This is a genomic window from Thiobacillus sp., from assembly GCF_024708915.1.
Window position 1 is genome coordinate 1 of the sequence record NZ_JANJXQ010000241.1, and the last position, 55,519, is coordinate 55,519.

The 55,519-nt window shown below is 66.4% G+C and carries 57 protein-coding genes and 1 tRNA gene (1 of these 58 cut by a window edge); 20 read left to right on the top strand and 38 right to left on the bottom strand.

All coding sequences use genetic code 11. From position 1 onward, the window contains the following. Positions 1-153: 153 nt before the first annotated feature. The 19 genes from Q0L94_RS16410 to Q0L94_RS16500 form a co-directional block, all read right to left on the bottom strand. On the bottom strand, positions 154-780 hold the full coding sequence (locus tag Q0L94_RS16410) for a response regulator transcription factor (RefSeq protein WP_296755387.1): 627 nt from the start codon (positions 778-780) through the stop codon (positions 154-156). After that, the gene (locus tag Q0L94_RS16415; RefSeq protein ID WP_296755390.1) at positions 758-3,235 is read right to left on the bottom strand and encodes a PAS domain S-box protein; all 2,478 of its coding nucleotides are present in this window, start codon (positions 3,233-3,235) and stop codon (positions 758-760) included. Before Q0L94_RS16415 ends, Q0L94_RS16410 begins: the two co-directional genes overlap by 23 nt. A 5-nt stretch (positions 3,236-3,240) precedes the next feature. Next, entirely contained in the window at positions 3,241-4,404 is a 1,164-nt protein-coding gene (locus Q0L94_RS16420; RefSeq protein ID WP_296755393.1) for an acyl-CoA dehydrogenase family protein, read from the bottom strand. Between the two features lie 76 nt (positions 4,405-4,480). After that, complete coding sequence (locus tag Q0L94_RS16425; protein WP_296755395.1) at positions 4,481-4,780, bottom strand: hypothetical protein; 300 nt, start codon at positions 4,778-4,780, stop codon at positions 4,481-4,483. Between the two features lie 16 nt (positions 4,781-4,796). Then, a complete protein-coding gene (locus tag Q0L94_RS16430) occupies positions 4,797-5,075 on the bottom strand; it encodes a hypothetical protein (RefSeq protein ID WP_296755397.1) in 279 nt (92 codons plus the stop codon). Between the two features lie 254 nt (positions 5,076-5,329). Beyond that, a complete protein-coding gene (locus tag Q0L94_RS16435) occupies positions 5,330-5,722 on the bottom strand; it encodes a rhodanese-like domain-containing protein (protein WP_296755399.1) in 393 nt (130 codons plus the stop codon). A 31-nt stretch (positions 5,723-5,753) separates the two neighbouring features. Then, entirely contained in the window at positions 5,754-6,149 is a 396-nt protein-coding gene (locus tag Q0L94_RS16440; RefSeq protein WP_296755401.1) for a glycine cleavage system H protein, read from the bottom strand. Beyond that, positions 6,130-7,545: a dihydrolipoyl dehydrogenase gene (gene lpdA / locus Q0L94_RS16445; RefSeq protein WP_296755404.1), complete on the bottom strand. Its 1,416-nt coding sequence runs from the start codon at positions 7,543-7,545 to the stop codon at positions 6,130-6,132. The genes Q0L94_RS16440 and lpdA overlap by 20 nt, the downstream gene beginning before the upstream one ends. Positions 7,546-7,605: 60 nt before the next feature. After that, positions 7,606-8,148 carry an OsmC family protein gene (locus Q0L94_RS16450; RefSeq protein ID WP_296755406.1) on the bottom strand — a complete coding sequence of 181 codons (543 nt, stop codon included), beginning with the start codon at positions 8,146-8,148 and terminating at the stop codon, positions 7,606-7,608. Positions 8,149-8,388: 240 nt separating this feature from the next. Further along, on the bottom strand, positions 8,389-9,027 hold the full coding sequence (locus Q0L94_RS16455) for a response regulator transcription factor (protein WP_296755409.1): 639 nt from the start codon (positions 9,025-9,027) through the stop codon (positions 8,389-8,391). Next, positions 9,020-10,297: an ATP-binding protein gene (locus Q0L94_RS16460; RefSeq protein ID WP_296755411.1), complete on the bottom strand. Its 1,278-nt coding sequence runs from the start codon at positions 10,295-10,297 to the stop codon at positions 9,020-9,022. The genes Q0L94_RS16455 and Q0L94_RS16460 overlap by 8 nt, the downstream gene beginning before the upstream one ends. Before the next feature lie 359 nt (positions 10,298-10,656). Beyond that, positions 10,657-11,256 carry an OmpW family outer membrane protein gene (locus Q0L94_RS16465; protein WP_296755414.1) on the bottom strand — a complete coding sequence of 200 codons (600 nt, stop codon included), beginning with the start codon at positions 11,254-11,256 and terminating at the stop codon, positions 10,657-10,659. A gap of 289 nt (positions 11,257-11,545) precedes the next feature. Further along, positions 11,546-11,980, bottom strand: a complete 435-nt coding sequence (locus Q0L94_RS16470) for a copper chaperone PCu(A)C (protein ID WP_296755416.1) — start codon at positions 11,978-11,980, stop codon at positions 11,546-11,548. A 26-nt stretch (positions 11,981-12,006) separates the two neighbouring features. Beyond that, positions 12,007-12,828: a dihydropteroate synthase gene (gene folP / locus Q0L94_RS16475; RefSeq protein WP_296755419.1), complete on the bottom strand. Its 822-nt coding sequence runs from the start codon at positions 12,826-12,828 to the stop codon at positions 12,007-12,009. A 3-nt stretch (positions 12,829-12,831) separates the two neighbouring features. After that, positions 12,832-13,374, bottom strand: a complete 543-nt coding sequence (locus tag Q0L94_RS16480; RefSeq protein ID WP_296755420.1) for a histidine phosphatase family protein — start codon at positions 13,372-13,374, stop codon at positions 12,832-12,834. Continuing rightward, entirely contained in the window at positions 13,371-14,177 is an 807-nt protein-coding gene (locus Q0L94_RS16485; RefSeq protein ID WP_296755423.1) for a formylmethanofuran dehydrogenase subunit C, read from the bottom strand. The genes Q0L94_RS16480 and Q0L94_RS16485 overlap by 4 nt, the downstream gene beginning before the upstream one ends. After that, complete coding sequence (gene fhcD / locus Q0L94_RS16490; protein WP_296755425.1) at positions 14,174-15,070, bottom strand: formylmethanofuran--tetrahydromethanopterin N-formyltransferase; 897 nt, start codon at positions 15,068-15,070, stop codon at positions 14,174-14,176. The genes Q0L94_RS16485 and fhcD overlap by 4 nt, the downstream gene beginning before the upstream one ends. Beyond that, a complete protein-coding gene (locus Q0L94_RS16495; protein WP_296755428.1) occupies positions 15,067-16,731 on the bottom strand; it encodes a formylmethanofuran dehydrogenase subunit A in 1,665 nt (554 codons plus the stop codon). The genes fhcD and Q0L94_RS16495 overlap by 4 nt, the downstream gene beginning before the upstream one ends. Further along, entirely contained in the window at positions 16,718-17,959 is a 1,242-nt protein-coding gene (locus Q0L94_RS16500; protein ID WP_296755430.1) for a hypothetical protein, read from the bottom strand. The genes Q0L94_RS16495 and Q0L94_RS16500 overlap by 14 nt, the downstream gene beginning before the upstream one ends. A 275-nt stretch (positions 17,960-18,234) precedes the next feature. On the opposite strand from Q0L94_RS16500, the gene Q0L94_RS16505 reads away from it, so the two are divergent. The 8 genes from Q0L94_RS16505 to Q0L94_RS16540 all read left to right on the top strand — a co-directional run bounded on the left by Q0L94_RS16505 (position 18,235) and on the right by Q0L94_RS16540 (position 26,040). Then, a complete protein-coding gene (locus tag Q0L94_RS16505) occupies positions 18,235-19,227 on the top strand; it encodes a beta-ribofuranosylaminobenzene 5'-phosphate synthase family protein (protein ID WP_296755433.1) in 993 nt (330 codons plus the stop codon). A gap of 39 nt (positions 19,228-19,266) precedes the next feature. Next, complete coding sequence (locus Q0L94_RS16510; protein ID WP_296755435.1) at positions 19,267-20,169, top strand: NAD(P)-dependent methylenetetrahydromethanopterin dehydrogenase; 903 nt, start codon at positions 19,267-19,269, stop codon at positions 20,167-20,169. Then, positions 20,159-21,361 carry an ATP-grasp domain-containing protein gene (locus tag Q0L94_RS16515; RefSeq protein ID WP_296755439.1) on the top strand — a complete coding sequence of 401 codons (1,203 nt, stop codon included), beginning with the start codon at positions 20,159-20,161 and terminating at the stop codon, positions 21,359-21,361. The genes Q0L94_RS16510 and Q0L94_RS16515 overlap by 11 nt, the downstream gene beginning before the upstream one ends. Positions 21,362-21,367: 6 nt before the next feature. Beyond that, complete coding sequence (gene mch, locus Q0L94_RS16520; protein ID WP_296755442.1) at positions 21,368-22,348, top strand: methenyltetrahydromethanopterin cyclohydrolase; 981 nt, start codon at positions 21,368-21,370, stop codon at positions 22,346-22,348. Further along, positions 22,345-23,259: an ATP-grasp domain-containing protein gene (locus tag Q0L94_RS16525; protein ID WP_296755444.1), complete on the top strand. Its 915-nt coding sequence runs from the start codon at positions 22,345-22,347 to the stop codon at positions 23,257-23,259. The genes mch and Q0L94_RS16525 overlap by 4 nt, the downstream gene beginning before the upstream one ends. Then, positions 23,256-24,170 carry a triphosphoribosyl-dephospho-CoA synthase gene (locus Q0L94_RS16530; protein ID WP_296755447.1) on the top strand — a complete coding sequence of 305 codons (915 nt, stop codon included), beginning with the start codon at positions 23,256-23,258 and terminating at the stop codon, positions 24,168-24,170. The genes Q0L94_RS16525 and Q0L94_RS16530 overlap by 4 nt, the downstream gene beginning before the upstream one ends. A 111-nt stretch (positions 24,171-24,281) precedes the next feature. Then, positions 24,282-24,794: a formaldehyde-activating enzyme gene (gene fae / locus Q0L94_RS16535; RefSeq protein ID WP_296755449.1), complete on the top strand. Its 513-nt coding sequence runs from the start codon at positions 24,282-24,284 to the stop codon at positions 24,792-24,794. Positions 24,795-24,837: 43 nt separating this feature from the next. Further along, positions 24,838-26,040, top strand: coding sequence for a 6-carboxytetrahydropterin synthase (locus Q0L94_RS16540; protein ID WP_296755451.1), 1,203 nt, complete (start codon positions 24,838-24,840; stop codon positions 26,038-26,040). On the opposite strand, the gene Q0L94_RS16545 is transcribed toward Q0L94_RS16540, so the two are convergent. Then, a complete protein-coding gene (locus Q0L94_RS16545; RefSeq protein ID WP_296755453.1) occupies positions 25,949-26,710 on the bottom strand; it encodes a HisA/HisF-related TIM barrel protein in 762 nt (253 codons plus the stop codon). The two genes, Q0L94_RS16540 and Q0L94_RS16545, sit on opposite strands and share 92 nt — an antisense overlap. Between Q0L94_RS16545 and Q0L94_RS16550 the strand changes: the two genes are divergently transcribed. The 6 genes from Q0L94_RS16550 to hflX are packed head-to-tail and all read left to right on the top strand — an operon-like array spanning position 26,709 to position 33,738. Beyond that, positions 26,709-27,674, top strand: a complete 966-nt coding sequence (locus Q0L94_RS16550) for an ATP-grasp domain-containing protein (protein WP_296755456.1) — start codon at positions 26,709-26,711, stop codon at positions 27,672-27,674. The genes Q0L94_RS16545 and Q0L94_RS16550 overlap by 2 nt on opposite strands. After that, entirely contained in the window at positions 27,667-28,731 is a 1,065-nt protein-coding gene (locus Q0L94_RS16555; RefSeq protein WP_296755459.1) for a hydantoinase/oxoprolinase family protein, read from the top strand. Before Q0L94_RS16550 ends, Q0L94_RS16555 begins: the two co-directional genes overlap by 8 nt. Further along, positions 28,722-30,146 carry an aminodeoxychorismate synthase component I gene (gene pabB, locus Q0L94_RS16560; RefSeq protein WP_296755461.1) on the top strand — a complete coding sequence of 475 codons (1,425 nt, stop codon included), beginning with the start codon at positions 28,722-28,724 and terminating at the stop codon, positions 30,144-30,146. The genes Q0L94_RS16555 and pabB overlap by 10 nt, the downstream gene beginning before the upstream one ends. After that, positions 30,131-30,835 (top strand): aspartate/glutamate/uridylate kinase, encoded by a 705-nt coding sequence (locus tag Q0L94_RS16565; protein ID WP_296755464.1) that lies wholly within the window; start codon positions 30,131-30,133, stop codon positions 30,833-30,835. The genes pabB and Q0L94_RS16565 overlap by 16 nt, the downstream gene beginning before the upstream one ends. Before the next feature lie 50 nt (positions 30,836-30,885). Then, a complete protein-coding gene (locus tag Q0L94_RS16570; RefSeq protein WP_296755466.1) occupies positions 30,886-32,283 on the top strand; it encodes an aminotransferase class V-fold PLP-dependent enzyme in 1,398 nt (465 codons plus the stop codon). A gap of 60 nt (positions 32,284-32,343) precedes the next feature. Beyond that, positions 32,344-33,738, top strand: coding sequence for a GTPase HflX (gene hflX / locus Q0L94_RS16575; protein ID WP_296755469.1), 1,395 nt, complete (start codon positions 32,344-32,346; stop codon positions 33,736-33,738). A 50-nt stretch (positions 33,739-33,788) separates the two neighbouring features. Here the strand turns inward: hflX and Q0L94_RS16580 are convergent, their stop codons facing one another. Genes Q0L94_RS16580 through Q0L94_RS16605 form a run of 6 tightly spaced genes read right to left on the bottom strand, consistent with a single transcriptional unit; the run spans position 33,789 to position 39,412 of the window. Then, positions 33,789-34,484: a (5-formylfuran-3-yl)methyl phosphate synthase gene (locus Q0L94_RS16580; protein ID WP_296755471.1), complete on the bottom strand. Its 696-nt coding sequence runs from the start codon at positions 34,482-34,484 to the stop codon at positions 33,789-33,791. Then, positions 34,481-35,038: a DUF447 domain-containing protein gene (locus Q0L94_RS16585; protein WP_296755533.1), complete on the bottom strand. Its 558-nt coding sequence runs from the start codon at positions 35,036-35,038 to the stop codon at positions 34,481-34,483. The genes Q0L94_RS16580 and Q0L94_RS16585 overlap by 4 nt, the downstream gene beginning before the upstream one ends. 2 nt (positions 35,039-35,040) lie before the next feature. Next, the gene (locus Q0L94_RS16590) at positions 35,041-36,441 is read right to left on the bottom strand and encodes a DUF6513 domain-containing protein (protein ID WP_296755474.1); all 1,401 of its coding nucleotides are present in this window, start codon (positions 36,439-36,441) and stop codon (positions 35,041-35,043) included. Continuing rightward, positions 36,417-36,974, bottom strand: a complete 558-nt coding sequence (locus Q0L94_RS16595; RefSeq protein ID WP_296755477.1) for a flavoprotein — start codon at positions 36,972-36,974, stop codon at positions 36,417-36,419. The genes Q0L94_RS16590 and Q0L94_RS16595 overlap by 25 nt, the downstream gene beginning before the upstream one ends. Further along, entirely contained in the window at positions 36,967-37,467 is a 501-nt protein-coding gene (locus Q0L94_RS16600; protein ID WP_296755478.1) for a 6-carboxytetrahydropterin synthase, read from the bottom strand. Before Q0L94_RS16600 ends, Q0L94_RS16595 begins: the two co-directional genes overlap by 8 nt. A 1-nt stretch (position 37,468) precedes the next feature. Further along, positions 37,469-39,412, bottom strand: coding sequence for a sigma-54-dependent Fis family transcriptional regulator (locus tag Q0L94_RS16605; protein ID WP_296755481.1), 1,944 nt, complete (start codon positions 39,410-39,412; stop codon positions 37,469-37,471). Positions 39,413-39,719: 307 nt separating this feature from the next. On the opposite strand from Q0L94_RS16605, the gene Q0L94_RS16610 reads away from it, so the two are divergent. Together Q0L94_RS16610 and folE2 are read left to right on the top strand one after the other, a co-directional pair. Further along, on the top strand, positions 39,720-40,268 hold the full coding sequence (locus tag Q0L94_RS16610; RefSeq protein ID WP_296755483.1) for an SCO family protein: 549 nt from the start codon (positions 39,720-39,722) through the stop codon (positions 40,266-40,268). Between the two features lie 99 nt (positions 40,269-40,367). Then, positions 40,368-41,147, top strand: coding sequence for a GTP cyclohydrolase FolE2 (gene folE2, locus Q0L94_RS16615; RefSeq protein ID WP_296755535.1), 780 nt, complete (start codon positions 40,368-40,370; stop codon positions 41,145-41,147). 192 nt (positions 41,148-41,339) lie between these two features. On the opposite strand, the gene Q0L94_RS16620 is transcribed toward folE2, so the two are convergent. Next, positions 41,340-41,430 (bottom strand) — tRNA-Ser (locus tag Q0L94_RS16620). Positions 41,431-41,579: 149 nt separating this feature from the next. Here Q0L94_RS16620 and grpE point away from each other — a divergent pair. The 4 genes from grpE (at position 41,580) to Q0L94_RS16640 (ending at position 46,142) form a co-directional block, all read left to right on the top strand. Further along, positions 41,580-42,101: a nucleotide exchange factor GrpE gene (grpE, locus tag Q0L94_RS16625; RefSeq protein ID WP_296755486.1), complete on the top strand. Its 522-nt coding sequence runs from the start codon at positions 41,580-41,582 to the stop codon at positions 42,099-42,101. An 85-nt stretch (positions 42,102-42,186) separates the two neighbouring features. Then, on the top strand, positions 42,187-44,103 hold the full coding sequence (dnaK, locus tag Q0L94_RS16630) for a molecular chaperone DnaK (protein ID WP_296755488.1): 1,917 nt from the start codon (positions 42,187-42,189) through the stop codon (positions 44,101-44,103). 87 nt (positions 44,104-44,190) lie between these two features. After that, positions 44,191-45,315 (top strand): molecular chaperone DnaJ, encoded by a 1,125-nt coding sequence (dnaJ, locus tag Q0L94_RS16635; RefSeq protein ID WP_296755491.1) that lies wholly within the window; start codon positions 44,191-44,193, stop codon positions 45,313-45,315. 287 nt (positions 45,316-45,602) lie between these two features. After that, positions 45,603-46,142, top strand: coding sequence for a DsrE family protein (locus Q0L94_RS16640; RefSeq protein WP_296755493.1), 540 nt, complete (start codon positions 45,603-45,605; stop codon positions 46,140-46,142). Positions 46,143-46,188: 46 nt separating this feature from the next. Here the strand turns inward: Q0L94_RS16640 and Q0L94_RS16645 are convergent, their stop codons facing one another. The 11 genes from Q0L94_RS16645 to fabD all read right to left on the bottom strand — a co-directional run. Continuing rightward, positions 46,189-46,974 carry a TatD family hydrolase gene (locus Q0L94_RS16645; protein WP_296755496.1) on the bottom strand — a complete coding sequence of 262 codons (786 nt, stop codon included), beginning with the start codon at positions 46,972-46,974 and terminating at the stop codon, positions 46,189-46,191. Positions 46,975-47,065: 91 nt separating this feature from the next. After that, positions 47,066-47,437, bottom strand: coding sequence for a PilZ domain-containing protein (locus Q0L94_RS16650; RefSeq protein WP_296755498.1), 372 nt, complete (start codon positions 47,435-47,437; stop codon positions 47,066-47,068). Between the two features lie 12 nt (positions 47,438-47,449). Further along, entirely contained in the window at positions 47,450-48,433 is a 984-nt protein-coding gene (holB, locus tag Q0L94_RS16655) for a DNA polymerase III subunit delta' (protein ID WP_296755501.1), read from the bottom strand. Next, on the bottom strand, positions 48,430-49,044 hold the full coding sequence (gene tmk, locus Q0L94_RS16660) for a dTMP kinase (RefSeq protein ID WP_296755503.1): 615 nt from the start codon (positions 49,042-49,044) through the stop codon (positions 48,430-48,432). Before tmk ends, holB begins: the two co-directional genes overlap by 4 nt. After that, positions 49,041-50,033 (bottom strand): endolytic transglycosylase MltG, encoded by a 993-nt coding sequence (gene mltG, locus Q0L94_RS16665; RefSeq protein WP_296755505.1) that lies wholly within the window; start codon positions 50,031-50,033, stop codon positions 49,041-49,043. The genes tmk and mltG overlap by 4 nt, the downstream gene beginning before the upstream one ends. Then, entirely contained in the window at positions 50,017-50,826 is an 810-nt protein-coding gene (pabC, locus tag Q0L94_RS16670) for an aminodeoxychorismate lyase (protein ID WP_296755507.1), read from the bottom strand. Before pabC ends, mltG begins: the two co-directional genes overlap by 17 nt. After that, on the bottom strand, positions 50,823-52,175 hold the full coding sequence (locus tag Q0L94_RS16675) for an aminodeoxychorismate synthase component I (RefSeq protein WP_296755510.1): 1,353 nt from the start codon (positions 52,173-52,175) through the stop codon (positions 50,823-50,825). Before Q0L94_RS16675 ends, pabC begins: the two co-directional genes overlap by 4 nt. Then, positions 52,172-53,404, bottom strand: coding sequence for a beta-ketoacyl-ACP synthase II (gene fabF, locus Q0L94_RS16680; RefSeq protein WP_296755512.1), 1,233 nt, complete (start codon positions 53,402-53,404; stop codon positions 52,172-52,174). Before fabF ends, Q0L94_RS16675 begins: the two co-directional genes overlap by 4 nt. Positions 53,405-53,549: 145 nt before the next feature. After that, positions 53,550-53,783: an acyl carrier protein gene (gene acpP, locus Q0L94_RS16685; protein ID WP_018078559.1), complete on the bottom strand. Its 234-nt coding sequence runs from the start codon at positions 53,781-53,783 to the stop codon at positions 53,550-53,552. Positions 53,784-53,870: 87 nt separating this feature from the next. Continuing rightward, the gene (fabG, locus tag Q0L94_RS16690; RefSeq protein ID WP_296755515.1) at positions 53,871-54,641 is read right to left on the bottom strand and encodes a 3-oxoacyl-ACP reductase FabG; all 771 of its coding nucleotides are present in this window, start codon (positions 54,639-54,641) and stop codon (positions 53,871-53,873) included. 9 nt (positions 54,642-54,650) lie between these two features. Next, positions 54,651-55,519 carry the 3' portion of an ACP S-malonyltransferase gene (fabD, locus tag Q0L94_RS16695; protein ID WP_296755518.1) on the bottom strand. Its footprint extends 55 nt past the window's final position, so the window shows 869 of its 924 coding nt (coding positions 56-924); the start codon falls outside the window, past its right edge; it ends in the stop codon at positions 54,651-54,653.

Below are 55,519 nucleotides of genomic sequence, written 5' to 3' on the forward strand. Positions count from 1 at the left end.
GAGGAGAGCGTGGTTGTTGCCGATTTATCGGCTTTACAACCACGGCCTACCCCTTGCGGGTGGGCGACATAGCCGGCTCTATGGCAACGACGAGCAACGCCGCCATGCGAAAAAAGACGCCGTTTCATGTTGCGATATTTCTGAGTCACGGCACTAGGGTTCGGGGTCGGATTTAAGAACGAGCTCGATCAACTGCCCGAGCGACTTCACGCCCATCTTCTCCGTGATGTTGGCGCGGTGCCCTTCCACCGTCCGCACCGACAGGCCCAGTTCCGCTGCGATCACCTTGTTGGGCTTGCCCCGCCGCAGCAGGTCGAGCACTTCGCGCTCGCGGCGCGTCAGGGCGGCGAGGCTGCGGCTCGCCCGGTCGCGGCGGTCCTCCTGGTTCCAGACCTCGCCGTACTTGTCGAGCGCGGCCTGAATGGCGTCGATCAAAACCTGGTCGTTGAAGGGCTTCTGCAGGAATTCGAACGCGCCGCTCTTCATTGCGCGCACCGTGATCGGCACGTCGCCGTGCCCGGTCACGATGATCACCGGCAGATGCGCGCCCTCCTGCGCCAGCTTTTCCTGCAGATCGAGCCCGCTCATGCCCGGCATGCGGATGTCGAGCACGAGGCAGCCGCGCATGCCGGGCTGGAAGGCATCGAGAAATTCGCGCGCGGACGCGAAGGTGCGCGCATTGAGCCCCACCTGCTCGACCAGCCAGCGGATCGCGTCGCGCACGGCCGCGTTGTCGTCGATGATGAAGACGTTGGCGTTATGCGTCGGTGTTTTCTTCATGCGGCAGTTCTCCCCAAGTGCCCGGCAGGGTAAAGCAGAAAGTGGCGCCGTTCATCGAATTGTCGTCCAGCCAGAGGCGTCCGCCATGCGCATCGATGATGCTCTGGCTGATGCCGAGACCGATGCCCATGCCGGTAGGCTTGGTGGTGAAAAACGGCTCGAACAGCCGGTCGGCGACGTCGTCGGGGCAGCCCTGCCCGCCGTCCCGGATGCAGACCCGGACATCCCCGCTGCCGTCGTGCGTCGCCCGGATGACAATCTCGCGCCGCGTCTCGTCGAGGCCGGACAGGGCATCCATGCTGTTGCGGATCAGGTTGAGCAGCACCTGTTCGATCTGGATCGGATCGGCCATCACCCCAGGCAGATCCGGCGCCACGTCGAGACGCATCCGGATCTGCTGCTGGCGGAGCTCGGCGCGCACGAAACTCGCCGTCTCCCGGATGACCTCGCGCAGATCGATGCGCTGCTGTCGCCGTTCGCCCTTGCGCGCGAAGTTGCGCAGGCGGCGGAATATCGCGCCGCCGAGCTCGGCCTGGCGCACCACCTGTTCCAGACCGTAGCGCACCTGGTCCGGTTTGCAACTGCCGGTGTCGATGATGCGCAGGCAGGTCTGCGCGTAGGTGGTGATCGCGCACAGCGGCTGGTTGAGCTCGTGCGCCAGCCCCGAGGTCATCTCGCCGAGTATGCTCAGGCGCGCGACGTGCGCCAGTTCCGCCTTGTGCTGGCGGTCGATCTCCTCGGCGCGCACCAGGTCGGTGATGTCGTGTCCGGTGGAAATGAAGTGCGTGATGCGCCCCTGCGCGTCCTTCAGCGGCGTGATGGTCTTCTGCTCGTGGAAGATGCTGCCGTCCTTCTTGCGGTTGACCATCACGCCGCGGTAAGCGTTGCCGTTCCCGATCACGTCCCACAGGTCGCGGTAGAACGCGTCGTCGTGCAGGCCCGAACGCAGAAAATAGGTCTTCTGGCCGATCACGTCTTCCTTGACGTAGCCGGTGAGCCGTTCGAACGCCGGATTGACGTATTCGATGCGGCGCTCGTGGTTGGTGATGATGACCGTGTCGGCCGTCTGCTCCAGCGCGCTCGACAGCTTGCGCATGTGCGCCTCGGCGCGTTCGCGCTGCAGTTCGTTGCCGACCCACTGCGACATGAGCTTGAGCGTCTCCAGGTCGGTCGAACTGAAGGGGGTGCGGCGCGGCGCCTGGCTGGCGAAGCAGAGCGTGCCGTAGAGGCTGCCGTCGACCTGCACGCGCGCGCCGATGTAGGCTTCCAGGCCGTGCTCCCGGTAGCTCGGATGATCCCGCCACGCGCTCGCGCCGGCCTGTTCGAAGGCCACCGGCTCGGTGGTGAAGACCGTCGCGCTGCAATAGGTCTGATCCAGATCCCTGACGACGCCCGCGGCATACGCCGGGCTGTCGCTGATCGCGTCCTGGATGCGGAAGAAGCCGCCGTCGATGCGGGACAGGATGGCGATGGGCAGGCCGAACTGCTCGCAGCCGAGCTGCAGCAGGCGATGCAGCTTATCGTCCAGGCCGAGTTCGAGATCGGAACTGATCTCGTGGAACGAGCGCAGCACCGTCGCGTGGAAACGCAGATCCTCCTCCGCGCGCTGGCGCTCCGCCTCCGCCGCCACCCGATCCGTCACGTCCTGCAGAATGAGCATCGCCCCGCGCTGCCCCGTCCTGTAGGACAGCGGCGTCAGCGTGACTTCGAGGAAACGGGCCGCCCGCTCTGCCGCATCGATCTCGATGATCTCCGGCCCGACCCGCTCCATGTTCTCCAGGCTGCGCTGCAGCCATTCGTCGAGACGCGTCCGCTCGCGTGGCGGAAAATGGTCGCGCAGCGGGCGCCCCAGGGCGGCGCGCTCGCTGGCGGCCAGCGTGGCCGAGGCCTGCCGGTTGAGGGTCAGGATCGCGCCGTCCGGATCGATCGTGAGCACGCCGATCGGCGCATGGTCGAGCAACTGATCCAGATAATGCGTCGCCTCGGGCTGCAGCAGCGGCAGTTTCTCCAGTTGGATCTGCGCCTTGGAGATCGTGTTCAGATAATGCGCACGCTGCTGCCGGCGCTGGATTGAATTGCGGATCGCGGACGGCAGTTCGTCGGCCTCGTCCGTCGACCAGGGCGTCACCTCGTTGCCCAGCAAGGGGCTGAACATCAGCGTGCGGCGCAATTGCGCGCAATGCGCGGATGCGCTGAGGATCAGGATCGGCACGCGGTTGTCGTAGGCGTGGATGCGCTGGGCCACGCGCACCGGCTCGTCAACCGCCATGCCCAGAAGCACGGTGTCGGGATGCCGGTGGCCTTCCAGCATCGAGTAGTAGAGCGCCTCCAGATCGGCCGCCACCTCGACCGCGACGCCCGGCTGCAGGTCGCGCTGCAGAAAGTCCGCCACGGCCGAATCCACGCCCACCAGATACAGCAGCCCCGGTTTCGCCGAACCGCCGCCGAACATCATGGCCGTCAGTCCGACAACAGCGGCTGGCCAAGCAGCGCGCGTCCGATCCAGACGCGCAGGATGTCGGTGGTGGGCGACATCAGATGCGCGGCGCGCGCGTCGCGCAATAGCCGGTGCAGACGCGAGCCCTTGCGATAGCCGATCCCGCCGCACAGAGTCATCGCTTCGTTGACGACGGCCACCACGCAGTCCGCCACCTCGACCTTGGCCGCCATGACCGCGGTCAGCGAATCGGGATCGCCCGCATCGAAACTCGCGGCCGCATGATAGGTCAGCCGGCGCGTGCGTTCGACCATGCCCCACAGCGTGCCGAGACGGTGTTGCAGGACCGACGCCTGCGCGAGACTGGAGCCGGTATGCGTGTGGTAGCGGCGGCTCAGGTGCCGCCGCGCCTCCTCCAGCGCGGTCGTGGCGGCGCCGAGAAAGGTGCCCGCCATGGCAATCAGGAAATAGGGCAGCACGACATTGAAGATGTACCAGATCTGGTCGCCTTCCTTGCCGAGCAGGTTGCGGCGCGGCACGCGGACACCCTGCAGTTCCATCGTGCGCGAGGAATTGCCGCGCATGCCGAGGCCCTCCCAGTTCGCGCCCCAGCGGATGCCCTCGGCATCCGCCGGCACGACGATGCAGGAAAACTGCCCGATCGGCGCTTCCGGCGAGGCGGCGACGACCGACACCACGTAGGAATCGGCCTGGCCGCCGTTGGTCACGAAGGTCTTGTTTCCGGTCAGGCTGAATGCGTCGTCGGAAACGGTCTCCATGGTGGTCTGCGGCAGGTAGAAGTGGACGCCCGTTCCGGCCTCGCTCAGCGAGAGCGTCGTGATATGGCGGCCTTCGCAGATCGGCGCAAGAAAGCGCGCCTGCTGATCGGGGGTCGCGTTGGCGGAGATGACGGACGATCCCACGCAATGCATGCCGAAGCAGATGGCGGTCGACGTGCATTCCTGGCCCAGGATTTCGCACGCCCTGGCCAGCGCATGGAGGCCGTGCCCCTTGCCGCCGTAAGCCGCCGGCACCACCAGACCGCCCAGCCCTTCGCGCTGCAAGGCCCGAATGCCCGCTTCCGGCCAGCCGGCCTCGGCATCGACCGTGGCCGCATTCGGCGCGACCACCGCTTCGGCGATGTCCTGCACCTTGAGCATGAGCGACGCAAAATCCTGCCTGTCCATACTGCGCTCCCGATTTGCACGACCGGTGCCCATGATACGACCTGCGGCGGGGTTCATTGAAGCCCCGCGCCCGGCATCAATGATGGTCGATCAGGGAGAAGGACAACACCTTGTCGACGGACTCGATGCGGTTGGCATTTGTGCCCACGACGCACTGCCCCTGCTTGTCGCATCCCCACAGATGATAGGCCCGGAATTCGAGCAGATCCGGATGCAATTGCTCGCGATGCGGCATCGTCCGCGAATCCAGCATGTCGGTGGCGCGTTCGGACGCCAGCATGCCCTTGATGCGCTTCAACTCGGCCATGAGATCCTGCGCCTGCTCGCCGTTCCAGCTGCCCACCGCGCGCCCGCTCGTTGTCTTGATTTCGTCCATGTTTGCTTACCTCCGGTCAAAAACGCTCGCGTACCATGCTCAGGACCGCCTTGGGCAGAATCCAGTTGCTGCCCTGCTTCTGTTCCTGAACCGCTACCTTCATGTTGTCGGTCGTGAAATGAATGCCCCGTTCGGCTGCCAGTTTGCAGTAGGCAGCAATGAAACTGTCGGCGTCGCGCGTCTCGTCGAGTCGGGTCAGCAGCGCGGGCTCGCTCATCACGATTTCCCCGAACTGCTTGATCGATTTCTCGAACGGCCTGTTCTCGATATCCCTGTCCTGCGCAGCTTTCAACATAACAATCTCCTGATCCGATTCGTGTGATGGGTTTCGCCCCGATTTGCCCCCGGGATACCGCGCGGCCCTCCGCGCCAGCCGTATCGCACCGGGTACACGACGATTTATACGCAATGCAGCCGTCAGGGTTAATTCGTAATGTCACGGCCGGAAGCAGGTAAAACCACGTATCCGCCGCGACGCATGGCGGGCGCAGGCCTGCATCGAGGGGGCACTCGAACGCGCAGCCGTGCTCCCGGGTTGCGGCTGCGCCGTCACGCCCGCACCGGCGTCACGTCGAAGCCAGCGCTCTTCCAGGCCTCGATTCCGCCCGCCAGGGAGGTCACGTTAAGGTAGCCCAGCTGTTTCAGGGTATGGGCGGCGAAGGCGCTGCGTCCGCCCGTCTTGCAGTACACCAGGATTTCCAGCTGGCGATCGAGCAGTGTTTTCTCGCAGGCCGGATAGGTCGGGTCGACCTTGAATTCAAGCACGCCGCGTGGAACGTTGCAGGCGCTGCCGATGCACCCTTCGCCGAATTCCGCGGGCTCGCGCACGTCCAGAAGGACGATGCCTTTTCGCGCGGCCAGCTCGCGCGCGGCGGTAGGGGCATCCCATTCGACGATCCGGGACCTGGCCTGGGCGATGAGGTCTTGCGTGGTAAAGCTCATGTGAAGTCTCCTGCAAATAGGAAACCGGCCTTCATTCTGCCAGGCCGATGTGTTCGAGATAGCTGCCGGCCTCCAGCAGATGGCCGGTTTCCGCCGCTGCGGCCAGGCGGATGCGCAACACCCAGCCCTCGCCGTAGGGATCGCTGTTGACCAGTCCGGGTTCGCCGCGCAGGCGCGGATTGACCGCCAGCACGCTGCCGTCCACGGGCGCGATCATGTCGGACACGGCCTTGTGGGATTCGATGGTCCCGAGGGGGGTGTCCTGGCGAATGGCAGCGCCCACCCGCGGCAGGTCCAGGAATACGACCTCGCCCAGGCTTTGCTGCGCGAAATAGTTGATCCCCACCAGGGCTTCGTCCCCATCCAGGCGCTGCAGCCAGAGGGCGTCGCGGTGATAGAGGCGGTCTTCAGGATAATGTGCCGGCATGATGGGTCTTCTCGCGTTTCATGGGTTTGTGCACGGCCTGGCCGAGCGCATCCTCGGCGGCTTCCAGCAGCGCTTCCGACAGAGTGGGATGGGCGTGCACGGTTTGGGTGATGGCATGCACGGTGGCGCCCTGGCGGATCAGCACCGCAGCCTCATGCACCATGTCGGACGCGTGTGCGCCGACGATGTGGACGCCGAGCAGGCGCCCGCTGACGCGGTCCGCCACCACCTTGGCCAGGCCGGTCAATTCGCCCATGGCCTGGGCCTTGCCGAGGCAGCGCAGGTCGAAGCGGCCGCAACTGACGACATGGCCTTGGTCGACGGCGTCCTGTTCGGCGAGGCCGACGCATCCGATCTCCGGCATGGTGAACACGGCCCACGGGATGGCTGCTTCGTCGAGCGGCACGGGGTCCAGCCCCAGGGCGTGATCCACCGCCAGACGCGCCTGCGCCGAGGCGGCATGGGCCAGTGCGAGGCGGCCGTTGACGTCGCCCACCGCATAAAGCCCCGCCAGGTTGGTACGCATCAGGCTGTCGGTCACGATCTCGCCGCGCTGGCCCACGGCCACACCGGCTTCTTCCAGGCCAAGTCCCGTGCTTTGGGGGCGGCGCCCGACGGCGACCAGGGCGCGTTCGGCGGTGGCCGCCAGCCGGCCGTCGGCATAGGCGGCGACGCCGTCCGGCGTGGCCTCAAGCCGTTCCACCAGGCAGCGGCCGATGAATTCGATGCCGAGCTTGCGCATTTCCCGCTGCACGACGGCGGCGATATCCCGATCCAGGAAAGGCAGCGGGCGCTCGGCCATGGCGGCGAGGGTCACCTGCACGCCCAGGGTGTGCATGATGAAGGCGAATTCGCAGGCCACCACGCCATCGCCGACGATGAGCAGGGAGCTCGGCAGGGTGTCCCATTTCAGCAGCTCGTCGCTGGTGGCGATGCGTTCGCCGTCGACCTGGAAACTGGCCGGCCGGATGGGGCTGGAGCCGGTGCAGACCAGCACGGCGTCGGCTTCGACCATGCCGTGCCCGGGCACGTCGACGTGCCGGCCGTCGACAACGCGGCCGCGCCCCTGGACAGGGGTCACTTTGCGGTCTGCCATGAGGCCATCGATGCCGCGATTGAGCAGACCGATAACCTGCCCGGCCTTGGCGCGCATCGCCGGCCAGTCGGCCTCGATGCTGCCGTTGAGGCGCAGGCCGCAGGTTTCCGCGCGGCGCATTTTTTCAAGGAGATTGCAGACCTCCACCAGGGTCTTGGTGGGGATGCAGCCGCGATGCAGGCAAGTGCCGCCCAGGGGATGCGGATCGATCAGGGTGACGCTGGCGCCTTCCGCCGCGGCGTGGGATGCGGCGACGTAGCCTGCGGGGCCGCCGCCGATAATGGCGATATGTTTGGGCATGGTGTGTCTCCTGTGTCCGTCCGACCGCCCGGAGGCGCCGAACGAACGCGTGCTTTCAGGTCAGGCCGGAAGCGCCTCGGCCTCCATCAGCTTGCCGTTGAGGGTGACCTGGCCGCTGACCTCGATGGCGCGTGTCAGGGTATCCAGCACCGGGCAGTGGCTTTCCACCGTCTGCACCAGTTTCATGAGCGTTTCGGCGTCGGCCGGGCTATTCACCTCGGTCTCGAAAATGATCTTCTGGTAGCCCGGCGGGGTGGCCCCATCCATGCCGAACAGGCCGCGCAGGTCGAGATAGCCGCGCAGATTGACCTTGACGCTGTCGAGCTTGACGCCCATGACCGAGGCATAGGCGCTGTACATGATTTCCTGGCATGCGCCCAGTGCGACCAGCAGCAGTTCCACCGGATTGGGCGCGGCGTCGGCCCCGCCCAGTTCGGGCGGTTCGTCGACGACGATGGCCGGAAAGTCGCGCACCTTGGCGCTGCAGCGCACGTCCTCTTCGAGTCGGGTATCGGCACGGAATACCACCTTGGCGGCACCGGAATTGCCCTGGATGCCGGCGATGGTCTGCATCAGGGCGGCTTTGACGGTTTCTTGCGACATGATCGGTTTCCTCTCGTGTGTGGGGGATCGGCGGCGCGCGACAGTGCATGCCGTTGCTTGCATTAAATGGGATTGCAGCGATGAAAATAATTCGGACGAGCGCGCATCCGGATGAGTAGATTCCCCTAATCCGGCTTGGGTATGCCCGGCGGCACGCGCCGGAACGATGCCCATGCTCGACGGCAGCGCCAGTCTTCCCCGGCTGGAATGGCGCAGGACTTGCGGCGACAGGCTGCGGCCTCAGGAAGCCGGGCTGGCTTCGTTCGCCGCCTGCGTTTCCATGCGCATCCACACCTGCACCAGTTCGGGCAGGGAATTCACACGCATCTTGAACATGACATTGGCGCGATGCACCTCGATGGTCTTCGGGCTCAGGCCCAGTTCGATGGCAATCACCTTGTTGGCCTTGCCGGCCACCACGTGCGCGGCGACTTCCCGCTCGCGCGGCGTCAACTGCCGGTAGTTGGCCTGGATCCGGGCCAGCTCCCCATGGCTGTGGCGGCGTTGCCGGCACAGTTCCAGGGCCAGCTGGATGCGATCGAGCAAGGCCTGGTCGTTGTATGGCTTCTGCAGGAAATCGATCGCGCCGGCTTTCATCGCACGCACCGCCATCGGCACGTCGCCGTGACCGGTGACGATGATGACCGGCAGGCACCAGTCGCGCTCCAGCAGGTGATTCTGCAACTCCAGGCCACTCATGCCGGGGATGCGCACATCCAGCACCAGGCAGCCCGGGGCGGTGCCGTCGTAGGCATCGAGGAATTCGCGCGCCGAGGCATAGCCGCACACCCGATGGCCGACCGACTCCAGCAGCCAGTGCAGCGATTCGCGCACGGCCTGATCGTCGTCGATCACGAAAACGGTTTGTTGTTCAGCCATCTATTTGCTCCGCAGTTGCCAGGCACAGGGTGAAGCGAAACGTGAGCCCATCGCCGTTCGGGTTGGAGAGGGAAATCAGGGCGCCGCCATGGGCCTCGACGATGGAGCGGCAGATCGGCAGGCCCATGCCCATGCCGGCCGATTTGGTGGTGAAGAACGGCTCGAAAATCCGGCTCTGCATTTCGCGCGTCAGCCCGGAGCCGGTATCGCGCACCTCCACCACCGCCTTCTCCTCCGCCACATAGGTGCGCAGTGTGAGATAGCGTCGTCCGGGCGGCACGTCGCCCATCGCCTCGATCGCGTTGCGCACCAGATTGAGCACGACCTGCTCGATCTGGATGGCATGGCCCAGCACATGCGGCATCCCGGCTGCCAGACTCAGCCTGACGTCGACCTGGTGCAGCTTCACTTCCGGCCCGGCAATCAGCATGGCTTCGCGCACGATGGCATGCAGATCCTGTGTCCGGCGGGGGCTGTCCTCCTTGTTCACGAAACGGCGCAGGCTGCTGATAATGCCGCCGGCGCGCTCGGCCTGCTGGCAGACCTGCTCGATGGCCTGGGTCAGGTCTTCCACCGTGCCGCCGCCGGAACGGATGCGCCGCAGGCAGCCGCGCGAGTAGTTGGCAATGGCGGCAAGCGGCTGGTTCAACTCGTGCGCCAGACCGGAAGCCATCTCGCCCATGGTGTTGACGCGCGCCGCATGGGCCAGCTCGCGGTAATGCAGGCGCACCTCGTCCTCGGCGTGCTTGCGCGCGGTGATGTCGCGCGTGATGCCAAGCAGCGCGATCACGTTGTCGCGCCCGTCGCGCAGCGGAACGACGTGGGTTTCCATCCAGCACCGGCGGCCTTTCAGGCTGACGATCTGGAACTCCATGACGCCGGATTCGCCGGCAAACACCCGTTCGGTGAGGGCGCGGTATTCGTCGCGGAATTCCGGCGCGACCATGTCGTAGACCGAGGTGCCGATGATGTCGCCCGGCTGACCGGCTTCGAGCAGCGCCAACCCGGCCGGGTTCATCTCCAGCAGGATGCCGTCGAGGGTTTGCAGCTTCACGCATTCCGGCTCCGAAGCGATGATCTGGCGCAGCCTGTTTTCGTTTTCCGCCAGTTTCTCTTCGGCCCGGCAGCGTTCGCCGATTTCCTTTTCCAGCACCTGCTTGGAATGGCGCAAGCGCAGGTTGAGACGGGTAACGTACAGCACCAAACCCGCCATCAGGGCAAGAACGGTCGACAGCAGTGCCCAGGCAAACGGATTAGCGGGGTAATCCAAATGATTCGCTCCGGTCGGATCGGGTCATTCCGGAACTGTGTGGCCTGAAGCGGCCAGCATCCATCCGGACGAACAAGCTTCCAAGCAACTATCGAACCAATTTGCAAGGCATGCCGCAAAGGCCGGCCGGCACTGGATTCCGGATCGCTTGAGCGGGCGCGATCTGTCTCGCGCTCGCGACAGCCGGATGACACTCTGTCATGCGGGCACGATTCCCCGCCGTCGGTTCTCGTGACAAGCGGATCGCCGGTTGGGTGCAGGCATCCGCCGGAACACCCGGCTTGAGCGGGCTATTTCCCGTGCGCCGCTTCGGGGGCCGGTTGCGCGCGCACCCGCCCCCCGGCCCGGGCGCGGAGGTCTCAGAAATGCCGTCCTACCGCCAGGCCGATCAGCAGCGGATCGAGCTTGATGGTCTCGATCTTGGCGCCGCCGCCGCCCGGCCGCACGTCGGTTTCCAGGTAAAACTTCTTCACATCGAAATTGATGAAATAGTCCTTGTTCACGCTGTAATCGAATCCGGCCTGCAACACCGCTCCGGTATCCGCCGGAAACCTGCGCAAGCCGTCGAACACCGGCCCGCTCTTGTCGAAGAACACGGTGTGGTGGATGCCGGCGCCGACATAGGGGCTGAAATCCGACTTCGGCATGAAATGGTATTGCAGCATCAGGTGGAACGGCGCCATGCTTGCCTTGCCCAGCGTCGTGCCGCCGGCGCTGAAGGTATGGCGCGTGATCCCGGCGGCCGTGTTCAGTGCCAGGTTCTCGTTCAGGTAATAAGTCAGGTTCAGGATCGGTTTGGTCTCGTTGCTGGCATCCGCCCCGACCACGGGCGATTCGACGTCGGGACGGATGTTGACCAGCCCAAGGCTCACATCGAGCCGCTTGTCGGCATGCGCCAGCGTGGCGAACGCCGCCAGCAGCACACCCGTCAGCGTGGCGCAGGGAAAAGATTTGTTCATTGCGTCTCCTTATGGTTGATGGCCCAGCGCGTCGCGCGAGGGGCCAGGCTTCCATTACAGGGGTACGCCAGAGCGCCGTAAATTGGCATCAATACTGTGTCAATACAGTATTACTACCTAGTGTCGTGACTCGGAAATATCGCAACATGAAACGGCGTCTTTTTCCGCATGGCGGCGTTGCTCAAGGGAATTCCCATGGCTCGCCTGCGGAGGATTCGCTGCGTTGGGGTGTTGCCGGGCTCGGGGAAGCGCCGATGAGCGGCGCCGGCGCAACGCGCTCGACGCGGCCTCAGTCGCGCGGCGCCGGCACGCCCAGCGTGATCTCGATCGTGCTTTGCTTGCCGGCGCCATCGCGCACGGTCAGCGTCATCGGCACGCTGTCGCCGCCGCCGAGCGGCGTTTTCAGCCCGATCAGCATGGCGTGCAGGCCGCCGGGTTGCAGGCTGACGGTCTTGCCCGCGGGCAGCCTGATCGATTCCAGCTCGCGCATTTCCATGCGCTCGCCGTCCATGCGCATGAAATGCAGCTCGACCGCTGCCGCCGCCGGCGTGGCGCCCGCCACCAGTTCCAGGTCGCGCTCGGCGGTGATGTCCATGAATGCGCCGGCTACCTGCTGGCCCGGCACCGTGGGGCGCGCCCAGGCGTTCTCGATCCTGACATCGGCCGCCTGCGCCGGGCTGGCGAACATCAGGGCGGCGAGCAACGGAAGCACATAAATACGCATGGCAAACTCCTGGTCGGATCGAAGCTTCAGTTCTCGCTGCCCAGGGCCTGCCAGACCTTCAGCGCATCCACTGTGGACGCCACATCGTGCACGCGCACGATCGCGGCGCCGCGCATCGCTGCGAGCAGCGCCGCGGTGACGCTGGCGATCATCCGTTGCTCCGGAGTCCGGCCGGCAATCTCACCGAACAGCGATTTGCGCGACACCCCGACCAGCGTCGGCGCCTCGCGCGTGAAGCGGCGCAGTTCGCGAAACAGTGCAATGTTGTGCGCCGGCGTCTTGCCAAAGCCGAAACCCGGATCCAGCACCAGCCGCTCGCGCGCGATGCCGGCATGGCGCGCTGCCTCGAAACGGGCGCGCAGATAATCCGCCACTTCCTGCGCCACATCGTCGTACGCCGGCGCCAATTGCATGGTTTGCGGCGTGCCCTGCATGTGCATCAGGCAGACGCCGCAAGCGGAATCCGCCACCGCCTGCAGCGCGCCCGGCGCGCGCAGGGCGTTGACGTCGTTGATCATGTCGGCGCCGGCGGCCAGCGCGGCCGCCATCACCTCGGTCTTCATGGTGTCCACCGACAGGGCCGCGCCGCACGCCGCGAGGCCGGCGACGACCGGCAGCACGCGCTGCAATTCCACCCCCGCATCGACCGGCGTGGCGCCAGGCCGCGTCGACTCGCCGCCTATATCGAGAATGTCGGCGCCCTCCTCGCGCAGCCTCAGGCCGTGCTCGATGGCGCGCCCGGCATCGGCATAGCGGCCGCCGTCGGAAAACGAATCCGGCGTCGCGTTGACGATGCCCATGACCAGTGGACGCTCCAGGTCGAAACGATAGCGGCCGCATTGCAGCATGGTTCAGCCGCTCCCGAATTCGAGGGTTTCGCAATTGCCGATCCAGACCAGCCACATGCGCGCCGGATCCAGATTCTGAAAATGCCCGGCCACCGCCTGCAGCACTTCGTGATGCGTCACCACCAGCACGGCAGATTCGTCGGCCTCGCGCAGGTCGGCCAGAAAGCCGTGCACGCGCGCCACCATTTCGCGATAGGACTCGCCACCCGGCGCCTTCCACGCGAAAGGATCGGGCGCGCCCTGCATGGCGTTGAGATACTGCGTCACCGGCCGCCCTTCGAAACCGGTATTGCGGTCGTCGAGCCGGGCGTCGACATGGATTTCGGCGTAATGGCATGCGTTGACGATGGCCGCGGTTTCCTGCGCGCGGCGCAGGCGCGAGACGTAGACGCGGCGGATCGGCAGGCCGCGCAGACGCTCGGCAGCGGCTTGCGCCTGCAGCCGTCCGGTCGGAGTCAGCGCCACCGGCACGGCGGGATCGGCATTGCACAGACCGCTCAGGTTGTACTCGGATTCGCCGTGGCGCAGGAACACCAGTTTTTTCATGCCGGCGCCAGGATTTCCCCTTTGCCGCCGAAGGCGAGGTCGCCCATGTAGCGGCGCACGCGCGGCGAGTCCGGCACCACGCCGGGCAGGATGGCGTCGGCGTGGCGGCGCAGCAGGCCGAGCCAGGACAGATCCGCCACGCCGGCATCGTTGTAGGTGGCCGGGATGATGTCCGGCGCACGGCCGAGAATCAGGCTGCCGCGCCGCAGGCCGGGGCCGGGCGCGCCGGCGCATCCCCCGGCGACCACCAGGGTGCCGGCCAGCAAGCGCGCACCGCAGGCTGCGCCTGCCTTGCCGCGCACCAGGATCAGGCCGCGCCGCATGCGGTCGCCGAGGCGGTCGCCGGCATCGCCCGCCACTGCGACGACGCCGCCGCCCATACCGGCGCGCTCGCCGATCAACGCGGCGCCGAGCCAGTTGCCGGCATTGCCGGCGATGCGCAGCAGGCCGCCGCGCATGCCGTTGGCTGCGCAATCGCCGGCGTCGCCTTCGATGAGCAGTTCGCCGCCGCGCAGATTCTGCCCGGCATAATGTCCGGCCGGCCCTTCGACGCGCAGCGTGCCGGCCGTCATACCCTTGCCGAGGCAATCGAGACGGCCGCTGCCGGCGTCAATCAGCAGCGCGCCCGCCTCGCCCGGCGTCACCGCGAACAGCTCGCCCAGCGCCACGGGATTGCCGTCCACCCGCACGGTTTGCGCGGCGATGTCGCCGGCGCTACGGCCGCCCAGGGTTTCGGGCAGCACGCCGCTCATGTCGATGCGGCCGGCCGGGGCGGCGCGCAAGCTCAGTGTCATGGCGCTCATGCCAGGATCTCCCGCAGACGATAGTGGAACTGCCCCAATTTGCCGCCGTAATTGCCGGCCGACAAACGCACGATGCCGCCCGCCGCGCCGATCGCACACACCGCGTCGAGGCCCGCCTTCATGGCCACGCGCATGTCGGCGTCGCTGACCGCGTCGATGACGATCTCCAGCACCGCTTCCACGTCGGCGCCCAGTTCCGATCGGGCCACGCCGCGCAAGGTCGGACAGAAGGCATCGTTGGTGGACGCCGGCAGCGCCTTGTACTTGGAGCCGATCTTGGAACCGGAGCGCACCACGCCGCCGGGGAACGGCGCGATCGCGCCGGGCACGCCAGCGATCGCCGCCGCCGCCGCCTCGCAGGCGGCGAGCGCCTGGGCGCGGGAACGGGCGAGAACCAGGAAGTTGCCGCCGCCGACGGAGCGCAGCAGGCCGGTGGATTCTTCGGCCAGGAATTCGCCATCCATCACCGGGATGCGCCAGTAGCGCCGGCCGCCGATCAGTTTGGACATCTGCCAGCCGTCGCCGAAATAGCGCAGGTTCTTGCCCAGCGGCAACGGCTCCTCGCCTTCGCAGCCGGCGAACACGGCGGTGGTGGGACAGGTCAGTACGCACTGGCCGACGCGGCGTTCCAGCTGTTTGGCCAGTTCCTTGGTGGAGACCGCGAACAGCAGGCCGGCCACACCGGGACGGCCGTCCGGGGTTTCCTCGGGGGCAAGTTCGCGCTCGATGGCCGCCTCGCAGCCGCAGGCGATCACCGAGGTGGCGAAGCCGAAGGCTGTGTTGGCCGCATGCTTCGCCCAGGTCAGGCTGTCCGCGGTGATGAGGATGCGGGTGGCCTTCATGCCGAAGGCTTCGGCATAGGTGTCGTCGATGCTCACGCCATTGATGATCACGCCGTCCTCCCCTTGCACGCATGGGGAATCAGCTTGCTGGCGCCGCAGGCGCAGATCTCGTCGTCGCTTACCCGGATATGTTCCATCTTCACGGTCATGTAACGGTCGTAATATTCCTTGAGCGGTTTCTCGATCGCCTTGTCGTATTCCGGTTTCACCGCGTGCTGGGCGCCGTTGACCACCTTCACCACCCGGCCGTCGCGCACGATGATCTGGCCGTCCTTGAATACGTACTCGGGTTTTTCGAACATCGCTTCGCGGTTGGCATCGTCGTGGTACACCACGATGTTCGCCGCCGCACCCGCGCCCAGATGTCCATGCTCGGAGAGGCCGAGGGAACGGGCCGGCGCGGCGCGGGTCATGATGGCGATCTCGTACAGGCTGTATTCCCGCTCCAGGCTGCGCAGCTGGCTGTGGGCCGCCGCCTCGGCATTGATCTCGTCCAGTTTCGCGTTGCGGAAGCCCCGGTCCATCAGCAGCCGGATCAGGTGGGGATAGCTGGTGAAGGGCGCGCCGTTGGGATGGTCGGTGGTCAGAAAAATGCGCCAGGGGTCGCCGACCCGCAGGAACAGTTCCAGACCGATGGCCCATTGCAGCGCGTTGACGAAGTTCTTGTCCTTGTACTTGAACGGCACCACGCCGCAGCCGGCATCGCACTCGATGTCCATGGTCACCCATTTGTCCGGGCTGGCATGACGGTGATTGCGGTGCTGGCTCATGTTGTCGCCGGAGGCGGTGACGGTCTGGCCGAACAGGACCTGGCCGACGTCGGCCGACACGTTGCTCATGCGGTTGATGGCGTCGGCGATGCGTTCCGCCTCCGAGGAGAACTTGCGCTCCCCTTCCGTGCCGTAGCTGTGGAACTGGATGTGGGTCAGGTGGATGGGCAGGCCTTCCGCCGCCGCCATGGTGGCGAGCGTGCTGTCGGCGTTGCCGGGAATGCCCAGGTTGCTGGCGTGCACGTGCAGCGGATGCGCCACGCCCAGTTCGTGCACGGCACGGGCCAGGGCGCGGATCACCTGGCGCGGACTGACGCCGTAATGCGGGTGCGCCTCGTCCAGGTCCAGGTTGCGGGCGTTGAACTTGAAAGCGGAAATGGCGCCCGGGTTCACCACCTTGATCGCCATGGCCTGGGTGGCATCCAGCGTCCAGCCGACGTAGTCGTTGATCAGGCGCTGGTCGCTGCCGGAAGCCAGCAGGCGCAGGAAGAAGTCGTCGCTGCCGAGCATGGCGTAGGCGCCCTTGTCCACCATCGGAATATCGCCCATCTCCAGATGGGCGTGGCGCGCGTTGGAGGGCAGCATGGCCGGCTCGAAACAGGCGGTATAGCCCATCTCGGCGTAGCGGTAGCCGGTGGTCCAGGTGGACGGCGCGGCGTGGCCGCAGCCGGCGTGCATGTCGCCCATGGCCGGTACCGGATCGGCGCGGTGATCCTCCGGCAGCAGGGCGCGGGCGATGTTTAGCTTGCCGCCGCCGATATGGGTATGCAGGTCGATGGCGCCGGCCATCACGACCCGGCCGGCGAGGTCGATCTCGCTGTCGATGCGGGTTTCCGGGCCGGGCGCGGCAACGATGCGGCCATGCTCCACATAGAGATCGCGCACCTCGCCGTCGACGCCGTGCGCGGGGTCGTAGAGGCGGCCGCCTTTAAGTCGCAACATGATTCATCTCCTGCTGGATCGCGGCCAGGGCCTGGGCCACGCTGGGCAGTTCGGTGGCGGTGTGGCCTTGCAGCGGCAGCGCCACCACCCCGTCCATGCGGTGCATGAAGCCGGCGTGGTGCACACCGGGCACGGCCACCGGAATGAATACATCCGGCGGGTCGGCAAAGACCATGTCCGGCCGGCCCAGGACGATGCGCGGGCAGGCGGCGGCGGGCGGCACGCGCTCCGGATCGAGCGCGGCGATCCATAGCAGGGCATCCACCTCGCGCGTTTCCAGCAGACGCGCGCTATCGAACAGCAGCGGCTGATAGTGCGGGCCGGAAGCCTCGAAGGCGGTACGCAGCGGATAGCCCGCCTGCCAGGTGCAGACCTGGGCAGCGGAGGTGTCGCCGTCGTTGCCGCCGAGCGGCAGGCCCGACCAGCGCGTGGTCTGGTTGAGATCCTTGACCAGATCGACCATGGCCTGGATCGCCAGGTCGGCGTGCGGAAACGTCAGTTCGGCCGCGTTCCACACCAGCACGCCGTAGCGCGCTGCGCGCAGCGTCTCCAGCAAGGCGTCGACCTGATCCATCGGCACCCCGGCCACGCTGTCGGCATCGAGCCGCCGGCCGGCCAGGCGCGCGCGCAGGGCGCCGCACAACTCACCCAAACGCGCGTTCGGCAGCGGGACGACGAGATCCGGCGAGACGGCGTGCGCCGCCTCCGCGGAAAGATCGCTACCCAGGACAACCAACCGCCGGCGCAACTCGCCGAACTGGGATTCCGGCGCCAGGCAACGCTCGAAGAAACGCGGAAAACGGCGGGTGTCGGTGCCGGCGAGCACGATCAGATCGGCGCGGTTGCGCACTTCCGACAGCGTCGTGGTCATCCAGCCGCCATCCTGGTATGCCAGCCAGTTGCGGAACTGGGCGGCGCCGTTCATGTGATCGACCACGCCGCCGGTTCGTTCGGCCAGCGCCAGGGCGGCACGATGGCCGGTGACATCGCAGGCCAGCCCACCGATCAGGGGGCGCTGCGCGCGCGCCAGAAGAGCAGCGGCGGCCCGGTAGGCGGCGGCAGGTTCGGCCGCCTGACCGGCAACCTGGGCCGTTCCGCGCGCAGGCACCGGGAACAGTCTGACGGCGCGCGCGCAGGCCGGGCTCTCGGCGCGCGCACCGCTAGCGTCGACCGCGACGCGGATGTCGTCGCAAACGAGTCCGCAGAAAGGACAGCAGGAATCAGGCATGGAGTGAGGTCGATGTGTGTGGAAGCGACCTGATCATGCAGATTCCGTGCCACATGCAAGGCGCGACGGCATTTGTCTGGCGAATCAAACGGTTTGTCCTGCTGGCGCCAGTGCGCCCGGCGTCCCGGTCAGATGTCACGCCGTCTGTTCCGCGTGACAGAGTGTCACACAGTGACAACCCAGCCGAAGCGATAGCGCACTGATTGGTATGGTCTTTTTTCATGGCATGGGGCTTGCTTCCAGTCAATCCCAGGCATCCTTGATTACATTGACCAATGAATCTCACCACCAATCGCAGCGCAACCGTAAGAGCCCCCGCAAGGCTGCATATGGGGTTTCTCGACCTCAACGGCAGCCTCGGGCGGAATTTCGGCAGCCTGGGGCTGGCCGTGGAGGAGCTCGCCACCACCGTCACCGCGTATGTCGATGACCACATCTCGGCCGAAGGCCCCCAGGCCGACCGGGCCGAGGCTTACGCGCGCTCGTCCCTGCACGCCCTCGGCATCGAGGGCGGCGTGCGTCTGTTCATCCAGCAGGCCATTCCGGAGCATACCGGGCTGGGCTCCGGCACCCAGCTCGCCCTGGCGGTCGGCACCGCGCTGGCACGCCTGTACGGCATGACATGGTCGCCGCGCGAGGTGGCCACCGCACTCGGCCGCGGCGGGCGCTCCGGCATCGGCCTCGGCCTGTTCGAGCATGGCGGCTTCGTCGTCGACGGCGGCCGCGGAGAACGCGACCTGCCGCCCACGCTGATCTCGCACCTGACATTCCCCGCGCAGTGGCGGCTGGTGCTGGTATTCGACCCCGCCTACCGGGGACTGCACGGCGAAGCGGAAAAACAGGCTTTCGCCAGCCTGCCGACATTTCCGGAGGCCAGCGCCGGCCATCTGTGCCGCCTGGCACTGATGCAGGCGATGCCGTCCCTGGCGGAAGGGGATGTCGCGGGCTTCGGCGCCGCCATCAGCGAGATCCAGGAGGTGGTGGGCGACCATTTCGCGCCGGCCCAGGGTGGCCGCTTCGCCAGTCCGCGCGTGGCACGCGCCCTCGACTGGCTGTCCGGAAACGGCGCCGCCGGCGTGGGCCAGAGCTCGTGGGGGCCCACCGGGTTCGCGCTGGCGGATTCGGAAACGCGGGCGCGCGCCCTGGCCCAGTTTGCGCGCATCGAGTTCGCTGCCGACGGCCTCGAATTCATGGTTTGCGCCGGCCGCAACCGCGGCGCGGATATACGCATCGCGGCGAATGCGGCGCAGGCCCCGGCACATCACTGACCCGCTACGGGAACCCCCAACAAAATAACGATGAAGCCCATGGAAAAACCCTATCTGCTGCATTTCGCAACGCCGGACAACCGGGTCAGCCCGTTCGACGTGAACATGGCTTACGACGCCGGCTGGAACGCGGTGATTCCCTATGGCGGAGTCGGCCTCGCCGACATCGCCGGCTTCACCCAGGACGCCATTTTTTCGCGTGGCCCCAAGGGCGCGAAGCGAACCGGCATTTTCATCGGCGGCCGCGACGCGATCCTCGCCACCGATATGCTGGATGCCGCTCGCCGGGCCATGGTGCCGCCGTTCGAGGTTTCCGTGTTTGCGGATCCCAGCGGCGCCTACACCACGGCCGCCGCCATGATCGCCAAGGTGGAGCAGGCCCTGACGCAAGCCCACGGCACGACCCTGGATGGCCGTCAGGTCGTGGTATTCGGCGGCACCGGCCCGGTGGGCATGACAGCGGCGGTGCTGGCCGCGCAGGCGGGCGCCCGGGTCACGATCCCGGGGCACGACGGCCTGGCTCGCGCAAGCGTAGCGGTGCGCCTCCTCAATGGCCGCTTCGGCGTCGACATCCAGGCCGACGACGCCAGTTCTGACGCGGCCAAGCACGCCCTTCTGGCACAGGCCGAGGTCGTACTGGCTACCGCCAAGGCCGGGGTGCAGGTGCTCGGGGCCGCGCATCTCGGCCGTGCCGCGGCACTCCTGGTGGCGGCGGACATCAATGCGGTGCCGCCGGCGGGCGTGGAAGGCATCGGCGTCATGGACGACGCCGTTCCCCTGTCCAGCGCTACCGGCAAGGCTGTAGGCATCGGGCCGCTGGCCATCGGCAACGTCAAATACAAGGTTCAGCAAGGCTTGCTGCAGAAGATGCTGGCTGCCGGAAAGCCGCTTTATCTGGGTTTCCCCGACTGTCTGGACGAGGCCCGCCTGCATGCAGCCTGAAGCCCGCCCAGAGGCTTTTCTCCTGGTATCCCTGAGCGGCCGCGGCCTGGCGCAGGCAGCGGCACGCGCCGGCCGCATCGCGGTGGGCATGGACGGCTTCGCCGACCGCGACACCTGCGACCTGGCCCCGCTCTGGCAGCGGCTGCCGCTGGACGAAAACGGCGATCTGGCGCCCTTGGGGCTGGTCGAAGCCGCCGCGCGCCTCAGCCCGCTAGAGCATTGCCTCGGCCTGGTGTACGGCTCCGGCTTCGAGGCCCAGCCGGAGTTGCTGAACCGGCTGGCCTGCGGCCGCCAACTCCTGGGCAATCCCGCGGAAGTCCTGGCCGAGAGCGCCAATCCCATGCGTTTCGCCAGCCTGGCGCGCCGCCTCGAACTGCCCTTTCCCGAAGTGCAGTCCGCCCCGCCCGCAGACCCCGCCGGCTGGCTGGCCAAACGCGCCGGCGGATGCGGCGGAATCCACGTGCGCGAAGCGGCGGGTATCGCGGCGCGCCGCGGCGTCTATTTCCAGCGCCGCGTGGACGGCATGCCCTGCTCGCTGCTGTTTCTCGCCGATGGCCGGGAGATGCGGGCGATCGGTTTCAACCGTCTGCTGCCGGCGCCGGCCGAAGCGTCCGGACGCTGGGCCTACGCCGGCGCCGTGGCGCTCGACGATGCGCCCGGCGGCGTCGGCCCGGCCGTGCAGGCAGCGGCCCGCGCCCTCACCGCTGCGCTCGGCCTCAGGGGTTTGAACGGCATCGATTTCGTGGTGAACGGCAGCGGCTGGAGCCTGCTGGAACTCAACCCCCGCCCCACCGCCACGCTGGAACTCTGGGATGCGAATCCGATGCCGGCCCTGTTCGACCTGCATGTCCAGTCCTGCCTCGGACGCCTGCCGGTCGCACTACCCAAACCGGAGGCGAGCCGCGCCGTCGCCGTAGCCTACGCCGGCGAAACCCTGCGCGTTCCCGCCGGCTTTCCCTGGCCGGACTGGAGTGCCGACCTGCCCCGCATGGGCACCCTGCTGGAACCCGGCGACCCGGTCTGCACGGTGCACGCGACGGCGGCCGATGCCAACGCGGCGGAACAACAGGCCTTGAGTTTCCGCCAGCGCATTCTCGAACGTCTGTCCCGGCATGGAGCGGTCGAAACCGACCGCACGCCCCTCCGCCCTGGACGCGTTTCACCCCTCCTTTCCACCACCGGGCGGAACTGAAGCACCATGACCCTGAATCCCACCCCTACCTCGCCCAGCCTCAACCAGCTCGCCGCTCCGCTGGTGGAGCAACTGGTGCAACAGGCGCAAGCACTGCGCCTGTCCGTTTCGCGCCAGGCCAACGGCACCCGCATCGTCGACGCCGGAATCCAGGTGCCGGGCGGGATCGAGGCAGGCCGGCGCATCGCCGAGATCTGCCTGGGCGGCCTTGGTCAGGTCGCCCTCGGCCCCTCGGGCAGTTTTACCGGCTGGCCCTGGGAGCTCGCCGTATCGACCGCCCAGCCGGTGCTGGCCTGCCTGGGTAGCCAGTACGCCGGCTGGAGTCTGTCGCATGGCGAAGGCAAGGAAGGATTTTTCGCCCTCGGCTCCGGCCCAGGCCGCGCCCTGGCCGGCAAGGAAACGCTGTTCCAGGAACTGGGCTACCGGGATCAGGCCGAGTCCGCTTGCCTGGTGCTGGAAACCGGCAAGGTTCCCCCCATCCCGCTGCTCGACAAGATCGCCGACCAATGCGGCGTGGCGCCGCAGCAGTTGACCCTGATCCTCACCCCGACCAGCAGCCTGGCCGGTTCGGTTCAGGTGGTGGCGCGGGTGCTGGAAGTGGCCCTGCACAAGGCGCATTTCCTGGGTTTCCCGGTGGCGCATATCGTCGACGGCATGGGCACGGCGCCGGTCTGCCCGCCATCTCCGGATTTCCTCGTCGCCATGGGCCGCACCAACGACGCCATCCTGTTCGGCGGCCGCGTGCACCTGTTCGTCTCCGGCGAGGAGGCGGCGGCGGAAGACCTGGCCCGGCGCATGCCCAGCGAGGCGTCCAGCGACTATGGCCAGCCCTTCGCCCAGGTCTTCAAGGCGGCCGGCCATGATTTCTACAAGATCGACCCCCTGCTGTTCGCCCCTGCCAGCGTGAGCGTCACCTGCCTGACCACAGGCCGCACCTTCCGGGCCGGACATCTGAATGGGGAACTGCTGGAGCGTTCGTTTTCATGATCGGCCGCATCGCTCTCTTCACCGACGACCCCGGCTGGCACGGCAAGAAGCTCGCTCGCGCCTTCGCCGCCCGCGGCTATCAGGCGGTGAACCTGTCGCTGAGCGAATGCCGGGTGGATCTGGAGCGCGGCATCGCCGGCCTGGTGCTGCCGGGTTTCGAGGAGCGCCTGCCGGACGGCGCTTTCGTGCGCGGGGTGTCCGGCGGCACCCTGGAGCAGGTGATCCTGCGCCTGGATTTCCTGCACGCCCTGCCCGCCGCAGGCGTGCCCGTATACAACCCGGTACGCGCCATCGAAACCAGCGTGGACAAGGCCATGACCAGCCTGCTGCTGCACCGGGCCGGCGTGCCTACCCCGCCCACCTGGGTGATGGAGTCCGAAGCCCAGGCCCGCGCCCTGCTGATACGGGAAGCCGCCAGCGGCCACGAACTGGTGCTGAAGCCCCTGTTCGGCTCCCAGGGCAATGGCCTGCGCCGCCTGACCGCGCCCGCCGACCTGCCGCCGGCAGCCGAATACCGCGACGTCTACTATCTGCAGCGCTTCGTCGGCTCGACCGCCGGCAACTGGGAGGACTACCGGGTTCTGGTCGTGGGCGGCCGCAGCCGCGCCGCCATGATCCGTCGCGGCGCCAGCTGGATCAACAACGTGGCGCAGGGTGCCTGCTGCCTGCCGGCGCCGGCGGACCCGGCGTTGTTCCAGATGGCGGAGGCGGCCAGCCAGGCCCTCGGCATGGCGTACGCCGGGGTGGATCTGATGCGCGACCGGGACGGCCGGCTCACGGTGATCGAGGTCAACAGCATCCCGGCCTGGCGCGGTCTGCAAACGGTCGTGAAAGACAATGTGGCCACCCTGCTGGTGAACGATTTTCTCGACCGCTACGTGGAAGCCGCCTTGCAGGAGCGTTACGCATGAACGCGCGCCTGTCTCCCCTGCCCGGCACCGCAGAACTCGCGGAAGCCTTCCGCGCCGCCTGCGAACTCGACGTGCTCGCCTTCAAGCCCGGCAACGTCAGCGTCGAATCGCCCGGGCACGGCATGCACGCGCGCGATTTCCTGCTCAGCGCCGAAGCCGCCGCCCCGCACGCGGCCGACCGCACACTGCCGCTCGGCGAACGGATCTATCGCGCGATCGAAGCGACGCGCCAGGCGGTCGGCTGCAACACCAACCTCGGCATCGTGTTGCTGACGGTGCCGCTGCTCCATGCCGCACAGCATCGCCTGCCGCACGAGTCCCTGCCGCAGCGCCTGCGCCGCGATCTCGACGAGACGACGCGCGACGATGCGGAATGGGTCTATCGCGCCATCCGTCTGGCCGCGCCGGGCGGACTCGGCAGCAGCCCGCGCCACGATGTCCACGCCGCCCCCAGCGTGAGCCTGCTCTCGGCCATGCGCGAAGCCGCGCAACGCGACCGCATCGCCAGCCAGTACGCCAGCGGTTATGCCGACATTCTTGGCCTCGGCATGGACGCACTGAAGCAGGGCCGCACCCGCTGGGGCGAGGAAACACGGGCGCTGACCGATGTCTACCTGACCTATCTGAGCCATTTTCCCGACAGCCACGTGCTGCGCAAATTCGGTGCGCCTACCGCGGCGCAGGTGCAGCGCATGGCGCGTGGCTGCGTCGCCGACATGGCGCCGTGTCTCGGCTGGGACTGTGCCCGGCGGCATCTCGCGAGCCTCGATCAAATCCTGAAATCGGCCGGCGTCAACCCCGGTACCAGCGCCGATCTGGCCGTTGCCACCTGGCTCGCGGATCGCCTGTCGGCGACGCCAGCCGGCGCCCCTGATGCGGGCCGGCCGGCAGGAGGGCAAGCCGATATTTGATGTTTCGAAACGTCTTCCAGACGTTGTAGCAGCGGCTCCTCAGCGGATAACTCGGCGCTGGCGGACCGTCCCAATCCAACCGAGTCAGTGCAATTCAAGGAGAAAGTAAAAATGGCTAAAATCGATCGCGTAATGGTAGGCGAGGCCTTGGTTGGCGACGGCAACGAAGTGGCGCATATCGACTTGATCATGGGCCCCCGCGGCAGCGCCGCCGAAACGGCATTCTGCAATGGGCTGGTCAACCAGAAGGAAGGCTGCAATACCCTGTTGGCAGTGGTCGCCCCCAACCTGCCTTGCAAGCCCAACACCATGATGTTCAACAAGGTGACCATCAAGGGCGCCAAGCAGGCCGTCCAGATGTTCGGCCCGGCCCAGCGCGGCGTCGCCATGGCAGTGGCGGACTGCGTCGAAGACGGCACCATCCCCGCCAACGAGGCCGACGACCTCTTTATCTGCGTAGGCGTGTTCATTCACTGGGAAGCCGCCGACGACACCAAGATCCAGGACTACAACTACGAAGCCACCAAGCAGTCCATCAAGAATGCCGTTTCCGGTACGCCCACGGCAGCGGATGTCGTAGCCAAAAAAGGCAAAGCGGGTCACCCGTTCGCCGCCCACAACTGATCGGGAGAGCGTAATGCGTTGCCTGGAGTGCGGAACCACGGTAATGGAGCTCGACAACGAGCATCTGTTCGCCTGCAGCGGTCTCACCTTGCAGGAGTATGCCCTGCGCCACGCGCTCCCGCTCGACCTGTTGGTGACGCCGGACAGGATCGGGACGGCGGATGCCGCCCCCCTTCCGCCCATGCCCGTCGCGGTGCCGGACGAAACCGCACGCGCGGTTCTCGCCGGCCTGCGCCTGGCCGGCAAGGTCGACGACAACGGCACGCTGTGCCGGATCGAAGGCGAGATCGCCTGGCTGGATCTGCTGTTCTGCGATCTGGCACAACTCGCACCTTACGGTTTCCGCTTCCGTCAGGAATATCACTACGCTCCGGGTACCCACCGGGTCGTGGCGAAGAACCGTCTGGTAACGCAAAAACGCAATCTGGTCGGCCCCTGGCTACCCGCCAGGGTGCCCCCACCGGAACGGCGTATGAAATACGCAACCTATCTGGCCCATGCTGGCGAATTGCATGCCGGCTACCTGTTTCTTCCCTTCGCTTCGCCCGACGATGCGGAGGATGCAGCCGAATATCTGGCGCGCGAACTGGGTGTGGCTACCCATGCCCTGACCCACGATCTCGGCGCCGGCGCACCCCTGCTGCGCACGCTGACGCGCGCCGACACCACACGCCTGCTCGACAGCCTGCGGGTCGAGCTGGAGGCGATGCCCGGCGTCTGGGCGCGCCTTCATCCGGACACCCCGGAAGTGACGGTCAGCAAGGAAGTGGTGTTCGATTCCGCCCACTTCCTCACCGACCATCCCGCCAAGTGCAGCAATCTGCACGGCGGCCGCTATGTACTGCATGTGAAAGTGCGTGGCCGGATCGATCCGGTCAGCGGCTGCGTGCTCGATTACGGCTACCTCAAGCGGGTGGTGAACGCCCGCGTGGTCGAGCGCTTCGACCACCACACCCTGAACTACGCCGGCCCGGAGCTGGCCTGGCGCTCCACCACCGAACTTCTCAGCGTCTACATCTGGGAGCAGCTGATCGATTTCTTGCCCGAGCTGTGCGAACTCACCCTCTACGAAACGCCGCAGTCATGGTGCCAATACGTCGGCCCCGACCTGGAGACCTGGCAAAGCCAGGGCAGCCAGCCCCTGCTCGGCCGCTTCACCGATCCGGCTCTGGGGCGTTCGCCCTGGCGCCAGTGGTTGCGTTCCTGGGACGATCATCATGAAAAGCGGCAAGCTCAGCGCGACTGAGTGCCCCATCGTGCAAGGCCGAAGCCAGCAGCACGCCGGCCAGCCCGGCTCCGGCCAGCGCGGCGAGATCCGCCGCGTGGCGCACGCCGCCGGCCGCATACAGGCGGCAGGCCGGATTCAGGCGCCGCAATTGCATCAGGCGCGCCAGATCGGGGCCGGCGCCGACCCCAACCCGCGCCAGCGTCATGGCGATCACATCGTCCGGCCAGCGCGCCGCGTCGCGCAGCAGATCGGCCGGTCCGAGAAAATCCTCGCCGCGGTAATCCAGCGACAACACGCTGCCGCCGGGATAATCGCCGCGTGCGGGCGCTGCAGCCAGACTCTCGCTGCCCAGCACCGGCCGGCCCAGGCCGCCGCGGCGCCAGGCTTCGGCGGCAGCGGCATCGGCGAAACCGGCATCGACCCACCACTCCACAGCCGGATGGGCGCGCCGCAGGTTTTCCAGCGTGGCCCGGTGATCGCCGCGGCCGAGAATCGCATCCAGGTCGGCAATGTAGAAGCGGCGGAACGAGTACAGCGCGAGCAATCCCTCCACCACGGCCTCGGGCCGGCTGGAGTTGCACAACACGGAATGCAGCGCCCGGTATTCGTCGCGCCGGCCGGCACGCGCGCGTACCACCTGCCCGCCCATCAGGTCGAGTACCGGAATCAGGCTGAAGAAGGCGGTCATGAAAGTTTTCGTTTTTGAATTCGTCACCGGCGGCGGCTATGCCGGACAGGCGCTGCCCGGCGTTCTGGGCGACGCCGAGCTGATGTGGCGGGCACTGGTCGATGATCTCATCGCGCTGCCGGGAATGGAAGTCCTGACCCTGCGCGATGCGCGCCTCGCCATACCGGAACAGCCCGGCCTGACGGTCGTCGCCACCGACGCGGCACGCTGCCGCTCCGATTTCATGCGCTGCCTGGACGCCGCCGACGCGGCCTGGATGGTGGCACCGGAAAGCGGCGGTCTGCTGGAGTCCCTGAATCGGCAGGTCGAGGCCGCCGGCAAACGGCTGCTGGGCTGCCGGCCGGACGCGGTGCGCATCGCCGCCAGCAAGCACGCTACCGCCGCCCGCCTGGCCGGAGCCGGGGTGACGACGATACCTACCTTCGCCACCCCGGACCTGCTGACGGGCGCCGTAGTGGCCAAGCCCGACGACGGTGTCGGCTGCGAGGATACCCTGCTGTTTGCCGATGCCGCCGCCGCGCAGGCCTGGCATGACCCCCACCCCCGCGCGATGCACGTGTTCCAGCCTTATGTCGCAGGCGAGAGTCTGTCGCTATCCCTGCTGTGCTGCGACGGCCGGGCGCAACTGCTGAGCGTGAACCGCCAGCATGTCGGGCTGGCTGGTGACCATTTTGAATTCCACGGTGTGACCGTCAATGCACTGGGCGACGGCGACGGGCGTTACGCCGCACTGGCCGCCCGGGTGGCGGCCGCGATCCCCGGCCTGTGGGGCTATGTCGGCGTCGACCTGATCGCCGGCGCTTTCGGCCCGATGGTGCTGGAGGTGAATCCGCGCGCCACCGTTTCCTACGCCGGCCTGCGCGCGGCGCTCGACTGCAACCCGGCACAACACGTGCTCGCACTGCCGGAGATGCGTCCCTGCCGCGGTCTGCGCCCCGTCACACTGGAGATGGCCCATGTTTGAACCGACGGACATCACGATCGGCTGGGACGTCGGCGGCGCGCACCTGAAGGCCGCGCGCATCGAGGCCGACGGCCGCGTCGCGATGGTCTGGCAGGAGCCGTGTCCGCTCTGGCGCGGCCTGGAGCATCTGCACGCGGCCCTCGACCGGATCCTGGCCGGGAATGCCGCGTGGCCGGATTCTCCGCTCCGCCACGCCGTCACCATGAGCGGCGAGATGACCGATCTGTTTGCCACCCGCAAGGACGGCGTGCATGCCTTGGTCGAATTGCTGTGCCAGCGTCTCGGCAGCGGCGGCGTCCGCTTCTATGCCGGCGCCGAGGGCTGGCTCGATGGCGCTTCCGCGCGCCTGCGCCCATACCAGGTCGCCTCGGCCAACTGGCGCGCCGCCGCCGACCTGGTGGCAGCGCGCCACGGCGAGGCGCTGCTGGTGGATATCGGCAGCACCACCACCGATATCGTCCCGCTGCGCAGCCGCGTGGTGGCCACCGCCAGTGACAGCGACAGCGATCGCCTGGCGGCCGGCGAGCTGGTCTACACCGGCATCGCGCGCACCCCGCTCATGGCCATGAGCGCGGAAGCGCCGGTGGCGGGACGCTGGCTGCCGCTCATGGCGGAACACTTTGCCACCAGCGCGGATGTCCATCGGGTGCTCGGCTGGCTGCCCGACGGCGCCGATCTGCACGACAGCGCCGATGGCGGGCCCAAGACCGTCGAGGCCAGCCGTGTCCGGCTGGCGCGCATGGTCGGACGCGATGCCGGCGACCTGTCCGATGCGGCCTGGGCGGAACTGGCCGCCTGGTTCGCCGACGCGCAACTGGAACGCATCGGCCGCGCCATCCGGCAAGTGCTGTCGCGCGTGCCGCTCGACCCGCAAGCGCCCCTGGTGATGGCCGGCGCCGGCGCTTTCCTCGGCCCGCGCCTGGCGGCAAGGAGCGGACGCCCGGTGCTGAACTTCTCGCAACTGCCGCTAGCCGGTTCGCAGGTCGAGCACATCGACTGGTGCGCGCCGGCTGTGGCTGCGGGCCTGCTGCTGGCTGGAGAAAAATCATGCTGCTGACTGCCCTTCCCTACCGCGCGGACAGCGCCGAGCTGTTCGAGGCCATCGCCGACGAACCGTGGGCGGTGTTTCTTGACAGCGGCCGGCCGCGCAGCACCGCCGGACGCATCGACATCCTCGCCGCCCGCCCGAGCGCCACGCTGGTCACCCGTGGCGGCATGAGCGAAATCCGCCGTTACGACGGCGCCGGCCCGCCCGTCAGCCTCTCCCCCGACGACCCGTTCGACTTGCTGCGCCAGGCCCTCGCTGCCGACGGCCAGCCAGGCCCGCTGCCGTTCACTGGCGGCGCCATCGGCTATTTCGGCTACGATCTCGCGCGCCGCATCGAACGCCTGCCACGCCTCGCGCACGACGCCGAAGCCATTCCCGACATGGCAGTCGGCATCTACGACTGGGCCGTCGTGGTCGATCACGAGCAGCGCGCAAGCTGGCTGGTCGGCGCCGGGCGCGACCCGCGCACCGCCGCCACCTGGGATCGGCTGGCCGCCCTGTTCAGCCCCCGCCCCGGCGCTGCCGCCGCGGCGCAGCGGCGCCCGTTCCGCGTCGGCACGGTGAACTGCAATTTCACCCGCGACGCCTACCGCCGGGCCTTCAGCCAGATCCAGCGCTACATCGCCGCCGGCGACTGCTACCAGGTCAACCTCGCGCAACGCTTCGCCGCGCCCGCCACCGGCGATCCCTGGCTCGGCTACCAGGCCCTGCGCCGGCTCAACCCGGCGCCGTATTCGGCCTATCTCAACCTGCCCGACGTCCGCATCCTGTCGTCGTCGCCGGAACGCTTCCTGGAAGTGAGACAGGGACACGTCGAGACCAAGCCGATCAAGGGCACGCGGCCGCGCGCCGCTGCACCCGAGGCGGATTCGGTGCTGGCGCGGGAATTGCGCGACAGCCTGAAGGACCGCGCCGAGAACCTGATGATCGTGGATCTCCTGCGCAACGACCTCGGCAAGGTATGTGCGCCGGGCTCGGTGGCGGTGCCGCGCCTGTTTGAGATCGAGAGCTTCGCGACGGTGCACCATCTGGTGAGCACGGTGACCGGGCGTCTGGCCGGGAACGTGGATGCGGCGGCACTGTTGCGCGCGTCGTTCCCGGGCGGCTCGATCACCGGGGCGCCGAAGCTGCGCGCCATGCAGATCATCGAGGAACTGGAGCCGAACCGGCGCGGCGTGTATTGCGGAGCGGTGGGCTGGCTGGGGTTCAACGGCAATATGGACAGCAACATCGCGATCCGCACCCTGGTCCTGGCGCGCGACACGCTGCGCTTCTGGGCCGGCGGCGGCATCGTCGCCGACTCGAAGGCCGACGAGGAGTATCAGGAATGCCTCGACAAGGCGGCCGCCATGCTCCGGCTGGTGCGCGAATCAGGGGGTGGAATGGCTGCCACGCAAACGGAGGAACAATGCTCCGAGTCGTAAAATTGGGCGGCAGCCTGCACGATTCGCCGTGGCTCACCAGCTGGCTCGACGCGCTGGCGCAGGCCGGCGGCCGCGTCGTTCTGGTGCCCGGCGGCGGGCCGTTCGCCGACGCGGTGCGTGAGGCGCAGCGGCGCTGCCATTTCAGCGATGCCGCGGCACATCGCCTGAGCCTGCTCGCGATGGAGCAATACGGCCTGATGCTGTGCGATATGGAGCCAGGCCTGCTCCCCGCCGCCACGCCCCAGATGATCACCGATGCCATCGCGCACGGCCGCACACCGGTCTGGCTGCCATCGAACATGTGCCTGGGCGCGTCCGACATCCCGCAAAGCTGGTCGGTGACCTCCGACAGCCTGGCGGTCTGGCTCGCGCACCACCTCGGCGCAGAAGCCATGGCGCTGGTCAAGCACGGCGAGGGCGACGCGGGCGATATCCGGGCGCTGGCCGACGCCGGCCTGGTCGACAGTGCCTTTCCCGGCTTCGCAGCCCGCTACGCCAAACCGATCCACATCCTCAGCCACTGCGCCCCCGCCACCCTGTACGACTGGCTGGCCTGGCCGATGGCTGCCCCCGCTTCGTCGAGACAAGCGCACGACGCCTGCGGGTATGGGCAGTTAAAATACATCCGGAAATTACCGTCGGCGGCAGCCGCATCATCATCGCCCGATGTCCCGGCAGAAACCGGATAGCGCAGTGCGGCGCCAGAATGCGGGAAACGAGAGATGGCCCGATGAACCGCATGCATGAATCAATCCAAGCCGCCCGCGAAGGCAGCCATAAGCCTGCATCCGGACGAAAAGCGGAACTCGAACTGCTCGGCGAGGCTTTGGCCATCCTCGACGCCGGCTTCGCCGGCCTGCCGGACGCCCGCCCCGCTGCGCTCCCCGCCGGCCTGCGCGAGGCCCTGCTCGCGGCGGCGGAACGCCTGCGCGATACCGACCCCTATCATCATCCGCTCTACCTGGGGCACATGCAGAAGCCGCCTCACCCGGCCGCCCGGCTGGCCTATTCCCTGAGCCTCGGCCTCAACCCCAACAACCACGCCTACGACGGCGGCCGCGCCAGCTCGCACATGGAACAGGAGGCGGTGGCCCGGATCGCGGCCATGTTCGGTTGGGACACCCACCTCGGACACCTGTGCAGCGGCGGCACGCTGGCCAACTTCGAAGCGCTCTGGGTGGCGCGGGAACTCGGCCACGGCCGGGGCATCGCCGCCTCGACCCAGGCCCATTACAGCCACCAGCGGCTGGCCGGCGTGCTGGGCGTGCCATTCCATCCGATTGCGGCGGATCGCCTGGGGCGCATGGACATCGCAGCCCTGGAGCGCGCGCTGGCCAGCGGCACGGTGGAAACCGTGGTGGCCACCCTGGGCACCACGGCCACCGGCGCCGTGGATCCGCTTCACGACATCCTGGCCCTGCGCCGGCGCCATGCCTTCCGCCTGCACGTGGACGCCGCTTACGGCGGCTATTTCACCCTCGCAGCCAACCTCGACGACGCCACCCGGCACGCCTTCGACGCCCTGCCCCAGGCCGACTCCATCGCCGTCGACCCTCACAAGCACGGCCTGCAGCCCTACGGCTGCGGCTGTATCCTGTTCCGCGACGCGGACGTCCGGCAGGTCTACCGGCACGACTCGCCGTACACCTATCTGGGCAGCGCCGACCCCCACCTGGGGGAAATCTCCCTGGAATGCTCGCGTCCCGGCGCCGCCGCCGTGGCCTTGTGGACCACCCTGCGGCTGCTACCCCTGGTCCGCGGCGGCGAATTCGCCCGCGGGCTGGAAGCCGGCCGCGCCGCCGCGCTGGCGCTGCACCATGCGCTGGCGCAGGATGAACGCTTCGTCCCGCTGTCGCCGCCGCAGCTCGATGTCGTCGTCTGGGCCGTGCGCGCCGACACCGCCAGCCTGGCCTCGGACAGGACACGCCAGGTTTTCCAGGCCGCCCGGGAACGCGACCTGCATCTGGCCCTGGTCGCCATGCCCAGGGCCATGCTGGAGCCGTTCGAGCCGGTGCGTGCCTGGGACGCGGACGAGATCACCTGCCTGCGCGCCTGCGTGATGAAACCGGAACACGCGGCGTGGTTGAAGGACATCCTGCAACGGCTGGATGGGGCAGCCGGAAAATGCCTGACGTGAAAGGAGGATTGCATTGGCGGATAATGCCCGGCTTCCCCATTCGACAGTAGCCCGCGCCGCATGCAAAAAGAAGCCAAAGAGAAGCCCCAGTACGCCGTCGCGGCGTCGGTGCAGCTGCCGGGAGTAAGCGACGTCGAGTTCGAGGCGTCGCTGACCGAACTGCGCGAACTGGCCAAGACACTGGGGTTCACGGTCACCCGCACGTTCACGCAAAAACGTTCCGGCTTCGACTCGACGGCGTATCTGGGTGTCGGCAAGCGGCAGGAGATACGCCGCTTCGTGAACGGCGAGCCGGGCGACGCAAGCGAACCCGATCGCGCGCCGCAGAATCCCCTGCATCGCCTCTCCAATTTCGTCGAAGGGCTGGACGACGCAGTCTCGGCCGTGCCGATCGACGTCATCTTCGTCGACCACGAAATTTCACCGTCGCAGGCGCGCAACCTCGAAAACGAGGTCAGCTGCCAGGTGATGGACCGCACCATGGTCATCCTCGAAATCTTCCACCGCAACGCGCGCTCCCCCGCTGCGCGCGCGCAGGTGGAGATCGCGCGCCTCGGCTACCTGGCGCCGCGCCTGCGCGAGGCGGCCAAGCTGGCGGGGCCGCAGGGGCGGCAGCGCAGCGGCGTCGGCGGGCGCGGCGCCGGCGAGTCGCACACCGAGCTGGACAAGCGCAAGATCCGCGACCGCATTGCCGAACTGCAGAAGGAGATCGCCGCGATGGACGTCGAGCGCAGGACGCAGCGCGCGCGGCGGCAGGCGCACCAGGGGCTCGCCAGCGTGGCGCTGGTGGGCTACACCAACGCCGGCAAATCGACCCTGATGCGCGCCCTCACCGGGAGCGAGGTGCTGGTCGCCAACAAGCTCTTCGCGACGCTCGACACCACCGTGCGCAGCCTTTATCCGGAGAGCGTGCCGCGCGTGCTGGTCAGCGACACGGTCGGCTTCATCAAGAACCTGCCGCACGGGCTGGTCGCGTCGTTCAAGTCGACGCTCGAAGAAGCGCTGGATGCGTCGCTGCTGCTGCACGTCGTCGACGCCAGCGATCCCGGCTTCGAACGGCAGATCGAAACCACCGAACATGTGCTGAGCGAGATCGACGCGCAGGAGGTGCCGCGCCTGCGCATTTTCAACAAGATCGACCACGTCGGCGACGCCGCGGCGCAAGCCGAATGCGAAGCCGCGCTGCGCGCCGCCTACCCCGGTTGCATGGTGATGAGCGCGCGCCGCCCCGGCGACGTCGCGATGTTGCACCAGGCGATCGTGGCGTTTTTCCAGAAAGATCTGGTCGAGGCCGAGCTGTTTCTTCCCTGGTCGGCACAGCAGCTGCGCGGAGAGATCTTCGCGCGCTGCGAGGTGCTGGAGGAACGCGCCGACGACGAGGGTGCGTTGTTCCGCGTCCGCGGCGAACAGGGAAGCCTGGACAGCCTGCGCGAGCAGTTCGGCCAGGCGCGGTGAGCCGATCCATTGCGCGGCCGTCCTGAAGCCGCGGCCATCGCCTGTGGCGATCACGCCCCCGGTGCCGCCTCCCGTCCCATTGCCCCGCTGAGCGCCGCCAGGGCGCCCGGGTCCAGCGCCCGGGTGCGGGCGTGGTTGCGGCAGAGGGCGCCGCGAAAACCCAGGTAGTCCGCACCGATGGGCGCGAGGACAGGAATGTCGGCCAGCTTGAGCGAGCCGGCCAGGCCGCTGAGCAGCCCCGGTTTTTTCGTCTGCGCCACGAACTGCGCCAGGCGCGCCGCCGGCTGATGGGCCAGCAGACCGCCGCCGGCCTTGTCCACCGTGTCGAGCATGACGCCCGTGAAATCCCGTTCGGCAAGCCGCCCGATCAGGCTGAAATCCGGCTCGCGGTCGGCAAACAGTACGGCCACCAGGCGGTGGCGGCTGGCGAGCGGCGCCAGCGCATCCAGGCAATCGGCCAGCGCGGGCGACGGCAACAGGCCGATCTTGACGAAGTCGACGCCAGTGGCGGCCATGGCGGCAACGGCGGCGGCCACTGCAGCGGGGTTCATGTCCGGGAAATCGCCGATGGTGGCGCTGACCGGGACGCGCCCACCCACCGCCGCGACGATGGCGCGCACGGTGTCGTGCGGCAGCGCGCCGAGCGCGCCGGCATGCGGGTTCTTGGCATCGACGATGGCGGCGCCGGCGGCCAGCACCTGGCGCGCCTCGGCGGCATCGGTAATGCTGGCGAGCCAGGCGGTCATGCCGCTTCCCGGTGCGCCGCGATCTTCTCCCTGAGCCAGCCCCACGCCTCCAGCTCGCGCGGCCCGGCAGTCTTGTCGATGGCGATGGCGAGGTAGTCCATCTCCCGTTGCACCTTGTCGGCAGGCAGCATGTTCAGGCGGCTGACCAGAATGCACGCCTCGATGACGGCGGCCTGGGCGCGATTGTGGCCGGGAAACGGCGCGTGGTTGCGGGCGATCAGTTCGCGGCACAGAAAGCGCGGCCGCAGCGGGTCTTCCTCGATGCGCGCCACTTCCAGCTCGATGTGGCTGAGCGCGCTTTCCAGCCGGCCGCAGGCGATGCGTTCGCATGGCATGAGCGGCCAGTCGCGCCGCCCGGTGAGGCAGCCGGCAAACACACGCGTGTCGTCGGTGTGGCTCAGGGCGGCCAGGCCGGTGGCGCGCAGGTTGTCCAGGGTACGCGAGGGATGGAATGGCGCCAGCACGACGAACCCGCCTTCGCGCCGGAAGCCCAGCGGAGCGATGTGGGTGGTGCCGTCGGACGTGGCGCTGGTGAGGATGGCTTCAAAAATCAGGCTCACGACAATTCTCTCGTTGTATCGGTGCGGGTCGGGCCAGGGGCGCACTGCTGGTTCAGGTCTTCGGGCGGGCGCGGCTGCATGCAGCCCCAGGCCAGCTGCTCGTCCTGGCTATAGCGCTTGCCGAGCTGCCAGGCGATCTGGGCACGGGCGAGCTCGACGCCCAGATAGAAGGCGTGGCCGCCGTCGTGTTCCAGCTTGAGATGCGGCCAGAGCTGGAACGGATCGGTGGCGGTATGCAGGCCGTCGCGGTTGTATATGTGCATGCCCGCCTGGCTGATCTGGATGCGGAAGCTGGGGTCCTTCACCGCTCCGGCCATGGCGGCGATCTCGTCCGCGCCATAGGGAAACGGCTTGCGGTGGCGCAGCCCCAGGAGGTCGTCGGAAAAGTCGCGGGGCAGGCTTTGCGCCTCCCGGGCGGCGAACATGATGCGCCGGGCGGCATCGATCTCCCGCACCGCGCTTTTGCAATGGGGGCTGACCTGGGTGGTGAGCAGGGCCCGGATGTCGAGCTCGGCCATGATCCCCAGCAGCAGGGCATGGATGCCGGCGGTGTCGGCGTCGGTCAGTTCGGAGACGTTGCCGGTGCCCATGAGGATCTCCGCCTGTGGCATGCGCCGGCGCAGTTCGTGGTAGCGCGCCAGCGACGACGCAAAACCGAATGGCAACGGGTCGAGAATGGGATCGGCAAGATAAGGCTTGCCGCGCGCCTCCAGTTGTTGCATGGCGCCGACCAGGTCGTCGAGGTCGCCATGGCGGGCAGGGATCAACACCGGAATGGAGGCAACCTCGTCGGCCAGGTGCAAGGTAGCGGAACTGAGCGACAACAGGTAATCGGCGCCGGCGCGGCCGCCGCGCAGCAGTTCATCGGCATCCAGCGAATCCACGCTGACCCGGTGGCCGGCGGCCTTGAGCGCGCGTACGGTCTCTTCCAGATGCGGGAACGGCGTCTGCGGCAGGCAGCCGACGTCGATCACGTCGGCGCCGTCGGCGGCGTAGGCGGCGGCCTGGGCCAGAATGGCCTCGATGCCCATGCGCGGTGTGTCCACCAACTCGGCGAACAAAACGACGTCGTGGCGCGAGAGATCCGGCGCGCGGCGCTTGCGGCCAAAAAACTCGGGGATATCCATGAGTTCGTCGGGCCCACGTTCGACGGGGATGCCGAAATGCGCGGACAGTGCGGCCAGGTCGCCGCGGCAGCGTCCGGGCAGCATGATGCGATCGGCCCGGCCGGTGTCGGTGAGGCGGCGATGGATCATGTCGGTGGTCATCAGCGCCGCCACCTGCACGCCCAGCACCTGCACCTCCCAGGTGAAGCCGGCATCGCCCAGGTCGCCGAGCACGCGCCTGAGCTGCGACTCGGCCAGGCGGCCGGTCAGGAAAAGGATATGTTCAGGCATGCCAGGCGCTGCTCGATGGCCGCCTTGAGTGCGGCGACGTCCTCCGCCACGATGGTGTCGGGAAAACCCTTCAGGTGCCGCGTGCACTCAAGATCGATGGGGCGCGGGTAGACCATCACGGTACGGTCGGGTGCCTCGGTAATCACGGTCGGCTCGGTGTCGCAGGCAAACACGATGCTGGGGATGCGGCACTTGCCGGCCTGCGCGTAAAGGTTGGTGACCAGCGTGTCGGAAATGCCGGCAACACACTTGGCCACGGTGTTTGAGGTGGCCGGGCCGATGATCAGCGTATGGTAGTGGCCGCTGTAGAGAAAGCCCACCGGCACGCTGCTGGCGGTGTGATCCTGGTAGACGCGGTATTTCGCGCGCAGCGATTCGAGCGGGATGCCGTACATGCTCAACACCTCGACGGCGGCCCGGGTCACGAATATATCCACATCCGGCAGATGGTCGATCAGCTCCAGGCATTCGCGTAGATAGTGGCCGGAGCCGGTCAGCCCCCAGGCGATGCGGGGTATTTTCGGTTCAGTCATGACGCGGCCGGTGGCGTGATATCCCCCACTGGCGGTCGGCCTCCTCGACACCGATTTCCAGCAGTTGTACGCCGGTCGTCAGATTCTCGCGGCGCAGGGCGTCCACCAGCCGCTCGCCAATGTGGAAAGCGAGCAGTTCCGCCGTGACGTTGGCGATGGGCAGCACGATGCAGCCTTCCTTTTCCACCCAGAAGCGTTTGCCGAAACTTTCCGCCTTGATCAGGCCGTCCTCTTCGGCCAGCTTCACCACCGGGCTGGTACCGGGCAGAATGACGCGGTCGGAGAGTTCCTGGCAGATGCCGCGGGCCAGACGGGTCAGGGCGACGAAATCCAGCACATAGCCTTCGCCGCTGTCGCCGCCGTGGGCGGCCACCCGGGCATGGAAGTTGTGGCCGTGCAGGTTTTCGCACACGCTGCCATAGGTAATGAAGTGGGCGGAGTTGAAGCCCAGGTCGGCAGGCTCGACCCAGGTGACGAAAGGCGCGGACGGCAATTCATTCCTCCTTGTTGATGCGGATATTGAGATTTTTCATCTTGCGGTACAGGGTGTTGCGGCTGATGCCGAGATGGCGGGCAGCCAGCGTGACGTTCCAGCGGAACTTCTCCAGGTTGTGCAGGATGGCGTCGCGTTCCGCCGTTTCCAGGGACGACAGCGGCGCCGCCTCCGTGATGCATTCCGCGGGCTGCGTACCCGGCGTCAGCCGGCTGATTTCATCAAGCAGATCGTAGGCCGTGATTTCCCTGCCCTCGCGCATCGCCAGCGCGGTGCGCAAGACGTTGCGCAACTGCCGGATATTGCCCGGCCAGGAATAGGCCTCCAGCTGGCGCAGCGCCCCCTCGCTGAGGACCGCCTCTTCCCGGGTGCCGCATTCCATGGCAAGGACGTGGCGGATCAGATCGCGTTTGTCCTGGCGCTCGCGCAGCGGCGGCAGGGTCAGGGCGATGCCTTGCAGGCGGTAATACAGGTCTTCGCGGAAACGGCCCTCGGCAACCAGTTCCTTGAGGTTGCGGTGGGTGGCGCTGATCAGCTTGATATCCACCTTGATCGGGACTTCCCCGCCCAGCGGGATGACCTCGCGCTCTTCCAGTACGCGCAGCAGGCGGGCCTGCAACATGATCGGCATATCGCCGATCTCGTCCAGGAACAGTGTGCCGCCATTGGCCTGGAGTATCTTGCCGCGCCGCCCTTCCCGGTTGGCTCCGGTGAAAGCACCCGACTTGTAGCCGAACAACTCGCTTTCGATCAGGGTTTCCGGAATCGACGCGCAGTTCACGGCGACGAAAGGCCGGTTTGCGCCCGCGTGCTCGTAATGGATCGCCTGGGCAAAGATTTCCTTGCCGGTACCGGTCTCGCCGTACAGCAGGATGGGGATGTCGTGGTCCTGCACGCGTTTGGCACAGCGCACGTTGTATTCCATGGTCGGATCGCCGAACTGCAGTTCCTCCAGGCGCATGATCTTGGGGTTGCCCGGAACCGTGATCGCAGGCGCGGCACGGCGCGCGGGCGCAGCCGCGGACGGGCCCTGGTGTTCCGGCGGGCGCATCAGGCCGAAGAAACGATTGCCCTGACGGGCTTCGTAGAGCGGAACCGGGTTGAGCCAGCTCAGGTTCTTGTGGCCGATCAACGCGGACATGCCGGTATTGAACAGGTCGCGCAACTGCAGGCCGACCATGTCGACCGGCTTCTTGTAGCCTAACTGGAACAGTGCGCTGCGGTTGGCGGCGAGGATGCTGCCCTCCTCGTCCAGCGCCAGGACACCCTCCCACAGCGTACCGATGAGTTCCGGGCGGCTATGGAAGCGGAGCGCATACTGGTTGCGGAAGCGACACAGGAATGCGCGGTTCTCGATGATCTGCGCCGACATGTTGACCAGCACCAGCGTGTGCTGCTGCGCCATGTGGGAGAAACTGGAGGCATCCAGCACTGCGAGCAGGCCGCCTTCGGAATCGAAAATGGGCGCGGCCGAACAGGTCAGGCCGATGTTGCGCGTCAGAAAATGTTCATTGTGGTGGACCAGGATCGGACGCTGCTCGATGGCGCAGGTACCCATGCCGTTGGTTCCCTGGTGGCGCTCGCCCCACAGGGCGCCTTCCACCATGCCGCACTCGGCGGCGGTCTTGCTGAATGTCGGGTCGCCCAGAAAGTCCAGCACTACGCCTTCACGGTCAGTCAGCAGCACCGAGAAACCGGAACCCGCCAACTGCTGGTAAAGCGTCGCCATTTCTCCCTTGGCAATGACACGCAAGGGCTCCAGCGGCCCCTGGCGTTCCTTGAGTTCGTGATTATCGAGAATCACGATCGGCTCATCCTTTACCGGATCAAGGCCGAAATCGTGGGCGCATCGGTTCCATGAGCGCGCAATCGCCGGCCCCACTTCCACCGGTTCTATCGCGCCACCCAATCCCACCACCGCGTTCACCTGACGGGCATGTTCCAAGATTTCTTGCCTCTCCATCGCTTCGATCCTCATATAAAGCAATATCCACGCCCAGCCATTAAAACGGCTCTGAATGTTTATTGTTTTTTAAGGCGCAGCAGGTAAAGGCTCCCCACCTTGATCTCTTTAATAGTACTCGAACTGGCGAAAGATGCGAGACAGACTGTCCCGGAATCGGTACACCTCGCATGGCAACGCCGGTGATTGCTTGTTTTCGGGTACGGCAACCCCGGCTGCGGCACCGGCATCCCGATATGGCATGTCTTCTGCTTGATACCCCCCATCTTCATTCCGTACAAGGAACGACATGTCGGTGGCTCTGCGTATTTCACTGCTCTGGTTTGCCTTGTGTCTGGCTGGCCCGTCATGGGCGACAACGACACTGGGGGGCGATTTCACGCTGCACACGACCAAGGGAGAGCCGGTTTCGCTGTCGTCCCTGCGGGGCAAAGTCGTGCTGCTGTATTTCGGCTTTACCTATTGCCCGGAGATGTGTCCCGCGGAATTGCTCCAGTTCCAGCAACTGCTTGCTCAGTTGCCGCCCGAGAAACGCCGCCTGGTGCAGCCCATTTTCATCAGCGTCGACCCGCAGCGCGACACCCCGGACGTGCTCGACCCCTACATCAGGCACTTCGGCGGGGAAATCCTGGCCCTGACCGGTAGCGAGCAGGAACTGCACAAGGTGGCCGCTCAGTACGGCGCCCAGTTCCGCTACGTGCCGACCGGATCGAGCTACACCGTCGATCACACGGTCAACACCTACCTGATCGACACCGGCGGCAAGCTGGTGAAAATCATTCCCTACGGCACGCCCGGACCGGAAGTGCTGAAACAGGTTTCCAGATTCCTGCCGTAATGGCCCGTTCATAGAAAGCCGCCCATGATTACTTGCGATACCGTCTGCGAAACCGAACTGCCCTGCCCCGCCGCGCGCCCGGGCAGCACGGCCGCTTCCATGCCCGATGTCCAGAACACCCCCGACGCGCGCCGGATCGCCATCGACAAGGTCGGCATCAAGGCCGTCCGCCATCCCGTCAAAGTCCTGGACAAGACCGGCGGCGTGCAGCACACCATCGCCCTGTTCAATATGTACGTGCATCTGCCGCATCACTTCAAGGGCACCCACATGTCCCGCTTCCTCGAAATCCTCAATGGCTACGAGCGGGAAATATCGGTGGCGTCCTTCGAACACATGCTGCGCCAGATGGTGAAACGGCTGGAAGCCCGTTCCGGCCACGTCGAAATGAGTTTTCCCTACTTCATCAACAAGAAGGCACCGGTATCGGGGGTCGAGAGCCTGCTCGATTACGACGTGACTTTCATCGGCGAAATCCGCGACGGGCACTACCTTCAGACCATGAAGGTCGCCGTTCCGGTCACCAGCCTGTGTCCATGCTCCAAGCAGATTTCGCGCTACGGCGCACACAACCAGCGTTCGCACGTGACCCTGACGGTGCGCGCCAACAGTTTCATCTGGATCGAGGACGTCGTCCGCGTCGCCGAAGACAACGCGTCGAGCCAGCTCTACGGCCTGCTCAAGCGGCCGGACGAGAAGTACGTCACCGAACGCGCCTACGACAATCCCAAATTCGTCGAAGACATGGTGCGCGATGTGGCGGCGGCGCTGGATGCGGACAGGCGCATCGATTCGTACGTAGTCGAGTCGGAGAACTTCGAGTCCATCCACAACCACTCGGCTTATGCCTTGATCGAACGCAACAAGGCTGCAGCCTGAAACCGCGCGGCGGCCCGGGCGGACAGGTATACGTCCCGACCTGGAAGCTGGACGTCTGATACAGGCCCGGACGGGAAGTCTGGAGGAAGATGCTGGAGCAGCGACAGCAATGTCGTCGGCATGGCGCCACGGCCTGCCATTCGACGTCGGCATCCGTATTCTGAAAGCAGAAATACGCTGGCGCCTGGCAAATGGCGGAGAGGGGGGGATTCGAACCCCCGTCAGGATATTATCCTGAACACGCTTTCCAGGCGTGCGACTTAAACCGCTCATCCACCTCTCCGGGAGCCGCGCATCATACCGGAAGCCCCCACGCGCAGCAAATCGACATGCGCCGCGCCTCGCGCGGACCGCAGCGATGAAAAAATGCTGCGCCCTATTGAATCCGCAGGGTTCGGCCCCATTTACCTGCGAGGACAATTGGGAGCCGATATGCAGGACGACATCAAAATCAACGCGGAAGCGGCCGAAAGCCATCCCGCCAAGGAAATCATGCCCAGCCTGGAAGAGCTGCTGAAGGCAGCCGAGCTGCAGGCAGCCGAGCATCACGACGCCTGGCTGCGCGCCAAGGCGGAGACCGAAAACATGCGCCGCCGCGCGGCGGAAGACGTCGACAAGGCACGCAAGTTCGCGGTGGAAAACTTCGCCGGCGAGCTGCTGGCGGTGAAGGACAGCCTGGAAGCGGCGCTGGCGGCCGACTCGCCCAGCGTGGAGAACATGAAGGACGGCGTCGAGTTGACCCTGAAGCAGCTGGTTGCGGTATTTGGAAAGTTCAACTTGCACGACATTGATCCGATGGGTGAGAAGTTCGACCCGCATCTGCATCAAGCGATCCAGGTGGTCGAGTCCGAGCAGCCCGCCAATACGGTCGTCACCGTGCTGCAGAAAGGCTACCGCCTGCACGAGCGCACCCTGCGGCCGGCACTGGTGATGGTGGCCAAAGGCAAGGATTGAGCCGGCCCGGCTGGCCTCCGCCTTGAAATGGGCGCCCCCCCCCCCACATTCAAACCAATTAAAACTCTTTTAGAAGGAACGCATCATGGGACGCATTATTGGCATTGACCTCGGCACCACCAACTCCTGCGTGGCGGTGATGGAAAACGGCACGCCTAAAGTGATCGAAAACGCCGAAGGCGCGCGCACCACGCCGTCGGTCGTCGCCTACACCGAAGACGGTGAAATCCTGGTCGGCGCCCCGGCCAAGCGCCAGGCGGTAACCAACCCGAAGAACACCCTGTTCGCGGTGAAACGCCTGATCGGCCGCCGCTTTGAAGAGAAGGAAGTGCAGAAGGACATCGGCCTGATGCCCTACAAGATCGTCAAGGCCGACAACGGCGACGCCTGGGTTGAAGTGCGCGACAAGAAAATGGCCGCGCAGCAGGTGTCGGCCGAGACCCTGCGCAAGATGAAGAAGACCGCCGAGGACTATCTGGGCGAGGAAGTGACCGAAGCCGTCATCACCGTGCCGGCCTACTTCAATGACAGCCAGCGCCAGGCCACCAAGGACGCCGGCCGCATCGCCGGCCTGGACGTCAAGCGCATCATCAACGAGCCGACCGCGGCCGCGCTCGCCTTCGGCATGGACAAGAAGGAAGGCGACCGCAAGATCGCGGTGTACGACCTGGGCGGCGGCACCTTCGACATCTCGATTATTGAAATTGCCGAGATGGACGGCGAGCATCAGTTCGAAGTGCTGTCGACCAACGGCGACACCTTCCTCGGCGGCGAGGACTTCGACCAGCGCCTGATCGACTATATCGCCGAGGAATTCAAGAAGGAACAGGGCGTCGACCTGAAGAAGGACGTGCTCGCGCTGCAGCGCCTGAAGGAAGCCGCGGAAAAGGCCAAGATCGAGCTGTCTTCCGGCCAGCAGACCGAAGTCAACCTGCCCTACATCACGGCGGACGCCTCCGGTCCCAAGCACCTGGCGGTGAAGATCACCCGCGCCAAGCTCGAAAGCCTGGTCGAAGAATTGATCGCGCGCACCGTCGAGCCGTGCAAGATGGCGCTGAAGGACGCCGGCCTCACCACCTCGCAGATCGACGACGTCATCCTGGTCGGCGGCCAGACCCGCATGCCCAAGGTGATGGACGTGGTGAAGGACTTCTTCGGCAAGGAGCCGCGCCGCGACGTCAACCCGGACGAGGCGGTGGCGGTGGGCGCCGCGATCCAGGGCGGCGTGCTGAAGGGCGAAGTGAAGGACGTGCTGCTGCTCGACGTCACCCCCCTCTCCCTGGGCATCGAAACCCTGGGCGGCGTGATGACCAAGCTGATCCCGAAGAACACCACGATCCCGACCAAGGCTTCGCAGGTGTTCTCCACCGCCGACGACAACCAGAGCGCGGTGACGGTGCACGTGCTGCAGGGTGAGCGCGAAATCGCCTCCGGCAACAAGAGCCTCGGCCAGTTCAACCTGTCGGACATTCCGCCCGCGCCACGCGGCATGCCGCAGATCGAGGTCACCTTCGACATCGACGCCAACGGCATCCTGCACGTATCGGCCAAGGACAAGGCCACCGGCAAGGAAAACACCATCCGCATCCAGGCCAGCTCCGGTCTTTCCGAGGAAGAAATCCAGCGCATGGTGAAGGACGCCGAAGCCAATGCTGTCGAGGACCACAAGGCGCTCGAACTGGCCACCGCGCGCAACGCGGCGGACAGCATGATCCATTCGGTGAAGAAATCGCTGGCCGAATACGGTGACAAGGTCACGGCCGACGAAAAGGCAGCGATCGAAGCCGCATTGAAGGAGACGGAAGACGTCGTGCGCGAAAACGACAAGGACGCCATCGAAGCCAAGACCAATGCGCTCGCCACCGCCTCGCACAAGCTTGCCGAGCAGATGTACAAAGCCGAGCAGGCCAAGGAGCAGCCGGGTGAGGCTGCCAGTGGCGCCGCCGGTGCTGCGGACGACAACGTGGTCGACGCCGAGTTTGAAGAAGTGAAAGACAAGTAAGGCGTGAGGGGTGAGGCGTGAGGCATCAAGCCTTGCGCCTCGCCCCGCTGTTGTTCCCCCTCACTCCTAACCCCTCACCCCTCACCCATGTCAAAACGCGACTACTACGAAGTCCTCGGCGTCACCAAGAACGCCTCGGACGAAGAAATCAAGAAGGCCTACCGCAAGCTGGCCATGAAGCACCATCCCGACCGCAACCCGGACGACAAGGGCGCGGAGGAGAAATTCAAGGAAGCCAAGCTGGCTTATGAAATCCTGTCCGACTCGGACAAGCGCGCCGCGTACGACCAGTTCGGCCACGCCGGGGTCGACCAGCAGGGCGGCATGGGCGGCGGCTTCGGCGGCGGCGGATTCTCCGATGCCTTCTCGGACATCTTCGGCGATATTTTTGGCGGCGGCGGCGGTGGCGGCGGCAGCCGCCGCGACCGCGTGTATCGCGGCGCCGATCTGCGCTACAACCTGGAAATCGGGCTGGAAGAAGCCGCACACGGCACCGAAACCAAGATCCGCATTCCGACCCTGGAAGAATGCGGCGTGTGCCACGGCAGCGGCGCCAAGCCCGGCACCCAGCCGACCACCTGCACCACCTGCGGCGGCCACGGCCAGGTCCGCATCCAGCAAGGCTTTTTCTCGGTGCAGCAGACCTGTCCGCGCTGCAGCGGCACCGGCAAGATGGTGGCCGACCCCTGCACCGCCTGCCATGGCGAAGGCCGCGTCAAGAAACACAAGACGCTGTCGGTCAAGATTCCCGCCGGGGTCGACAACGGCGACCGCATCCGTCTGGCCGGCGAAGGCGAAGCTGGCGTCAACGGCGGTCCGCCGGGCGACCTCTATGTGGTGATCCACCTCAAGGACCACCCGGTTTTCAAGCGCGACGGCGACGACCTGCATTGCGAGATGCCGATCAGCTTTGCCACCGCCGCGCTCGGCGGTGAGCTGGAAATCCCCACCCTGGACGGCCACGCCAAGATCAAGATTCCGGCTGAAACGCAGTCGGGCAAGGTGTTCCGCCTGCGCGGCAAGGGCATCAAGGGGGTGCGCAGCCACGCGCCGGGCGATCTCCTGTGCCACATGCTGGTGGAGACGCCGGTGAACCTGTCCGAGCGTCAGCGCGAATTGCTGCGCGAGTTCGAGGCGCTAAGCCCCGGACGCAACAACAATCCGCGCGCGCAGTCGTTCATGGACAAGGTGAAGTCTTTCTTCAGTCAGTAGATCAAAGCGTATTCACCCGACTCGCGACGAACGCAGGCTACCTGCCGGGCTCGTCGCGCAGTCCTCAAGACGGGCAACGCCGCACCCCACCGCTTCTGCCCCCCGTCGTTCCATGAACGAACCGGCCTTAGCAAAGCCGCATCGGTCTCGAAGCATGCTGGTTCTTTTTGCCCCGGTCTTTTCTGACCAGACCGCTGCATGGCCCGCTCCATCCTGAATTACCATGCCCGCATGGCATCCGCAAACGCGCACATCGCAACATCTGAACGTAGAGAGGAGAAATATTGATGAAACGGTATCTGCCGTACATCGGTCTCGTTGCCGCAATCGCCGCCGCTTCGGCGCAACCCGTGCTCGCCGCGGAGTTTGCACCCTATGGAACCGCCAAGGTCGACCTACGCGAGACGCTGGCAACCGACGTCTTGTTCGACGTCAACTATGCCGAACCGCAACAGCTCCACGGCCTGTACAACTACGTCAAAAACATGCAGAAGGCCACCAAGGGCAAGCTGGTGGTGCTCACGCGCGGCCCCGAGTTGCGCGCCTTCGCCAAGGAGAACTACCTGCAGTACCAGGACATCGTCGACAAGATGGCCGCTCTGGCGAAGGATGGCGTGGAGTTCAGGATGTGCGGCAATGCCATGAAGGCCGCCGGATTCCAGGCCGAGGACGTGCACGGCTTCATCACGGTGGCGGCGGCGGGCGGTTTTCCCGAGCTGGTCTACTGGATGGGCAAGGGCTACGAGATCATCAACCAGTCCGTCAACCCGACCCCGCTGCCGGTCAGGGATGCGCGCTATCTCGACCAGCCGGGGCTCAGGAAATAAGCCGTAAAAAAACCGCCTGACGGCTGCTTCATCGCTGCCCGCCGTTTCAGGCGGTCGGCGCCTGCCCCGGTGCGATGTCGAACAGGCGGAAGAAATTGCGCGAGGTCGCATGGCCCACTTCTTCCACGGACAGGCCCTTGATGTGCGCGATCGCTTCCGCGACGTGCTTGACGAAGCCCGGCTGGTTGGTCTGCCCGCGGTGCGGCACCGGCGCCAGGTACGGCGCGTCGGTCTCGATCAGCATGCGCCCCAGCGGGATGGCCGCGGCCACCTCGCGCAGCGCAGCGGCATTCTTGAAAGTGACGATACCGGAAAACGAAATGTAAAACCCCAGTTCGATGGCGGCTTCCGCCACCGCCAGGCTTTCGGTGAAGCAGTGCATCACTCCGCCCGCCTCGCCCGCCCGCTCCTCGCGCATGATGCGCAGGGTGTCGTCGGCCGCGGCGCGGGTGTGGATGACCAAAGGTTTACGACAGGCCCGCGCCGCGCGGATATGGGTGCGAAAACGCTCGCGCTGCCATTCGAGGTCGCCGCTCAACCTGAAATAATCCAGCCCGGTCTCGCCGATCGCCACCACTCTGGGGTGATCGGCCAGCGCAACCAGTTCCTCCACCGTCGGCTCGGTGCAGTCTTCGTGGTCGGGGTGCACGCCGACCGAGGCGTACACATTCGGATGCGCCTCGGCGAGCGCGCGGATTTCCGGGAATTTTTCCAGTTCCACGCCGATACACAGCGCATGGCTGACCTGGTTGGCCGCCATGAGGTCGAATATCTCGGGCAGCTTGCCGGCGAGGTCGGGGAAATTGATGTGGCAGTGGGAATCGACAAACATTTCAGGTACAAGATTCAAGGCACAAGGTACAAGGTACAAGTTCTTGAAGGCGCGTGAGCGCCGCTCTTGTCACTTGGATCTTGCACCTGCCCTACATGGTGTGAGTGGGACGCGCCGATTTTAACGAACCGCCGAGCAAACCTTCAATCTTGTTTTGTGCCGCCTTGCCGCTTTCGTTCGGCGCAAACTGCACCCCGACGCCCTGGGTGCGGCTACCATGGGCGCCGGCGGGCGTCACCCACACCACCTTGCCCGATACCGGCAGCTTGGCGGGGTCTTCCATCAGGGTCAGCAGCATGAAGACCTCCTCGCCCATCTTGTAGCTTTTGTTGGTGGGAATGAACAGCCCGCCGCCCTTGATAAAGGGCATATACGCCGCAAACAAGGCGGACTTCTCCTTGATCGACAGCGAAAGCACGCCGGGGCGTACTTGTCCTGCCAGGTCATTGGCTACTGTTTTCATGGTCGACTCTCTTCAATCAAATAGGTGCCGGTACCGAATCAGCCAGGCTTGCAGCTGCACCGCCCGATTCAGCGGATGGGCGAGTATCCTGCCTTCGTTCGCCTGCATTCTGGCAAGCGCCAGCAGCTTCCCCAGATCGGCCTGCGCCCCCAGACGCATCAATACATCGGAAAAATCGCGGTTGAACTGCACGCTGCCCTGCAACTTGACCGCCAGCAAATCGCCCAGCCACTTATACACCACGGCATGCCAGGTCTGCGGCTTGACGGCCTTCCAGCGTTCGCCCTGTGTCACCGGGTCGAGTTGCGCGGGGTGCGCCAGGCCTTCCAGTACGCTGCGCCGCTCATCCAGTTCGACTCCCCCGGCCCAGTTCAACGCATCCAGCGGCGCCCCGCCGGACAAAGCCAGCAAGGTCGCCGCATCTTCCAGCTGCTGGCCGGCCAGCCACTGCATCGCGATTTCAGTCGCCGGCAGCCCGAGGTCCAGCCGGGTGCAGCGGCTGCGGATGGTCGGCAACAGGCGCCGGGGCTGATCCGACACCAGCACGAACACTGTATTTAACGGCGGCTCCTCGAGCACCTTTAACAGGGCGTTGGCCGCCGCCAGATTGAGGCTGTCCGCCGGATTGACCAGCACCACGCGCAAGCCCGCGCGATACGTGGATAGCTGAACGAAATCGACCGCTTCGCGCGCCTGCTCGACCTCGATGGCGGTGGCCATTCTGGTTTCGCCTTCCTTGCCGGTTTTTTCCTGCAGGGTGAGCAGGCGAAAATCCGGATGCGTGCCGCTGTCGAACCAATGGCAGGCCGGACAGCCGCCGCATGCCGCACCATCCGGCAACGGGGCCTCGCACAGCAAGGCCCGCGCCCACGCCAGCGCCAGCGCGCCCTTGCCCACTCCGCGCGGACCGGCCAGCAGCAAGGCCTGTGCCGGGCGCCCGCGGGTCGCCAGCAGGCGCTGCCACGCCGTCGCCAGCCAGGGATACGGTGCGCTCACGCCAACTCCCGCAGCAGCCGGCCGATTTCCGACTGCAACTCGGCGATACCGTGGCGCGCATCGAGCACGCGAATGCGCGCCGGCTCGGCATGCGCGCGGTCGAGATAGGCATTGCGCACGCGGCTGAAGAAGCTGTCGGCCTCGCGCTCGAAACGGTCGGCGCTGCGCGCAGCCGAACGGCGCGCCTCCGCCACCTCCGGCGGAACGTCGAACAGCAGCGTGAGATCGGGCGCAAAGCCGCGCTGCACCCAGGCTTCGAGCGCAGCGATGCGTTCGACCGCGATGCCGCGCCCACCGCACTGATAGGCATAGCTGGCATCGGTGAAACGGTCGGACACCACCCACGCACCGCGCGCCAGCGCCGGCCGGATCAATCCGGCCAGGTGCTCCTGGCGCGCGGCGAACATCAGCAACAGCTCGGTATCGGCATCCATCTCGCGATGCAGCAGCAGCTCGCGCAGGGTTTCGCCCAGCGGCGTGCCGCCCGGCTCGCGGGTGACCACCACGTCCCTGCCCTGCTGACGCAGCCAGTCGGCGACAAATCCCAGGTGGGTGCTTTTGCCGGCGCCGTCGACGCCTTCGAGGGTGATGAATTTGCCGGGCGTGCTCATCGTCGTTGGTAGCGGTTGACGGCGCGGTTGTGCGCCTCGAGGTTGCTGGAAAATACATGGGTGCCGTCGCCGCGCGACACGAAATACAGCGCATCGGTCTTCGCGGGGTTGAGCGCGGCCTGGATCGCCGCCGCGCTCGGCATCGCAATCGGCGTCGGCGGCAGTCCGGCGCGGGTGTAGGTGTTGTACGGCGTATCGGTCTGCAGGTCGACCTTGCGCAGGTTGCCGTCGAAGCGTTCGCCCAGCCCGTAGATCACGGTGGGATCGGTCTGCAGGCGCATCCCCAGCCGCAGCCGGTTGAGGAACACGCCGGCGATCTGCGGGCGCTCGTATGCCGCGCCGGTCTCTTTTTCCACGATCGACGCCATGATGAGCGCTTCATACGGCGTGCGGTAAGGCAGGCCGGGAGCGCGGGTTTCCCAGGCGGCCAGGAGTTTTTCGTGTTGCAGGCGGTAGGCGCGGCGCAACACGCCGAGGTCGGAGGTATGCGGCGCGTAGAAATAGGTGTCGGGAAACAGCAGGCCTTCCGGATGGCGTTCTTGCGCGCCGATCGCCTGCAGCAACTCGGCATCGCTCATGCCTGCGCTGTCGTTCTTCAGCAGCGGCTGCGCGGCAAGCGCGGCGCGCACCTCGCGCCAGTTCCAGCCTTCGATGAACTGCACGATCGCCTGCGATACTTCGCCGCGCTGAATCTTGGCATACAACTCCAGCGGTGTGAGCGGCCGGTCGAGCACATACACCCCCACCTTGAGCGTGCCGGCCTTGTCCAGCACGCGCCCGAGCAGCCAGAATACCTGCGCATTGCCGATCACACCTTCGCGTTCGAGCATCGCGCTCAGGCTCCGCAAATGGGTGCCGGGCGCCACGTTGATGGTTTTCGGCAACGGCTCGATACGCAAAGGCTGGTTGGCATACCATGCCAGCCCGCCTGCCCCCGCCAGTGCAGTCAGGCCGGCAAGCAGGGCCAATCGCTTAATCCACGTCTTCATACAAGGCCGTTTTCAGAATACCGGTCCAGCCCGCCGGCGACCAGGTCGAATCATCCAGACGGGCCACGCGGCGCACGCCGATGACGCTGTTGCAGATCATCACTTCATCGGCAGCGAGTATAGCGGCTGGCATCAAACGGCCGACATGGACAGGGATGCCGCGGCGTGCCGCGGCGCGCAGCAGGCGCGTCCTGGCAACGCCGGCCACCCCGCATTCGCTCACATCCGGGGTATGCAGTTCGCCGTCCTTCACCGCCAGAAGATTGCTCATTACGCCGCCGATCACTGCGCCGGTGTCGTCGCACAGCAGTCCCTCCGCAATCGCCGGGTCATCCCACTCGGCCCGCGCCAGCACGTTCTCCAGCCGGTTCAGATGCTTGATCCCCGCCAGCCGCGGCTGGCGCGCCAGACGCAGCGTGCACCAGCGCGCAACGACGTCGTCCGGCGCATCGGTCTGCGCATGGGCAGGCAGGGGCGCAGACAGCACGATGCGGGTGGCGGCCTGCCCTTGCGGCGGCGCATAGCCGCGCGCGCCGACGCCGCGGGTGAGGATGATCTTGGTCACGCCTTCCGCGGCCGCGGCCACCCGGCAAACCTCGGCGCGCAAGCCGGCCTCGTCAGGGCAATCCAGCATCAACGCCGCACAATCGGCCGCCAGCTTGGCGTAATGATCGCGCCACCATAGCGGCTGGCCGGCGTGCATGCGCAAGGTGCGGAATACGCCGTCGCCGTAGGCCAGGCCGCGGTCTCGCGCATCCACGGCATCAGTCGGATGGCCGTTGACGAGTATCATGCGGCCCCCAGCGCGTGCAACAGACCGCATGCCTTGGCGCGCGTTTCATCGAGCTCGCGTGCAGCCATCGAATCGGCCACGATGCCGGCACCGGCGCGGAAACTCAATTCGCGGTCGCGCAGCAGGAAGCTGCGGATCAGGATATTGAAATCGAAGCTGCCGTCGCGGTTGATGTAGCCGAGGCTGCCGGTGTAGCTGCGCCGCGGCGTCCGTTCGAGTTCACGAATGATCTGCATGGTGCGTACCTTGGGACAGCCGGTAATGGTGCCGCCGGGAAACATCGCGCGCAAGGCGTCGACCACGCGCGTGCCGGTGCGCAGTTGTCCGCAGACGGTCGATTCGATGTGATGTACGTGGCGGTAGCTGGCGATATCCATCAGCGCCGGCACTTTCACGCTGCCCGCATCGCACACCCGTCCGAGGTCGTTGCGTTCCAGATCGACCAGCATGACGTGTTCGGCGCGCTCCTTGGGATGCGCCTGCAGGCGCGCGCGCAGTGCGGCGTCCTCCGCCGCATCCACGCTTCTCGGATGCGTGCCGGCAATCGGCCGGGTTTGCAGCATTCCGTCGCGGCCGAGGCGAACCAGCCGTTCGGGCGACGAGCTCACGATCGCCCATTCATCCATCTGCAGCAGCGCCGAAAACGGCGCCGGATTACGCTGCATCAACCGGGCGAACAGCGATGCCGCGGAAACCGGTGCGGCGAATTCGGCCTGCCAGCCGCGCGACAGATTGACCTGGAACACGTCGCCCGCGCGAATGTAATCCTGGATACGCGCAACGCCGGCAACGAACGCGTCGGGTGCGTCTTCATGCAGGGCCTGCAATTCGGGCAGCGCCGCGATGGGCGGCGGCAGCGCGGCCAGATCGCGCTGCATGCCGTCGAGCAGTTCAGTCTGCCCGACCTCAGCCATCAGGACGCAGCGCCGGTTCGCGCGGTCGAACAGGATCGCCGCGGGAATGCGCAACAGCCAGGCAAGGGGGAAATCGGCCTCATCCTCGACCTGCCCCACGCTGGGTTCGAACAGGCCGCCCAGTTCATACGCAAACGCGCACAGCCAGCCGCCGCTGAAAGGCAGCCCGTGGTCTTCCTGCCCGGGGCCGGGCCGCAACTGCATCGCCGGATGCGCCTGCAACGCGCGCAACCCACCGGCTGAGGCAATCCGCACGACCTCCTGCGGAAACGCAAACAGCACGTCCCAGCCGGTGTCGCCGCTGCTCAGGAACAGGCCGGGGTAACGCTGCGGATCGGACGCCTGAAGCCCAGCCAGATCAGGCCGCAGTTGGTCGGGCTGTAACGGCCATTCCCGGGTTTCGGGCGTGCTCGGGCGATCCGCAGCGACAGTCAAACGCGCTTGAAAACCAGCGAGCCGTTGGTGCCGCCGAACCCGAAGTTGTTCTTCAGCGCGAAGTCGATCTTCATATCACGCGCGGTGTTGGCGCAGTAATCGAGGTCGCATTCCGGGTCTTGCGAAAAGATGTTGATGGTGGGAGGCGACACCTGGTGGTGCACCGCCAGCACGCTGAACACCGACTCGACGCCGCCGGCACCGCCCAGCAGGTGGCCGGTCATCGACTTGGTCGAGTTGACCACCAGTTTGTAGGCGGCATCGCCCAGCGCCAGCTTGATCGCATCGGTTTCGTTCTTGTCGCCCAGCGGCGTCGAGGTGCCGTGTGCGTTGATGTAGTCGATCTGGTCGGGATTCACCCCGGCGTCGCGCATCGCGTTCAGCATCGCACGCCTGGGGCCGTCGGTGCTCGGCGCCGTCATGTGGTAGGCGTCGCCGCTCATGCCGAAGCCCGCCACTTCGGCGTAGATTCTGGCGCCGCGCGCCTTGGCGTGCTCGTATTCCTCGAGCACCAGCACGCCGGCGCCCTCGCCCAGGACGAAACCGTCGCGATCCTTGTCCCACGGGCGGCTGGCGGTGGCCGGATCGTCGTTGCGGGTGGACAGCGCGCGTGCCGACGCGAAACCGCCCACGCCCAGCGGCGAAGTCGCACACTCGGCGCCGCCGGCGATCATCACGTCCGCATCGCCATGCTCGATCATGCGGGCGGACAGGCCAATCGCGTGCAGGCCGGTGGTACAGGCGGTGACGACCGACAGGTTGGGACCCTTCACTCCATACAGGATCGAAAGGTTGCCGGAAATCATGTTGATGATGGAACCCGGAATGAAGAAGGGGGATATCTTGCGTGGCCCCGATTCCATCAGCAGGCTGTGGGTCTCCTCGATCAGCGGCAGGCCGCCGATACCGGAGCCGATGTTGATACCGATGCGTTCGGCATTGGCTTCGGTGACCTCGATGCCCGAATCGCGGATCGCCTGGATGCCGGCGGCCATGCCAAACTGGATGAAGACATCCATGCGGCGCGCCTCTTTCGGGTTGAGGTATTGCTCAACCTCGAAATTTTTGACCTCGCCTGCCATCTGGGAGGCGAAGGGCGTTGGATCGAAACGGGTGATCCGGGCGATTCCGCTACGGCCGGCGACCAGGTTATCCCAGGCTTCCGGTATGGTGTTGCCGACCGGAGATACGATCCCCAGGCCGGTTACGACGACGCGACGTTTGGACAAAAGTCAGTCCTTTTTATCGATCCGGCACGACACGGTGTACGCCGAATCATTGAGCATTGAAAAGCACACTATCGGACGGCCAGCAGGCATTGAACGCGCGCGCAGCTTCGCGCATGGCCGGGCCGCCTCGATAGCCGGGTGACGGTCAGCTTGAATGGCTGTTGACGTAATCGATCGCCTGCTGGACGGTGGTGATCTTTTCCGCGTCTTCGTCGGGGATTTCGCAGCCGAACTCTTCTTCCAGCGCCATCACCAATTCAACCGTATCGAGCGAGTCGGCGCCCAGGTCGCCGACGAAGGAAGACTCGTTCTTGATGTCCGCCTCGTTGACGCCCAGTTGCTCGGCGACGACCTTAATTACACGCTGTACGTTATCCATTACTGATCCTCTCTTGAAAAAGGGCCCCAATGAAATTGAGACCCGGAAAAATGAAGCCCGGCGATTTTACCAAACTTTCCGTGACGGTTACGCCATGTACATACCGCCGTTGACATGCAGGGTGGTGCCCGATATATAGCCGGCAGCAGGCGAGGCCAGGAAAGCGACGGCCTGCGCAATGTCTTCCGCAGCGCCCAGCCTGCCCAGCGGGATGTGCGCCAGCAGCGCCTGCCGCTGGGCGTCCGGCAGCGCGCGCGTCATGTCGGTGTCGATGAAGCCCGGCGCCACGCAGTTGACGGTGATGTTGCGGCTACCGACTTCGCGTGCCAGCGACTTGGTGAAGCCCATGATGCCGGCCTTGGCCGCGCTGTAGTTGGTCTGCCCGGCGTTGCCCATCGCGCCCACCACCGAGGCGATGCTGATGATGCGGCCGCTGCGCGCCTTCATCATCGCGCGCAGCACCGCGCGCGACAGGCGGAACACCGAGGTCAGGTTGGTCGCCAGAATGGCGTCCCATTCCTCGTCCTTCATCCGCATCAGCAGGTTGTCGCGGGTGATGCCGGCGTTGTTGACCAGGATGCCGATGGCGCCGAAATCCTTCTCGATCGCGGCGATCACGGCGTCGACCTCGGCGGCGTCGGTGACGTCGAGCTTCATGCCGCTGCCTTTGACGCCAGCGGCGGCGAGGTAATCGCCGATCGCCTGTGCACCCTTGTCGCTGGTGGCGGTGCCGACCACGATAGCCCCTGCCTGACCGAGCGCCAGCGCGATCGCCTGGCCGATTCCGCGGCTGGCGCCCGTCACGAGGGCCACTTGCCCATCAAGATTCGCGCCTTGCGCGAGGTGTCCTTGCAGCATGGTGTCTCCTTATTGATTGAGCGCGGCCTGCAGGCTGGCTTCGTCCACCAGCGCCATAGCGGGCAGGCTGTCGTCGATGCGCTTGTTGAGGCCTGCCAGCACCTTGCCGGGGCCGCATTCGATCACGCGTTCGATGCCGGCGGCTTTCAGCGCCCGCACGGTTTCGGCCCAGCGCACCGGGGTGTGCAGCTGCTTCGCCAGCGCGGCGCGGATCGCGTCGGGTTCGGTGTGGCTCTGCACGTCGGTGTTGTGCAGCACACGCACCGCCGGCGTCTTGATTTCGATGTCCTGCAGGTGCGCGCGCAGTTTTTCCGCCGCCGGCAGCATCAGCGAGGAATGCGACGGCACGCTGACCGGCAGCGGCAGCGCACGCTTGGCGCCCTTCTCTTTCGCCAGCGCCATGGCGCGCTCGACCGCGGCCTTGTTGCCCGCAATGACCACCTGCCCGGGAGAATTGAGATTCACCGCTTCGGCCACCTCGCCTGCAGCCGCCTCATTGCACACCGCACGCACGGCATCGTCGTCCAGTCCCAGAATCGCCGCCATCGCGCCGACGCCTTCGGGTACCGCCGCCTGCATCGCCTCGGCGCGGAAGCGTACCAGTTTGATGGCATCGGCAAAATCCAAAGATCCGGCCGCCACCAACGCCGCGTATTCGCCCAGGCTGTGTCCCGCCAGCAAGGCCGGGCTTGCGCCGCCCGCTGCCTGCCACACGCGCCAGACAGCGACATCCGCTGCCAGCATCGCCGGCTGGGTATTGACGGTCTGATTGAGCAGTTCGACCGGGCCGTCGGCCACCAGCATCCACAGATTCTGGCCGAGCGCGTCGGACGCTTCGCTGAAGGTGGCGCGCACTTCGGCGCGCTCGCCCCAGCCCT

What these genes read in the sequence shown, in the direction of transcription:
- Q0L94_RS16540 (WP_296755451.1), top strand. Translation starts at nt 24,838, where the DNA reads ATGGAGCTCGACAACGAGCATCTGTTCGCCTGCAGCGGTCTCACCTTG.
- Q0L94_RS16570 (WP_296755466.1), top strand. Translation starts at nt 30,886, where the DNA reads ATGCATGAATCAATCCAAGCCGCCCGCGAAGGCAGCCATAAGCCTGCA.
- folE2 (WP_296755535.1), top strand. Translation starts at nt 40,368, where the DNA reads ATGCCCGATGTCCAGAACACCCCCGACGCGCGCCGGATCGCCATCGAC.
- Q0L94_RS16510 (WP_296755435.1), top strand. Translation starts at nt 19,267, where the DNA reads ATGGAAAAACCCTATCTGCTGCATTTCGCAACGCCGGACAACCGGGTC.
- Q0L94_RS16525 (WP_296755444.1), top strand. Translation starts at nt 22,345, where the DNA reads ATGATCGGCCGCATCGCTCTCTTCACCGACGACCCCGGCTGGCACGGC.
- acpP (WP_018078559.1), bottom strand. Translation starts at nt 53,783, where the DNA reads ATGGATAACGTACAGCGTGTAATTAAGGTCGTCGCCGAGCAACTGGGC.
- Q0L94_RS16555 (WP_296755459.1), top strand. Translation starts at nt 27,667, where the DNA reads ATGTTTGAACCGACGGACATCACGATCGGCTGGGACGTCGGCGGCGCG.
- grpE (WP_296755486.1), top strand. Translation starts at nt 41,580, where the DNA reads ATGCAGGACGACATCAAAATCAACGCGGAAGCGGCCGAAAGCCATCCC.
- dnaJ (WP_296755491.1), top strand. Translation starts at nt 44,191, where the DNA reads ATGTCAAAACGCGACTACTACGAAGTCCTCGGCGTCACCAAGAACGCC.
- Q0L94_RS16420 (WP_296755393.1), bottom strand. Translation starts at nt 4,404, where the DNA reads ATGGACAGGCAGGATTTTGCGTCGCTCATGCTCAAGGTGCAGGACATC.
- Q0L94_RS16485 (WP_296755423.1), bottom strand. Translation starts at nt 14,177, where the DNA reads ATGAGCGCCATGACACTGAGCTTGCGCGCCGCCCCGGCCGGCCGCATC.
- Q0L94_RS16545 (WP_296755453.1), bottom strand. Translation starts at nt 26,710, where the DNA reads ATGACCGCCTTCTTCAGCCTGATTCCGGTACTCGACCTGATGGGCGGG.
- Q0L94_RS16495 (WP_296755428.1), bottom strand. Translation starts at nt 16,731, where the DNA reads ATGTTGCGACTTAAAGGCGGCCGCCTCTACGACCCCGCGCACGGCGTC.
- Q0L94_RS16480 (WP_296755420.1), bottom strand. Translation starts at nt 13,374, where the DNA reads ATGAAAAAACTGGTGTTCCTGCGCCACGGCGAATCCGAGTACAACCTG.
- Q0L94_RS16450 (WP_296755406.1), bottom strand. Translation starts at nt 8,148, where the DNA reads ATGTCGCAAGAAACCGTCAAAGCCGCCCTGATGCAGACCATCGCCGGC.
- Q0L94_RS16580 (WP_296755471.1), bottom strand. Translation starts at nt 34,484, where the DNA reads ATGACCGCCTGGCTCGCCAGCATTACCGATGCCGCCGAGGCGCGCCAG.
- Q0L94_RS16650 (WP_296755498.1), bottom strand. Translation starts at nt 47,437, where the DNA reads ATGAAAACAGTAGCCAATGACCTGGCAGGACAAGTACGCCCCGGCGTG.
- Q0L94_RS16455 (WP_296755409.1), bottom strand. Translation starts at nt 9,027, where the DNA reads ATGGCTGAACAACAAACCGTTTTCGTGATCGACGACGATCAGGCCGTG.
- Q0L94_RS16465 (WP_296755414.1), bottom strand. Translation starts at nt 11,256, where the DNA reads ATGAACAAATCTTTTCCCTGCGCCACGCTGACGGGTGTGCTGCTGGCG.
- Q0L94_RS16645 (WP_296755496.1), bottom strand. Translation starts at nt 46,974, where the DNA reads ATGTTTGTCGATTCCCACTGCCACATCAATTTCCCCGACCTCGCCGGC.
- fabG (WP_296755515.1), bottom strand. Translation starts at nt 54,641, where the DNA reads ATGCTGCAAGGACACCTCGCGCAAGGCGCGAATCTTGATGGGCAAGTG.
- Q0L94_RS16505 (WP_296755433.1), top strand. Translation starts at nt 18,235, where the DNA reads ATGAATCTCACCACCAATCGCAGCGCAACCGTAAGAGCCCCCGCAAGG.
- Q0L94_RS16595 (WP_296755477.1), bottom strand. Translation starts at nt 36,974, where the DNA reads ATGACTGAACCGAAAATACCCCGCATCGCCTGGGGGCTGACCGGCTCC.
- Q0L94_RS16410 (WP_296755387.1), bottom strand. Translation starts at nt 780, where the DNA reads ATGAAGAAAACACCGACGCATAACGCCAACGTCTTCATCATCGACGAC.
- fae (WP_296755449.1), top strand. Translation starts at nt 24,282, where the DNA reads ATGGCTAAAATCGATCGCGTAATGGTAGGCGAGGCCTTGGTTGGCGAC.
- Q0L94_RS16440 (WP_296755401.1), bottom strand. Translation starts at nt 6,149, where the DNA reads ATGCCGGCACATTATCCTGAAGACCGCCTCTATCACCGCGACGCCCTC.
- Q0L94_RS16415 (WP_296755390.1), bottom strand. Translation starts at nt 3,235, where the DNA reads ATGATGTTCGGCGGCGGTTCGGCGAAACCGGGGCTGCTGTATCTGGTG.
- Q0L94_RS16430 (WP_296755397.1), bottom strand. Translation starts at nt 5,075, where the DNA reads ATGTTGAAAGCTGCGCAGGACAGGGATATCGAGAACAGGCCGTTCGAG.
- hflX (WP_296755469.1), top strand. Translation starts at nt 32,344, where the DNA reads ATGCAAAAAGAAGCCAAAGAGAAGCCCCAGTACGCCGTCGCGGCGTCG.
- Q0L94_RS16565 (WP_296755464.1), top strand. Translation starts at nt 30,131, where the DNA reads ATGCTCCGAGTCGTAAAATTGGGCGGCAGCCTGCACGATTCGCCGTGG.
- mch (WP_296755442.1), top strand. Translation starts at nt 21,368, where the DNA reads ATGACCCTGAATCCCACCCCTACCTCGCCCAGCCTCAACCAGCTCGCC.
- Q0L94_RS16425 (WP_296755395.1), bottom strand. Translation starts at nt 4,780, where the DNA reads ATGGACGAAATCAAGACAACGAGCGGGCGCGCGGTGGGCAGCTGGAAC.
- Q0L94_RS16435 (WP_296755399.1), bottom strand. Translation starts at nt 5,722, where the DNA reads ATGAGCTTTACCACGCAAGACCTCATCGCCCAGGCCAGGTCCCGGATC.
- Q0L94_RS16530 (WP_296755447.1), top strand. Translation starts at nt 23,256, where the DNA reads ATGAACGCGCGCCTGTCTCCCCTGCCCGGCACCGCAGAACTCGCGGAA.
- Q0L94_RS16640 (WP_296755493.1), top strand. Translation starts at nt 45,603, where the DNA reads ATGAAACGGTATCTGCCGTACATCGGTCTCGTTGCCGCAATCGCCGCC.
- dnaK (WP_296755488.1), top strand. Translation starts at nt 42,187, where the DNA reads ATGGGACGCATTATTGGCATTGACCTCGGCACCACCAACTCCTGCGTG.
- Q0L94_RS16590 (WP_296755474.1), bottom strand. Translation starts at nt 36,441, where the DNA reads ATGCCTGAACATATCCTTTTCCTGACCGGCCGCCTGGCCGAGTCGCAG.
- tmk (WP_296755503.1), bottom strand. Translation starts at nt 49,044, where the DNA reads ATGAGCACGCCCGGCAAATTCATCACCCTCGAAGGCGTCGACGGCGCC.
- pabC (WP_296755507.1), bottom strand. Translation starts at nt 50,826, where the DNA reads ATGATACTCGTCAACGGCCATCCGACTGATGCCGTGGATGCGCGAGAC.
- Q0L94_RS16470 (WP_296755416.1), bottom strand. Translation starts at nt 11,980, where the DNA reads ATGCGTATTTATGTGCTTCCGTTGCTCGCCGCCCTGATGTTCGCCAGC.
- Q0L94_RS16610 (WP_296755483.1), top strand. Translation starts at nt 39,720, where the DNA reads ATGTCGGTGGCTCTGCGTATTTCACTGCTCTGGTTTGCCTTGTGTCTG.
- Q0L94_RS16500 (WP_296755430.1), bottom strand. Translation starts at nt 17,959, where the DNA reads ATGCCTGATTCCTGCTGTCCTTTCTGCGGACTCGTTTGCGACGACATC.
- pabB (WP_296755461.1), top strand. Translation starts at nt 28,722, where the DNA reads ATGCTGCTGACTGCCCTTCCCTACCGCGCGGACAGCGCCGAGCTGTTC.
- Q0L94_RS16550 (WP_296755456.1), top strand. Translation starts at nt 26,709, where the DNA reads ATGAAAGTTTTCGTTTTTGAATTCGTCACCGGCGGCGGCTATGCCGGA.
- mltG (WP_296755505.1), bottom strand. Translation starts at nt 50,033, where the DNA reads ATGAAGACGTGGATTAAGCGATTGGCCCTGCTTGCCGGCCTGACTGCA.
- Q0L94_RS16515 (WP_296755439.1), top strand. Translation starts at nt 20,159, where the DNA reads ATGCAGCCTGAAGCCCGCCCAGAGGCTTTTCTCCTGGTATCCCTGAGC.
- lpdA (WP_296755404.1), bottom strand. Translation starts at nt 7,545, where the DNA reads ATGCCCAAACATATCGCCATTATCGGCGGCGGCCCCGCAGGCTACGTC.
- folP (WP_296755419.1), bottom strand. Translation starts at nt 12,828, where the DNA reads ATGCTGCAATGCGGCCGCTATCGTTTCGACCTGGAGCGTCCACTGGTC.